Here is a 57671-nt window from a genome sequence, read left to right as displayed (position 1 = left end):
TGGGAGAAGCAGACTATATCCGCGACATCCTGGGTCAGGTGGGCCAGGTGGACTTCTGGAAAGTGGCCATCAAGCCCGGGCGTCCGCTGGCCTTTGGTCGCGTGGGGGAGGCCGTTTTCGTGGGCCTGCCGGGCAATCCGGTCTCGGCGGTGGTCACCTTTTATCAACTGGTTCAGCCCATGCTGCAACGGATGATGGGGATTGCCGAACCCGGGCTGCCCCCGCTGTTCCCGGCGATCTGCCAGAGCACGCTGAAAAAGCGTCCGGGGCGGACCGAGTTTCAGCGCGGGGTACTGGAGCGGGATGAGGCGGGGCAGATGCAGGTCCGGGCCACCCCGTCCCAGAGCTCCGGCGTGCTCAGTTCCATGAGCGAGGCCAATTGTTTCATTGTGCTGGAGATGGAGCAGAACCAGGTGGCGCCGGGCGAAACGGTGCAGGTGCAACCGTTCTGGGGCGTGCTGCCCTGAGGGACACCCACCGGACCTACATGGTCGGAATCACCGCCTCCAGGAGACGACGCACGTTCACCATGGCCTCGCTGACATTCTTCTCCACATCCTCCATGGAAATCTCCCCGGCGCCTTCGCCACGACCAGCGGCCCAGTTGGCCACCACGGCGCAGGTGGCATAACCCAGCCCCAGTTCCCGGGCCAGGCCCGCCTCGGGCATGCCAGTCATGCCCACCACGTCGCAGCCATCCCGCTCCAGTCGGTCCACTTCGGCGCGGGTCTCCAGGCGTGGGCCCTGAGTGGCGGCGTAAGTCCCGCCATCATGGGCATCGAGCCCGATGGACCGGGCGCTGGCCAGCAGGCACTGACGCAATTCAGAACAATAGGGCTCGGTGAAGTCCACATGGGTCACATGACTCAGGTCTTCCTCGAACAGGGTGTGCCCCCGGGACCAGGTGTAGTCGATGATCTGATCGGGAAAGACGATCCGGGGCGGATACATCTCGGCGGTGATCCCCCCCACGGCAGCCACCGCCACCACACGACTGATGCCGGCATTCTTCAATGCCCAGAGGTTGGCCCGGTAGTTGATGCGGTGCGGGGGGATGGTATGCCCATAGCCGTGGCGTGCCAGGAACATCACTTCCCGCCCGGCCAGCACCCCATGGGTGATGGGCCCGGAGGGCTCGCCATAGGGGGTGTGCATCACCTCGCGCCGGGTGATTTCCAGGCCATTGAGGGAGGTCAGGCCGGTGCCACCGATGATGGCAATGGTGCTGTCAGTCATGGATCTCTCGTACTTTGGGAAAATTCGGGCCGCCCGCTGGCGGCGAGGATACAGTCAGGACACCCCGCTCAACATCCTTTCACGGCGTAGATGCCGTTGGCGTTGCGCAGGTATTCCTTGTAGTCCATGCCATAACCGAAGACATAGCGGTCTTCCACTTCCACACCCACGTAGTCGGCCTCCAGACCGGGCACGCGGCGATCATGATGCTTGAGGACCAGGGCCGCGCTGTGAACCGCGCGGGCCCCCTGCCGACGGCAATACTCCAGGAGGCCGGCCAGGGTATGGCCCTCATCCAGGATGTCGTCCAGGACCAGGACGGTGCGATCCTTGAGTTCTATCTGGGGTTCCATGATCCAGTGCAGGGTGTCGCCCCCCTTGAGTTCGCCTCGATAACGGGTGGCATGCACATAATCCACCTGCAGCGGAAAATGCAGGCGGGTCAGCAAGTGACCGGTGAAGACCACCCCACCAGTCATCACGCAGAGCAGCAAAGGGTTCTGATCCTTCATGTCCCGGGTGATCGCCTCGGCCATGCGGTCGATCGCCGCCTCCACCTGTTGCTTCGAGACCAGACAATCGGCTTCGGCGTAGACCTGCGCGACGTGCTCCGGGGTAACGGACATGACAACCCTTTGTGTTTGCTGCGTGTTTGCTGCGTGAAGTGATCGATCAAGCCATGATCTCCTCTCCCGGGTGAGAGAGGAGACCCGCAAGACAACTCAGTAGGTGAAAGTCACCGTATCATCATCCATGGCCTCGCCGATGACATAGGCCCCACCCACGGTCTCGTCCACTTCGGGGATCATATCATCACCCCAGAGATCCAGCGTGGGCGTGCACACCTTGAACGTAACGCCCGCCTCGTGGGCATCCTTGATGAAATCGTAAACGGACTTGGGGCTGCCTTCCTGCACGAACAGGTTCTCGGCCACCCCCTTCTTGGCCAGCTCCCCGGCACGGCCGGTCATGACCACTTCCACGTCATATTCCATGGCCGCTGCCACGGTGGCCTGGAAGAAGGGAGCCCCCAGCTCAGAAGGGTTCTTGGGATCGGTGTTGACCATGATAATTAGTAATTTGTCGGCCATTCTCTTAACTCCTTTGGTGGTTCAGGCGGCATTATAGGCAGGCTATTCCACTCCCGCCAATGCATAAGCCCGGCTTATTCACGGATCAGCCAAGCCCTTGTCACACCGGCAATTCCATGTTTGACGAGTCGTCCATGGACCCCGCCAGGGCCACGGCGGCCTCCCAGTCCGGATCCTTGCGAAGCGCTTCCCAGGTCGGCGCCCGCCGACCGTGCATCCTGGCCAGCCTGGCCATGGCCACAGGTGCCTCGTGACCCGCCAGGGCATCCAGCGCCTGGGCCGCACCCTCGGGATGATTGCATACCAGCATCATGTCGCAACCGGCAGCCTGGGCCTTGAGCGCCCGCTCGCCGTAGTCCCCGAAGGTCTCGGTGGCCGCCATGCTCAGATCATCGCTGAAGATCGCTCCCTGGAAACGCAGCTGCCCACGCAATATGTCCCTTAACCAGTAGCGCGAGAACCCCGCCGGCAGCCCATCAGCCCGGTAGTACACCACATGGGCAGGCATGAGCCCGGCGATGCCCTGCTCGATCAGCCGCTCGAAGGGCAGCATGTCATCAGTGAGGATATCCCGCTGCGGTCGCTCGTCCACCGGCAATTCCAGGTGGGAATCGGCGCGTACGCCGCCATGGCCGGGGAAGTGCTTGCCCACTGCCTCCATGCCCGCCGAGCGCATCCCCCGCATCCACTGCACGGCCAGATCGGCCACCACATGGGGCGAGCGATGAAAGGCGCGATCCCCGATCACACCGCTGCAGCCGTGGGCCAGATCCAGCACCGGTGCAAAGCTGAAGTCCACACCCGCGGCGCGCAACTCCGCGGCCATCAGCCAGCCCAGCAGGCGGGATCTGCGCCGTGCCTCAGCGGGGTTCCTGTCGTACACTTCACCCAGGCGGGCCATGGGGGGCAGCTTCGTGAAACCTTCACGGAAACGCTGTACCCTGCCCCCCTCATGATCCACCGCCACCAGCAGATGCGGATCCCGCAGGGCATGGATCCGGGTCACCAGTTCGGTGAGTTGCTCCACCGACTGGAAATTACGGGTGAACAGGATCACCCCACCCGCCATGGGATGGCATAACAGGCGTTGCTCGGCGGCGGTGAGGGTGGTCCCCTCAAGATCCAGCATCACGGGCCCCAGGGGCATGGCAGCTTACTCTTGCACTCGGGATCGAGACCCGCGATTGTAACGGATAGCGCTCCAAGGGCCACACAACCCAGAAGGATCGGATGCCGATGGCAGATCAAAGCACCCCAACCGCCCACCCGGTTCATGACCTGGGACCCGCCGAAAGGCGACCCCGGGTGGCACTGGTCAACCCGGGGGGCGAGGCCAACATCAACGGCCAGTTCGTGCTGGGGCGCCTCAGCGCCTTTCTCAAGAGTCTTGAAACGGGTGAATCCGCACGGGGCCGTCTGCGCAAGCGGATCCTCATCGCCCCCTGCCCGGATGCCGATCAGGCCGAAGCCGTGGCCCAACAGACCCGGCAGGCCTTCTACCGGGTGGAGGTGGGGCACGGGGCGGACGGTATGGATGCCCTGCCCCAGGTGTCGCTCATGAACCCCAGCGACGACGAACGCGCCTCTGCCTGCCTGTTCGGCCTGGCCGCAGTGATTGAGCACTCGGGACACAAGAACGACGACTCTCCCTGGCTGCCCGCCTGGCAGGAGGCCGGCGGTGAAAACCTCTACCTCAAGGCCGGACGCGCAGGTGAATTGCAGCCGGCCCTGTGCGAGCGCCTGTTTCGTGCCCTGGTCAACTTCCTCACCCATGCTGAGGTGATCCAGGAGATCAGCCTCGCAGAGGAAGAAGACGATCTGCACTACTTCGGCCACAACCAGATCTTTGAACTGACCAGCGACGCCCGCGGCCTGTTCGTCTTCCGGCAGGATCCGGGGCACTGGCTGCACGGGGGTGATCTCATCGGCTATCTCTACGACCGCGGCACCGGTGCCCTCATCAAGGAATTCAAAACACCCGTGAGCGGCCTGTTGACCTCGATCCGGCGCAATCCGCTGGTGGAGGCCGGCTCGCCCGTGGCAACGGTCAGCCGCCTGGAACGCGAGGACTGACGCGCCCACAAAAAAACGGGGTATCCGAAGATACCCCGCAAGCAGGAGGAGTGAACGAGATGACCGACAAGGCGGTGATGCATATCTTGCCAGACACTCAAGGATGAGCAACCGGCGTGCCAAATCATAACTCACTGATTCAAAAGGACTCATCGATTCCTTTGGAGCATCAGCTCGCACCAAAAGGGTGCAACCATTCAGGGATTCGCGCAGCAATGATGCACCGCGGAATTTCCGGTTTTGTGAACGACTTACAAGAGTGATGACCCGGCAGTATTGATATTCCACTTGACCTGTTACACTCAAGTGGCGTGAATTTTTTCAGAATTCAGTCCGATGGAGTCATGGCCACCGCGCCTTGGGGCACCCCCGGGCTGGAGCCATACATGCCCCGAAAAACAACGATCCTTTGTAATGGAGGTTACGATGCGTAAAGGTATGATCAGATTTGCCGCAGTTCCTGCAGCCGCTTTCGCTCTGGTGCTGAGCACCGGCTGTGCCACCACCCAGAACATGGAAGAACATCGGCAGTTGATCGACGACACCAGTGTCACGGCCGACCGCGCCCTGCGCACCGCCGAGGGGGCCCAGTCCAGTGCCGACAGTGCCCAGCGCACCGCGAACGAGGCCAACCAGAAGGCCGACCGCGCCCTGGAAGAGAATGCCCGCCTGCGGGAGATGATGCAGCGCATGGAGCGCACCATGGAGCGCAGCAAGTAAGCACGCCCCAGGCGTGTCATGATTGACTGACACGCAAAACAGACCGGGCCCGCCAAGTAAATGGCGGGCCCGGTTTTTTTATGCCTGATCAGTGATCCAGGTTAGGGTACGGAGAGCCTGGCCCCCGCCCCCTGCACTTTGGATTCAATGCTCAGAAGCGGTACTTCGCGCCGAGTTCAAAGCTGCGCTCCGGTCCCACATAGATGCCCTGCCGCAGGCCCGAGATATAACGCTCATCGGTCAGGTTCTTGATGGCACCAAAGACACTGAACTGCTGATTGACCGCATACTGCCCAGTCAGGTCGACCGTGTAGTAACTGGAAAGCAGTCCATCCCGATGATTCTCAGGATCGATCTCCTTACGGTTGCGGGCCTCGCCATAAACTTCCCCTGTGTAGTTCACAAGCAAAGCCGCCTCCAGAGGGCCTGTGTAATAAGCCAGCGTCAGATTACCCATCCACTCCGGGGAATAAGACAGTCGGTTTCCAGCATCTACTCCCTTCTCTGGAATACCGGATCGAAATTCAGCAGTCGGGATCCAGGTGAAATTACCGTCCAGCATGAATCCATTTCCGAAATCATACCCGACAGCACCCTCTACGCCTCTGATCCGAGCATCACCTTCTTTAGGATCGGCGATGGCCGATATGCCGGGTTCAACATAGTTCGAGAAATCCATGTTAAAGGCAGCGACTTCGTAACGCATGGAACCGGTGGCGCCACGAACTCCGATCTCTATATTGGTGGATTTTTCGGGATCCGAAACGAGATCCGGATCCAGGGCATTGGCTACCTGCGGGGGTGCCATCGCCCGGTGAATGCCACCGAACAACTGTGCCGACGGATTCAGCCGATAGGTTGCACCAATACCCGGAAGGAAATGGGAGTCAGAAAAGGAACCGTCATTGTCGGCTCGCTTTCTATCCTCTCGCTCTACCTTATACCGTTCTGTGCGCAATCCTGCGGTGATGGAGAGGTCCGAGGTCACGTCAAAACGGTTTTGTGCAAAAAGCCCAACATTGGAGGCACTGAGGGTGCGATCCTCCCTCAACTCTGATTGATGGGTGGTGTCGTAACGCAATGCAAAAGGAGTCTTTCTTGCGTCGATATCAAGCATCTCCTCTTCCATGTACCGGATACCAAACTCGGCCTCATTATTAATGCCAAACGCTTCGTGATTCAACGTCAAGCGCGAATCGACACCGATACGCTCGAACTCACGGACAGCACCGCGAAACGTGTCTTCAAGATTCCAGACTGTCACTCCATCAACCCGCTTGGTGTCGTTACCCTCTTGCCGCCAATAGCCACGATCCATCTCGCTCCAATAAACCAGCGTTCTCAACTCGGCATCCCGGTTGATCTGCCATTCATGGTTCACATCAAACGATGTTCGACTGGTGAGATAATAGTCATCCGGTGCGGGGTTGAATGTCTTGCCCGCCTTGTAGGCATCCTCAAAGAGTCCACGGTACGAGATATTGGCCTCATTGTCGTAGTAGACAAATTTCGCACTGATGTACTGGTCTTCACCAATGGCCGTGCCTGCCCTGACCATCACATCAGTCATGGTGTAGCCCTTATCCATCCAGCCATCACTTTCGGCGCGGGTGGCGATGATGCCGAAGCGGGAATCGCCACTGGGGGAACTGCCACCGAGCTCCGCGACCACCTCCTGGGTATTCCAGGAGCCCACCTTGCCGCGGACGGACACACCATCCTCAGGCATTCTGGTCTGGAAGTTGATGACACCACCGATATTGTTGGGTCCATAACGCAGGGAGGAGGCGCCCTTCAGGACTTCAACCCCTTCCATGCGCTGCACCCGGGGATTGTAGTACCTGGAGTTACCGATAAATATCCCGGGCTGGACCGGCACACCGTCCTCCAGCACCAGGGTCTTGAAATCGCCGGCGGGGATGCCGCGCACACCAAAATTGGTCACTACCGCAGACTCTTCCTCGCCCTTGATATAGACACCCGGCACCCTGCGCAGCAGATCCTCGGTGGAGCGAGGCTGGATGCGATCCACATCCTCCTGGGTCAACACATTCACCGCGGCTGGAATCCTGGCCCGCTCGGCTTCGGTTTGTCCGACGACATCGATGCGGGGCAGCTGGAATGCCCTTTCCTGAGCCATGGCCGTGCTCACGCTCCCCATCGTGCCGAGTGCCACGGCCACCGCCGTGACCAGTGAGGTATTTTTGAGTTGCACCGTTAAGACTCCAGTCGTTTCTGTTGTTGTCAAATGTTTGGCTGCTTGGTGATCACTGCCCGGGACACGACTTCCACCTCCCCCGGACAGCGGATCATTTCGTCAGAATCAGTTTTCCCTTACTGGTGACACGCAGGGTGTAGATCTCCCCCATGTGCTCGATCTGCAACTGCCGCCTGCCCTGCAACAAGCGCTGGCTGGACAGCAGATCCCTGCCGCCGGAGGACAACCCGGAATGGCCGGCTCCCTCCTGCGTGCGGAGGGCATCGGGCATCGCCGGATGCTTGGCCGGATGCTTGGCCGGACGCTTGGGATTGTGCTGGTTCATCGGATGATCTCGCGGACGTCTTGGCAGCGCCCGGCGCCCGGCGGGCACCCACCGCAGCCAGACACCTCCAGGGCAGTGGCGCTATTGTTGTTGATAATCAATCCTATTGTCAAACCCTATCGGGACGCATTCGGGAACTTTTCACGGAGAGATCAATACAGGACGCCCGCCGAAGGCCAGTCAGCAAGGGGAAATCAGGGAAGGAGCCCCTCTCCCGCTCGCGGGAGAGGGGTTGGGGTGAGGGCCAGGCCGCTCAGTTCCGCCGCCGTGGCACCGCACTGGCAGGGTGCAGATCACACCGCAATTGCCCGCGCAGGAATCGATGCCCCTCGATCCGCTCACTCAGCCCCCGGCGGTAATCACTGGTGGTGCCCACCACCTGGGCACAGGCGGCGGCATGGGTCTGATACTGCCCCGAGCGGGGGCACAGGGTGAGGCGCGTGCCATCGAAATGGGCATACCCCGTGCCGCGACGACGCACCCGTCCGTCTTCCACGGCCTGCATCTCGAACCCCCATTCCATGCCCTGCACCACATCCAGGGCCAGGGGCTGCACGCTGCGCCAACTGCCGCCCAGATAGGCTTCGGCCTCCCTCAGCACACATTGAACCCGTTCACCGAACCCCGCCTCCTGACGCCGCACCTCCAGCTCCGCCCGCTGCCTGGCGGCCTCCTCCTCACGGGCCCGGGCCTCGGCGGCCCGCTGCTCCGCGCGAGCCTGATCCAGAGCCGCCTGCTGCTGACGGGCCTGCAAACGTTGCTCCGCTGTCATGGCCTCCCATTGTTCCTCGGGGATGTCCAGGGGATAGCGGGTGGCGCACCCCAGCAGGAGCACGACGATCGACAGGGTGATCAGCAGAGCGGGTATGGTTTTCATCAGTTGCCTCATTGGTGGGAACGGGTGCGTGGCACGGCTGCGATAACCCCACAGATTAAATCGTGTAATTTCCATGATAAATCCATATTATTCCGCATGATAAGCCCGCCTGGCCGCCCAAGGGCACCGAAGAAGCGGGTGATGACAAACAGCCACCTTGAGGAAGAGAACCCATGCGTCTGCGTGCCCTCACAGCACTGATCACCACCTCTGCCCTCCCCGTCACGCTCCTGGCGGAGACCTCCGTCACCCTCCCGCCCATGACGGTCACGGCCAAGGGCTATGAAGCCGCCATCACGGAGACCGCCGCCGCGGTGAACGTGATCGAAGGGGATGCCGTGCGGTGGCGCCAGGCGCGCACCCTGGGCGATGTGCTCCGGGGAGAGCCGGGGTTGTCGGTGGCAGTGGACGGCTCGGTGGGCGTGGACCCCATCATTCGGGGCCTCAAGCGTGACCAGGTGCTGGTGCTGGTGGACGGCGTTCGCATCAATGCCATGCAGCCCCCGGCCCGGGGATCGCTGGCCTCGTACGTGAACATGGACCTGGTGGAACGCATCGAGGTGATCCGGGGACCCAGCTCGGTGCTGTATGGCGCCGGTGCCATGGGGGGCGTGATCAACATCATCACCCGCGGTGGCGGCATGACTGCGGAGCCCGAGACCCGGGGCTGGACGAGCCTGGGCTACTCCTCGGTGAACACCAGCATTCGCGGCTCCCTTGGGGCCTCGGTCTCGGGACCGCGCAGTGTGCTGGATGTATCCGCCGCCTATCTGGATACGGATGACTATCGCACTGGCGAGGGGGAAAGGCTTCGCGACAGCGGCACTGAACAGCAGGCGATGCATCTGCGTTACCGGGTGCGGGTGACCGACGGCCACGAACTGCAGTTCCGGGCGCAGCGGGATCGGCGGGAGGATGTGTGGTATCTGGCGTCGCGGCGTTTTCTGGAAGAGGCATTCGAGCCGCCGGCAGGACAAGGCTTGCCCCAGCCCCAGGGCTTGAACACTCACTACACGCCCCGACAGACCCGGGATCTGCTGGAACTCAGCTACGACGCAGACCTGGGAGGCGCATGGGGCAACCAGCTATCCGCCTCGGTCTACCGCCAGGAACTCACACGAGGTAATTATGACTGGAACCGGGAACGACGGACCGACTACCGAACCTCCGACACGGATTTCACCACGGATGGCGTCAGGATTCAGTGGGAGTCCTCCCCCCTGCCTCGGCACGTGCTACTGGTCGGCGCGGAAGCCTGGCGGCTGCAGGCCAGCCCGGTCTCCTATATCGGCTTCCCTCCGGATTATGATCCCGTCAATGAATTCCAGCTGATCGACCAGGGCCGTCTGGAATCGCGAGGCCTGTTCATCCAGGACGATATCCACCTGGACAACGTCACCATCTCGCTGGGTGCCCGCTACGATGAGGTGCAGGGTCGTGCCCGGGAGGCCTTCAATGTGGAAGGCCCTCTAGACAGCACCGACTACAACCTGTCCTGGTCCACGGGCATCACCTGGTATGTCGACGACGCCTTCACACCCTATGCCAGTCTCTCGGAAGGCTATCGCTCAGCCGGCCTGCTGGAACGTTACCTCACCTATGCCTACAGTGATGGCTTCACCTGGCTGAGCAATCCCCAACTCGACCCCGAACGCAACCGCACCCTGGAGATCGGCGCCCGCGGCGAGCTGGGCAACACCCGCTACACCGTGGCAGTGTATGAGAGCCGAATCAAGGATCACATTGGTGGCCAGGTGGTCAGCCCCGGCCTGAAACAAACCGTCAACCTGGACGAAGCCCGCATCCGTGGCGCCGAGTTCAGCCTGGAGCACGACCTCACCGACCGGCTCACGGCACTGGCCAGCGGCACCTGGCTGCGCGGGGACAACCGGGATTCCCGGTTTGACGAACCCCTTTACCAGATGCCCCCATCGGAACTCACCCTGGGCCTGCTCAGTGGTGCACCCCGGGGCTGGCAATGGGAGGCGCGACTGCGGGCCGTGGCCTCACAGGATCGGGTGGCGGAACGCTTCAGCAACAGCAGCGAACGCGAGACCGGCGGCTTCACCACCGCCGATGTCCGGGTGGGTTACCGCTTCGGGCCCGGGGGCGGCTTCCGGGAACAGGCACTCACCCTGGCGGTGACCAACCTGGCGGACCGGAATTATCGGGAACACGTCAACGAGATGACGGATGAGCGCCTGGCCAGTGGGCCGGGAGTGCAGGAATTGCGGGCACCGGGCCGCAGCCTGGGCGTGACCTGGGTGGGAGAATTCTGATCAAGCTCAGTTGCGCTCCTGCGCCCCCGAGTTTGACTCCGCGACCGGGGTGGCCACCACCCTGTTGCGGCCCGACTCCTTGGCCTGATACAGGGCATTATCTGCCTCGTGAAGCATCTGTTCCAGGCTGCTTCCCAGGCGGGTGGTCACTCCCACACTCAAGGTCAGCTTGACGCACTCGCTGTCCAGACAGAACTCCATGCTGGCCACCGCCTGACGCAGGGTCTCGGCCAGCGCGATGGCCGCCTTGTGATCAACGTCCTGCGCCACCAGACAGAACTCCTCGCCACCGTAACGCACCAGGATATCCGAGGCACGCGCCCGAGCCTTGAGCGCCTTGGCCACCTGGGTGAGCACCTCGTCTCCCCCGAAGTGACCGAAACGATCATTGATGTGCTTGAAGAAATCCAGATCCATCAGGATCACGCCCAGACCACGCCCACCCCTGCGGGCTGCCTCGTGCAGCATCTGTCCGGCATCGGCCAGATATCGGCGATTGAACAGGCTGGTCAGCGGATCATGGTTGGCGGCGTTTTCCATCTCCTGGATCAGTTCGATCAGGGCCACGTTCTGATTGACCCGCACGAAGAACTCCTCTTCCAGGAAGGGCCGTGTAATGAAGTCGTTGGCCCCGGCCTTGAGCTGACGGGCTGAAAGGATGCCCGAGCCATGATTGGACATGCCGATGATGCACAGCCGGGTGCGGCAATAATGTTGGCGAACCCGGGTGATCAGGGTGATGCCATCCATGCCGGGCATGTGCTGATCGCACAGCATCAGGTGAATCTGATCGCCCCGCTCTTCCAGCAGTTTCAGTGCGCTCTGCCCATCCTTTGCCTCCAGCAGCCGGTAGCCGTAGCGATGCAGCAGAGCCATGAGGTAGGCTCGAGCGGAGGTGGAATCATCCACCACCAGCACGCCAATGTTGCGATTACGATGGATACGCTCCACCGAGCGCACCACATGGTCGATCTCGGAGAGATTGTCCTTATTGATGTAATCGATAATGCCCAGATCAATGAGCCTGTCCCGCTCATCGTCGCTGACACCTGCCGTGAGGACCAGAACCGGAATGCCCTGATCAAGCACCCAGGGAACCACTTCCCCGTCCGGCGCATCCGGCAGATTCAGGTCCAGCACGGCGAGGAAGAACTGCTCGGCACCTTCTTCAAGTGCCGCCTTGGCCTGGGCCAGGGAGCCGGCCACTCTTACCTGAAGATCGGGCAACTCAGCGATCTTGTTGGCCAGCAGACCGGCCACCGAGCGGCTGTCCTCGACTACAAGGACATGATGGCCGGTTTCTCTGTAGATCTGTGGCATGTCGAGGGAGCCCGTGTCGGGGCGATAGACTGGTATCATGGTAAAGAATTGTAGCGAATATAACACCCCGGCCCCATCGGATCACCGGTTCGGGTGGCCAAGATGGCAGCCCTCCGCGTGGGGATACACTGACACTTATCCGTGATTCACAGCGTCAAGCCAAACATACTCATGGTCTACCTGGTGGCGGGCCTCAGTTGCCTGCTGCTCACGACCACCTTCTATCTGGGCGGCTTCAAGCCCCTGGCGGATCGTCTGCGGTCGGGACATGAAGCAGAGATCGAGTTCTCCATGCGTGCTTCCCAATGGCTCGTACAGGGGGTTCTCGACCGTCACTTTGCCCTGGCACGTCAGACCGCCAGCCGGACCGCCATCCGCCAGCGACAGGTGGAGCACCTGCAAGGACGTATCTCCCTGGAAACCCTGCGTGGTTTCAGCAACCCGAAGCTGGCCGACGCCCTCATTGCCAATGACGAGCTGCTGGGCATTGAGCGCCTCGGGCCGTCGGGGGAGCGGTTTCTGCAGGTCGGCCTGTTGCCAAACGAAAGTCCCGCCGAGGCCTGCCTGGCACGAGAGGACTCCGGTATCCATTTGCTTGAACCCATGCCGCTGGGTGAGTACCAGGCACTGGTTTACTGCTCCCCCATCATCGACCCTGCCGCCGGCTGGGTGGGCTCGGATCTACTCTACGTGAACGCCAGCGCCCTGAACGCGGTCATCGAAAGACCCCAGGAACGCGATCTGCGAACCATGACCTTTGGCCTGGCCGGCCCGACCGGGGAGATTCTCTTCTGGCCACGAACCCAGGCACCGATGGACTCATTGGAGGCGTTCGAGCGCTTTCGGCAGGGGCAAGAACAGACATCCGGCCATCTCGTCCGCGTCCTGGAGCTTGAGGGCACGAACTGGCAATTGTTCGCCGTGGTGAACGAGCAGCGTTTCTTCGCGGAGACCAACGAACAGCTGGGTCGCCTCACCCTGATACTCGGGCTTTTGGTCCTGGTGATCTTCGCCCTGACTGTCGCCACTCTGCGGCCCATCATCCGAACACTGGTCGAAGCCCACGACCTGGCGGACCGGGCTCAGCGGGATGGCATGACCGGCCTGTTCAACCATGCCCATATGCAGGAACTGGTGGAACGGGAAATTCAGCGCAGCCGCCGCTATCGCAACGCCTTCTCCCTGCTCATGCTGGACATTGATCATTTCAAACAGGTGAACGACACCCATGGACATCCGGTGGGTGACGAGGTTTTGAGCCATATCGCCCAGATTCTCACCGATCTGGCCCGACAACCGGACCTGGCTGCCCGCTACGGGGGCGAGGAGTTCCTGCTCGTCATGCCGGAAACGGGTCCGGAAGGGGCGCTGATGGTGGCCGAGCGCCTGCGCCAGGAGATCAAGGACAATCCCGTGGAGGTCGGCGGCACGCACATCCCGATCACCGTGAGCATCGGCGTGGCCAGTTGCCCGGCTCACACGCCGCCGCCTTCCCGGCAGTCCATGATCCGCATTGCCGACGAGGCCCTGTATGCCAGCAAGCGCAATGGGCGGGATCGGGTGACCCAGCAGGTAATCGACGGCAAGACATCACGTTCGCTGCGGCGCGTGGAGGGGCCTCATCCGGATGGGCGGAAAAAAGAGGGTTCCTGAATACCCCCTGTCCCCGGCCGGTAGCCACGCATGCAACCTTGTCCGCACAGAAATGAGGGGTATTCTTGAGCCAGCGCTTGGGGCAAAATAATGCCCTTTCGGATCATCCTTCCCTTGACAATCGGCCCATCGCCCTGAGCCGCAAACATCCATTGAGAGACACCATGCCCGCAAGAACACGCATCATCCTCCTGAGCATCGCCGCTTTGATCACCATCGTCTTTCTGCAACCGCTGCTCACCTTGCTTGGCGGCCTGATGGTGCTCGCCCTGGTCGGAACCCTGATCTTCCGCGATCTGCCGCTGGACACCCAGGACGCCATCGAAGAATACGTGAACGCCTGGCTACAACGTGCCCGGGATGGCTTCTGGCCTTCCAGCCAGTCCCGTCACGATGATGATCCGGTCCTGATGGTGGAAGAAGAATACGAGGAGAAGCCCGCACCCAAGCCCCGCGCACGTCGCAGCCGGGCGCGGAGCAAGAGCACCTCCGGGAGCAGCACCACTTCCTGAAACAACGGGGCACCCGCCCCCGCATCCCCGGCCGCGGCGGGCTCTCAGCCTGCCGAGCGCCGGCGGCTCACCGACTGCGGTGGCGGCAGTCGCTTCTGCCCATTGCCACCACCATGGCCATTCGTGCCACCGCCGCCATCCCCTTCGGCCATCGCAAACAGGCTGGCATTGCCGCCCACTGCGGCGGTATTCATCGTCACCACCCGCTCGGTGGCAAACTTCAACAGGTAATGGGGGCCACCGGCCTTGAAGCCGGTCCCTGAAAGCCCTTCGCCACCGAAGGGCTGGGTGCCGACCACCGCCCCCACCATATCCCGGTTCACATAGGCGTTGCCCACCCGTGCCCTTCGCGTCACGGCCTCGGCATGGGCATCGATCCGGCTGTGGATGCCCAGGGTCAGACCAAACCCCAGATCGTTGATCTGATCCACCAGGGAATCCAGTTCCCGGGCACGCCAGGTCACCACGTGCAACATGGGGCCAAACACCTCGGCCATCAACTCATCAATGCTCTCCAGGCGGTACAGAGAGGGCGCCATGAAGAAACCCTGCTCGCAGTCCCCTCCCAGCGGCGCCCGGTGCAGAACACGGCCGTGCTCCTCCATGGTCTGATGATGGGCCTCGAGCCGCTCCAGGGCCTCGGCATCAATCACCGGGCCCACGTCCGTCACCAGCCAGCGGGGATCTCCCACCACCAGGGAGTCCATGGCGCCCTTGAGCATCTTCAAAAGCGGCTTGACGATATCCGCCTGCACGCAAAGCAGCCGCAGGGCCGAGCAACGCTGACCCGCACTGAGGAAGGCCGAACGCACGATGTCCATCACTACCTGCTCATGCAGGGCAGTGGAATCCACGATCATGGCATTGATGCCGCCGGTCTCCGCGATCAAGGGAACAATGGGACCCTCACGCTCGGCCAGACCCTGGTTGATCAGGCGCGCCGTCTCATTCGAGCCGGTGAAGGCCACGCCTTTGATGCGAGGATCGCTCACCAGCAACGGCCCGATCTCACCACCGGGCCCGGGGAGGCAGTGCAGCACGTTGACGGGAATACCGGCCTGATGCATGAGCGTCACGGCCCGGGTGGCCACCAGACTGGTCTGCTCCGCGGGCTTGGCCACCACGGCATTACCGGCTGCCAGCGCAGCGGTGACCTGCCCGGTAAAGATGGCCAGGGGGAAATTCCAGGGGCTGATGCACAGAAAGGTGCCTCGACCACGCAGACTCAACTCGTTTCGCTCTCCGGTGGGCCCCGGCAATACGGCAGACCGTGAGAACAGGCGGCGGGCCTGGGCGGCATAATACCGGCAGAAATCCACCGCCTCGCGCACCTCGGCGTGGGCATCACGCAGGCTCTTGCCCGCCTCCTCCACACACAGACTCATGAGTTCGGCCTGGTGCTTTTCGTAAAGATCAGCGACCTTTTTCAGGATTTGGGCTCGATCCTCGGCGGGTGTGGCCTCCCAATCCGGCCAGGCGGCATCCGCCGCTTCCAGTGCCGCCTTCACATCCCGCTCACCGGCCCAGGTCATCTTGCCCGGCTGGCACTGGGCATCCGCTGGAGATATGACGGCCTGGGCCTGATCCGTACGCATCGTCCCGGCCACCAGCGGCCCGCCACGCCAGCCCTTCCCGGCGAGTTGCGTCATCTGAGCGGACAGCTTCAACAGCAAGGAGCGATCCGAAAAGTCCAGCCCCGCACTGTTACGCCGCGCCTTGCCATAGATGTCCTTGGGGAGGGCGATACGCGGGTTGCGCAACGGCTCGCAGATGCGCAACTGTGCTGCGGGATCGGCAATCAGATGCTCCAGATCATCCTCGTGGATGCGATGCACGAACGAAGAATTGGCACCGTTCTCCAGCAAACGGCGCACCAGATAGGCCAGCAGGTGTTCATGGCTGCCCACCGGCGCATAGATGCGGCAGGGCACCTTGGGGGTATCACGCCCCACCAACTGATCAAAAAGCGCCTCACCCATGCCATGGAGACGCTGCAGCTCGAACTCCTTGCCCTGAGCCATTTCCATGACGGCGGCCACCGTATGGGCATTATGGGTGGCGAACTGCGGATACAGGTGCGGGCAGTCGTGCAGCAGGTGGCGGGCACAGGCCAGGTAGGAAACATCCGTGGCCGCCTTGCGAGTGAACACCGGATAGTCGGACAGGCCCTGAACCTGTGAGTCCTTGATTTCCGTGTCCCAGTAGGCTCCCTTGACCAGGCGCACCATGAGTTGGCGACGCTTCAGGGCGGCCTTGTTCTCCAGCCACCCCAGCACCTCCCAGGCCCTCTTCTGATAGGCCTGCACGGCAACCCCCAGACCTTCCCAGTTCTCCAGGCTGGACTCATCCAGCAGGCGTTCCACCACATCCAGCGACAGGTCCAGGCGCCAGGACTCCTCGGCATCGATGCACAGGGGGATGTAATAGTCCCGGGCCAGTTGGCACAGTTCCAGGATGCGCGGCATCAGCCTGCGGTGCACCCGCTCTTCATGTCCGGGCTCGTAACGGTTATCCAGGGCCGAGAGCTTCACCGAGATGCCCGGGCGCTCCCGCATGGTGATGCGCGGGTCCACCGACTTGCCGATGCGCACGATGGCATCCTTGTAGGCCTGAAAATAGGCCTGGGCGTCCTCCTCGGTGCGGGCCGCCTCGCCCAGCATGTCGTAGGAATACAGATAGCCATGCTTTTCGTTTCGACGCGCCCGCTTCATGGCCTCGTCGATGGTTCGACCCAGGACGAAACCGTCTCCCAGCATGCCCATGGTGCGGCGCACCGCCGTACGGATCACCGGGCTGCCAATACGGGCCAGCATGCGATGCACCACCCTGGACAACCAGCGTCGGCGATCATCCGTATCAATGATGCGCTCACTCAACCACAGGCTCCAGGTGGCGGCATTCACCAGGAATGGCCGATCACGCCCCAGGTGGGCATCCCAATGGGAGGCAGTGAGCTTGTCGTGAATCAGCCGGTCCGCCGTGGCCTTGTCCGGCACCCTGAGCAGGGCCTCTGCCAGGCACATGAGGGCGATGCCCTCATCGCTGGAGAGATCATATTCCTGCATCAGCGCCGCCATGCCGGACTGGCGCTTCTGCGCCTGGATCATCCCCTTGACGAGCCCCCGGGCCAGGTACCGGGTGCGGGTGCCACTCTCCTCGTCCTGGGGCAGGCGTTCGAGCAGCATCCTCGCCGCCACGGCCTCATCGGCCCGATACAGTTTGCTGATGGACTGTCGATCGCGGTGCGGCAGAGAGTCGGGATCGGCGTAGACAAATCGGCTCATGCTGTTGTCCTGTCTTCCTGGCAATCGCATGAGGATAGCCTCAACAGCCTCATGGAATCCATGGATGCGGAGACCAACACCATCCCCTGGGCCTCACGCTCCCTGGGCCTCACGACGGTGAATGGGCCCGGCAGCGGGCCCGCAGGATGGCCGGAATCTCCTCGGCCGGCACCGGCCGGCTGAATAGATAGCCTTGTGCCCGGTGACACCCCATGTCCAGCAGGGCCTCCTGATGCTCGGTGGTTTCCACACCCTCGGCGAGCACCTCCATACCCAGGTGGGCGCCCAGGGTATTCACCGCACGGGCGATGGCCATGTCCCGCTGGTTTTCCGGCAGCCCCCGAATGAAGCTCTGATCGATCTTGAGCACATCAAAAGGCAGATCCTTGAGATACGAGAGAGAGGAGTACCCGGTGCCGAAATCGTCCACCGCCAGTTGCACCCCCATGGCCTTGAGTTCCCCGAGGAAAGCCGAAGGCCCCTGACGACGGTCCATCACGAAGCTCTCGGTCACTTCCAGTTCCAGCAGCGAAGAATCCAGACCGCTTTCCTGCAGCGCATCCGCCACCGTTTGCACCATGTCGCTGCGCTGCACTTGAATGCCCGAGACGTTGACCGCAATGGTGCCGAACTCAAGTCCCTGCGCCGCCCAGTGTCGGGCCTGCAGACAAGCCTGACGTAACACCCAACGACCCAACGGCAGTATCAGACCGGTCTCCTCGGCTATGGGGATGAACCGATTGGGTGGAATCATGCCCTGCTCCGGGTGACGCCAGCGCACGAGCGCCTCCAGCCCCACCACCGAGCCATCGATCAGATCCACCTGAGGCTGGAAATGCAGCAGGAGTTGATTCGAATCCAGGGCATGACGCAGTTCCGAGGACAGCGTCACCCGATCTCGAGCGTGGTCGGTGAGGTCCTCCGTGTAATGAAAATACACGTTGCCACCCTGCTCCTTGGCATGATGCATGGCGGCATCACTGAATTGCATCAACTCCTCGGCGTCATGGGCATCCCTGGGAAAACTGGCGATCCCGATGCTGGTGGTGATGAAGATATCTCGATCCGCAATCCGGACCGGCGCCTCCACCACCTGGCGGATGGCCTCCGCCACCAGGTCAGCGCGACACTGCTGTCCGTTTTCCCCCGGCACCATCACGGCAAATTCGTCACTGCCCAGGCGCGCCAGCACCTCGTCATCCTTGATGACCGAACTGAATCGTTCCGCCACTTCGTAAAGCAACTCATCCCCCACGCGAATGCCCAGGCTGTCGTTGATGTGCTTGAAGCCATCCAGATCCACCAGCAGCACCGACAGCCCTCCGGACTGACCGCGTTTGGCGGATGCCAGGGCCTGCTCCAGGCGGGTACGGAACAGCAGACGATTGGGCAGGTTGGTGAGCGGATCCCGATGTGCCAGGCGTTCGATCTGATCCTGAGAGTCCTTGAGATCCGAGACGTCGGAAAACACCCCGATAAAGTGGCTGAGCACGCCGCTGTCGTCGCGTACCGCATTGATCACCGTCCATTGGGGATAAATCGCGCCGCTCTTGCGTCGATTCCACAGTTCACCGCGCCAAAAACCCGACAGGCTGATGGCATCCCATAGGCGTCGGTAAAACAAGGGTTGATGACGCCCTGACTTCAGCACACGCGGGTTCTTCCCGGTCACCTCGTGCTGCTCATAACCCGTGATGTGGGTGAAGGCTTGATTGACGGCCAGAATCTCCCCTTTCGCATCCGTGATCATCACCCCTTCGCTGGTGGCCCGAAATACCGTGGACCACTGCCGCAGGCTCTCCTCAGCGCGCTTGCGATCCGTGATGTCCTGAAACGCCCCCTGGACATGCGTGATGCGCCCCCCCTCACCCTGCACGGCGACCCCCATGGCCCGCACCCAGATTTCCCTGCCCCCGGCGGTGCGTATCCGCATTTCCTCGTCGAAGGGCTCGCCCATGTTCGCACAGCGACGAAACACCTCCTCCATGCGGCCCCGATCCCCCGGCATGTAAAAGGCCAACGCCTGTTCGATGCTCACCCCGCTGCCCGGCTCCAGGTCATGGATCCGGCAGACCTCGTCGGACCATTCCACTGTTCCGCTGCCCAGATCAGCCATCCAGCCGCCCATGCGCGCCAGGGTGCCAGCCATCTGCATCAGGCGTTCACTGTGGCGCAGTTTGCGCTCGGCCTCGATGCGTTGAGTGACGTCGTGAATGATGGAATACAGCAGGGTCTGCCCCTGGAACTGGATGGGACCGCTGTAGACCTCCACGTGGCGGATGCTGCCGTCGGCCAATCGGTGCGGAAAGAGAAAGAACTTGATTGACCTCTCACGGGCGCTGGCCATTTCGGCCTTGACCTGTTCCGCTTCCAGTTGATTGATGTCCATGATGCGCATGGCGCACAGGGTGTCCCGATCCCAGCCATAAAAATCGCAGGCGGCAGGGTTGGCATCCACGATGTGGCCATCCTCCGGTTTGATGAGCAGCATCACCGAGTGATTGTTCTGGAACAGGGCCCGATACCGCCCTTCGCTTTCCTGCAAGGCGTCGGCGGCCGCCTGCTCGCTGGCCACCCGTTGGGCCCGCAAGGCCAGGCGCTGCAGGCGCCCCTGCTGACGCCACACCCACATCAGGGCGGCCGCGATCACCGCCACGGCGCCCAAGGTGATGGCACTGACCCAAAAGACAAGAACCTGAAGCGATGCAAAGATCTCGTCCCGCGGACTCCGCGCCAACAACAGCCAATCAGTGCCAGGCACCTCCTGGCTCGCCCACAGCCAGGTATCGTTACCTACCAGATCATGGAGCCCCGGGATCGGCTGTGGCGGGGCTTCATGCCGGGGCGGGTAGACGACACGCCAGCCGTCATCGTCATGGGCCTGCAGCAGCAACATGTCTCCGGACTGGCTGGCGGAGGACCACACGCCCAGCAGCGGCGAAAGAAAACGATCCACCTCGGCACGCATCACCAGAAAACCCACATGCTCGACGCCCTCATCATGGGACTTGAGAATGGGCGTGACCAGATCCAGGTACTGCGGCGATGCCATGCCATCGATCCTCGTCAGGCCCTGCACCATCTGGCCTTGCCGAACCGCCTGTTCCAGGAGCTGCGCGTCCACCTGGGGCGGGGTCGCCATGCGGCCCAGTTGCAACACCCCTTCACCCTCTTCACTCAGGATGGCAATGCCCGCGTAGCGATAGTGTTCGCGTACGCCGGCAAGGCGGTTGGTGACATCCTCGAGGCGCGCAGGCTGCTGCACCGCCTGCTCCGGCGACTGCAGTTGCGCCACCTGATCGACAAACGCCTCGTGTGTCGTGAGTGTGAGTGCATCAGCACGCCGCTCATCCAGCCACTGCTGAACCTGTCGCAGCTTGAGCTGGGTAATGGCCTGGAGAGTGTCCCGCGCTTCCCTCTCCAGTTGCGGGCCGTGGATCTTCTTCACCACAATACCCATGAGCGGGGCCAGGAGCACCAGCGTCATGATCACGGCGATCAGACCCGCGGTGGCCGGTCGTCTGACCTCATGCTCCCAGGTCTGACTGTCCGCCCCCTCGGGTTCCAACTGTCGCTCCTGCCATGAGCGCAGGAGCACATAGAGCAGCGTGGAGGTCACGAGAACGAACACCAGCCCCTTGAACAGCTCCATGCGGACGATGACGTCGGGATCGGTCAGAACGAGGTCGAGAAGGAAACCCGAGGCAAAGATCCACACACCGGCAAAGACGGCGTAGAGCAGCGAGGCGCGCAGTGCCAAGGAGACTGATCGATCCATCATCAGAACGGCCTTTGACCAATGGTGGTCAGGATCCCGGGATCCTGGGCTGGGGGCGGGCATGCCCTTCCTTTTTGCATGACCTTATGCTTTTCTGTCAAGCACCTCCACGACCATGGGAATGGATGAATGCGCGGACGGACAGGGCACTACGGGAGTTGATTCATGGGTTGGATGCGGGCCGTTCGGGGGCAAACGGCCGGGCGGGATGATGCAAGGTCATGCACTGGAAATACCCCACCCCTGCCGGGATTTGCAGGGGCGAGGTAACAACTCAGTATTCAGCGAGCGATCTTGTTGGCCACATCCAGATACTTGCGGCCTTCTTCGCGAATTCTCTCCACATCGTTGACTTCAGATGCAAGGTGCACCTCTTCCAGCGTGTCGGCCAGGTCGGCCAGATCCTGGTTCATGCGCTCCAGCGCGTTTTCCAGGGTGTAGGTGAGTTCATGGATGTGAGCCACGGCCTCTGGCGTCAATTCACCCTCGGCCAGCGCCGTTTCCAGTTTGCGGTTGTATTCCACGAAGTTTTCCAGCGCCTGCTCCAGGGTATCAGCAGACTTGCCTTTGAAATGGTCAACCCGATCCGCCCATGCGGCGCCGGAGGACAGGGTCATCCCTGCCGTGAGGGCAGCGATCATCAGGTATTTCTTCACAGGGGACTCCTTTGGGAATGGAGGATGTAAATGGGTCCGGGGCTGAATCCCCGGGGGCCGTGTTCAGGCTCAATTCTAACGCAACCACCCCCTGACGCAATCAATAATAATTCTTATTGACTTGACCTGCCCAGACCATTTCAGGGCCTTGACCCGGGTCAAGTTCAAACCCATCAGCGGTTGGGTAACGTGTCCATGTTCCCGCCATTTTTCCATCCACAGGCTACCACCATGCAAACGATCCAGGACTTCTTCACCCATGACCACCGCGACTGTGACCATCGCCTTGCCGATCTGGAAACCAGTGTCGCCGACAAGGATTGGGCTACCGCCGAAAACGCCTGTGTGCAGTTCCAACACGACCTGGAGCGTCACCTGCAGCGGGAGGAAACCCTGCTCTTTCCCGCCATCGAGACCTTCACCGGCAGCAGCGGCGGCCCCACCGAGGTCATGCGCCGGGAGCACGATCAGATGCGTGCCCTGCTGGCTGATGTACGGGACACCCTGGCACGACAAGAGGTGGATGCCTGCCTGGGCAATATCGAAACGCTCATGACCCTCATCCAGCTGCACAACGTGAAGGAGGAGCAGATCCTCTACCCCATGGCGGACAAGCACCTGAGCGGCCAGCGCGATGGCCTGATGGACCAGGTCCGGACCCTGGAGCCGGCCTGAGCCCATGGGCACCACCCATGTGCTGGATGTGTGCGACCTGCCACCCCCGGAGCCCATGCAGCAGGTACTGGACAGGCTGCCCGACCTGGCCCCGGGGGATGTGGTGCGGATGAGACACCGCCGCGAACCCTTTCCCCTCTACCCGATGCTGGCCGACATGGGTTTTACCTATCGGGTACTCACTCCGCCGGATGTGCCCTTCGAGATCCTCATCTGGCGTGCGGACGGGCCGGAGCCCAGCGCATGATCAACCTTTCCCGTCTGTCCCTGGACCGCACACCCCCTCTGTGGGTACCCCTGCAGTTCATGATCACGGCACCGCTGTTCGCCGTGCTCTTCGCGTTGCTGATGCTCTGGCTGGGCCCGCAGACCCTGCTCTCCCGATGGATGCCGGGCCTGATCGGCGCCACCCACGTACTGGTGCTGGGTTATCTGGCCATGGTCATGTTCGGGGCCATGCAGCAACTGCTGCCGGTGGTGGCTGGCTCGCCCCTGCCCCGGGATCTGCTTACCAGTCGCGTCACCCATGGATTGCTGGCGCTGGGTACGCCTTTTCTGGGGATCGGTCTGGCCACCACGCAGCCCTGGGCGGTGCAGGTGGGTGGTGTGATGGTGCTGGGCGCCATGATGATCTTCATCATCGGTGCCCTGATCAGCCTGGCCCGCAGCCGGGCCCGCGGGCCGACACCCACGGGGCTCTGGCTGGCGGTGATCTCGTTGCTGATGGCCATGGTGCTGGGCGGCTGGCTCGCCAGTGGTCATCTGGGCCAGGGCTGGCCCCTGCCCCGCTACATGACGGATATTCACCTGATCTGGGCCTTTTTCGGATGGATTGCCCTGCTGATTGCCGCCGTGGCCTACCAGGTGGTGCCCATGTTCCAGATGACACCGGAATATCCCCGGCTCTTCGCCCGTGGCTACGCGCCGCTGGTCTTCACCCTGCTGATCCTGCTGACCCTGCCCATCTGGCTGCCCGTGCCGGGCTGGCTTGCACCGCTGGCCGGCGCCACCCTGGCGGCGGCCCTGGCAGCCTTCGCCGCGATCACCCTGTGGTTGCAGTCACGCCGACGCCGGCGCAATGCCGACGTCACCGTCCATTTCTGGCGCACGGGGCTGATCGCCCTGCTGGCCGCCATCGGCCTCTGGGCCCTGGCACACTTGCTGCCGGGCTGGAACCCGCGCGGCCCCCTGTCGCTCCTGCCCGCCTGGCTGTTCCTGGCCGGGTTTGCCATGTCCATCATCAACGGCATGCTCTACAAGATCGTCCCGTTCCTGGTGTGGCTGCACCTGAACAACCAGCGCCTGAGCACCGGTAATCTGCGCGCCCCCATCCCCAACATGCACGAGGTCATCCCGCTCAGGCTCACCCGCTGGCAACTTTACCTGCACTGGCTGGCCCTGGCAGGCACCGTGGGCGCCCTGTTCTGGTCAGTGCTGTTTACCCCGGCCCTGCTCCTGCTGGCCGCCTCCAACGGCCTGCTCACCTGGAACCTTGCCCACGGTGCCCGTCAGTTCCGCCGCTGGCACCGGATACTGACCACCCCGAACCCCGCGCTCAACGCGAACCGAACTTCGTGATGGCCTCCATCAGGGTGGCCACATCAGTAGGGGCCGCGCAGCAGGTCGGCGACCGACCAGATAAAGTTGGCGAGTTGTTGAAAGCCGGCGTTCATGCGTAGGTCCTGGAATTCAAGGGATTCTGTTCTGCCGCTATTGACCATGCCGCACCTGCGATGATCGATATAAGGCTTTGATTTGTTTGATCTGCGCCAGCGTATCGCCCACTTTCTATCGCCCGACTGCTGCCGATAGGGCGGGCTTTGTCCGATAGGCTACTCATGACACTGCCCAGTAGCGCCGCCAGCGCTTGTCACCCGCAAAGCGCACCTCGCCCTTCTCGATCAGACCATCCAGCGCACGCTTGACCTGCTTTGGGTGGATTTCGCTACCGATGCGCTGGCGGATATCGCCGATCGCGGATTCGGGGTAGCGCTTGAGGTCTTCCAGAATCAGGGCCGCTAGGCGGTGCGGTTCGATCCGCTTCAGGGTCGTTTCCCCGGCAAAATCGAGATGGCGTAGCAGTCCCGGATCGACGAAATAGCGCGTGGCTTGGGTGCGCCCAGCGCTCTGGATCAGGTCCCACTCCAGCAGCCGTTTGATCCAGGGTTGCAGCGCTTCGACGGAAGGCAGTTCCAGTACGTTGGCCAGTTCGCGGGCGGTCATGGCGTCGTGCTGCGCCAATAGGCCCAGGGCGATGCGTTCGCGCTGGGTGAGCTGGTAGGTCTGGTCCGCCTTGGCAATGAAGTCGATGACTTCGGGCTTGAGGATGCGGCGGCGTACCGTGACTTGCACGCGGTCGTGCGTTTCGATCAGATCCGGCGCCGGGCGGCCCTGCGACAACAGTACCTCGAAGATCTTATCGAAGCCGCTGCCTTCACGCTCCATCAGTTTCAGGTCATGAAACAGGCGGGCCAGGTGCTCGTTGCGACGCACGGTGGTGTGCAGCACGTTCTGCGGCGTCACGCCCAGCGGTAGCGGACCCGGGTTGACCACTTCCAGCCGGTCCGGGTGCAAGTTCAGGAAGATGTCGCCGCGCTGGGTGTAGGGGCGATGCACCAGGGCGTTGACCAAAAGCTCGCGCACCACCACCTCGTCGAAGGCGGGCACGTTCTGTCGGTACAGGCCATCCGGCAGTTCGTAGTGCTCCCGAAAGTCGGGCACCCCCAACCAGACAGCCTCGATCAGTTCCATCGGACTCAAGGTGTGGTCGTCCCACACCAGCTTGTTGACCTTCTGGCCGCGCTCGTCGTACTTGATGAACTGGATTACCGGTGCTGTGGTCAGCTGCGCACGCTGATGCTGCTGCCCCAGGCACAGGATGCCCAACTGGGCTAGGTAGCCACCTTGTGCGAGCTGGTAATGGTCGAGCAACTCGTCATCGGACTTTTCCTTGACGGATGGCTTGACGCGGTCCGATGCCCTCAGCGCATTCACCAGCTTGCCGAGCTTGTCAGGATCGGTGGCTGATCTGGGCACCTGCAGCGTGGTCTGGGTTTCCCAGGGCAGCGCCGCACGCTCCGCCGCCAACCGGAGTACATCGTCACCGGTGACAGGTTTACTCTGGTCGGCCACGCGCAGGAAGTAGCGGCCATCAGTGGTCGATGCCACCGCGATGGCCCGGGGAACAGCGAGGTTGATGTATTGACCGCCATTGGCTGCGGTGACCACATCCGGAAGCACGGCCACGTTGACGCTGCGCTCGGCAATCTTACGCCGGATGGTGTCCGTAAGATCGGTGGGAATCTGTTGGCCCGCGGGTGGCGCGTCCTGACCGTCCTCGATGCCGAGCAACAGGCGACCGCCCGTCGCGTTGGCGAAAGCGATGCAATCCTTGACCAGCTCGTTCCAGTCGGCGCTCTTGCCGATCACGGACCGCAAGGACTTTTGGTCGAGGAGTTGGCCTTCCTGGCTCAAACGGCGCACTCCTGCAAGCTTGTATTCATTGTGCGCATGCTTCGATGTCCCCGATGTGGCCTCGGGATGCTATCAGACGCGGATACTGTCTGTCGCTGGGAGTGATCTTCTGGGCTCACGGGAAATGGGGTAGCGGCGGCCATGATTCCCCCATTGTTCTCAGGATTACCCCGCAGTCAACGCGGACCGAACTTCGTGATGACCTCCAGCCGTGGGGCCATGTCTTCCACCTCACCGCTCCAACCCCTCATGTACCTGCCAGCGAGACCGCCAACCACAGCACGCGACAAGAAGACGGACCGCCACCCGGTCGAAGAAAACCATCCACTGTGCTCATCTCGGTCCCTGCTTGATCAGGTGTCAGTTGCAACCCCCCTGACGAGGCAAGTTGGTGCGCCAGTTGCCTGGGGAGGGAGACTGGGACTGATTGCAGAAGCGGCTCACGATCTCGTCATAGGAGCGAGGGCCGGTGATTTCGCTGGCATTTCGGTTCTGGAGGATGCCGCGCCCGGTGAGGGCCGCCGTGTTGCAGGCCACGTGGTAATCGCCATTGGGGAGTTTTCCCCAGTAACAATTGCTGGAATCCAGGGCGTGAGCGGGTGAGGCCATCAGAAAGCCGGCGCCGAAAAACATCAGGATCAGAAGATATCGAGACATGGGAATCACCTGTAAGGTCTTGGCATGGAACACGGTCGGGTTCTACCCGAACCACGTGCCCAGCTTTGTGCAGGACCCGGCAGATGACAAGTCGACCAGTTGTCGACCGAGGGACAAACGGCACTCAGGGAGAACGGACGGTCTGACTCCGATACCGACCGACCGCCCGGTTCAGAAGAGTCGCACCGCCAGAAACAGGGCCACCATGGCAAGCCCCAGGGCCACCTTGGCTGCCGTGCCCAGAATGAGGCCCAGGGTGGCCCCCCAACCTGCCCGGCCCGCCGCCAATAGGTCCCGACGGGCAGAAAGCTCCCCCAATACGGCGCCAATGAAAGGCCCCAGCAGAAGGCCGATCAGACCGAAGAACAGGCCCACCACGGCACCGATCGTGGCCCCGGCCACGGAGCGCGCCGAGGCTCCGTAACGATGTGCCCCGAATGCGCCGGCCACGAAATCGGCCAGGGAGGCCAGAGCGGCCATGGCACCCAGCACCAGCAAGGTACCCAGCCCCACGTACGCAAAGCCCTCGGCCCAGGCCGCCGCCCATAGGCCAAGAAACAACAACAATGGCCCCGGGATGGCGGGGAGCACTAACCCCGCGACACCCGCACCAACCAGCAAGACACAGAGAACCCAGGCGAGAATTTCCATGGGGGGAGAGTCTAGCAGTGGAAGACTTCAGCCTTGTAACGGTCGGCGGCCATCACTCCCCCGATTGAACACGCCAGCGCGACCAGACCGGTTGCCCCCTCACCTCCAGGCCCAGATCCCGCAACCACTCGGCCACCATCCCATTGGAATTGGAGCTCAGGCTGTAATCCCGGGGGTGCTCCACGAACTCCAGGTCGAATCGGGCGTTGTAAAGGCGGGTGGACAGTTGCTCTTCGTACACTGCGTCCAGTGCCTGTTGCAGAGAACGCGCCTCGCGGGAAGCCACCTCCAGGGGGATGATCTCGGCGATTCCCACGCGCACGCGGGAGCGCACCGTTGTCTCATCCGGTGGGCCTTCCAGCACACGACGCCCCAAGGTCGCCTGGGTGGGCCACATCAATGCCCTGAACCCACTCTTCCAACCCATGTCGGCCTCGGCATAGTAAGACCAGTCACCGTAGGAATACCGCGTCATGGCGGTGTCATCGGGCCCCGGCAGGACCAGGCTGGAGTGGCGCCCATGGTCCAGGAGCAGCACCGTGACCGGGTCCTCGGGCGGTGAATCCGGCTTGACAATGGTGGCGCCGCAGCCTGTCAGCAGAGCCACCATACCGCACAGGATCATCGCCTTTGCCGCGAACGCCCCCACTGGCCGCCCAGCCTTCCACGGCTCAAGGTTCATGCCTGCCGCCATTGATTCCCTACCTCGTGATGAAACATGGCCACCAGCCTGCACCAGCCCCACACCCCGTGACAACGCAGGGGGTGAACGCCGCAAAAGGCTCAGGTAGTTCGCGATCCACGGAACCCACCCCCCGCACCTCTGTCCATTCATTCAGCTTTGATGATAACATTCTGAATGAATGCGATTTTTAATAACAACAAATACTAAATGGCCAATTTCGCAACGCATGTAAGTGTCGCGGGGATGTTCGCGGCAGGCCTGGCCGGCGCCACTCTGGCCACGGGGAATCTGGATGGCTGGGAATCCCTGGGATTGATGCTCTTCCTGGTGGCCGGCACCCTTCTGCCCGACATTGATGTGGATGGCGGGCGGCCCCAGCGGGCCCTGTTCGGGGCACTCTCGCTGGTGGCTGCCACCGCAGTGGTGGCAATACTGCCCGCTTCCTACAACCATCGGGTGGACTGGCTTCCCCAGATCGAGCCCATTGGATGCGAGATCTTCGCCCTGGCCCTGCTGGCCTGGTTTGTGGTGCGCTACCCCCTGGCGATGCTGTTTCAGCGCCTCAGCCGACACCGCGGGCTGTGCCACAGCCTGGTCGTCGGCCTGTGCTGGAGCCTGGGGTGGGTTTACGTGGGTCTGCAGTGTCTGACGGCGGACGTGCTGGTGATCTGGCTGCAGGGCGTCGCCATCTTCCTGGGGTTCCTGATCCACCTGGTGTTGGACGAGTTGTACAGCGTCGACATCAACAACGCCCGCATCCGACGCTCCTTCGGTTCCGCCCTCAAGATCCTGCAACCGGACTTCCCACTGGGCTCCATTGCCGCTTGCATCCTCCTGGGGGTGCTGATCTGGCTGCTGCCTTACCCCGAGGAACTGCTGCAATGGTTGGTCGCGCTCTGAGGGAACCGTCGAGGCTGTTTCTGATAAACACCGTCATTGCGTTCGCGGTGAACCGCCAGGCCCAAAACGAGCGCGGTCGGGACTGGTGATCGAGTCTGCGCTGAGCGCGTCTAGTGGCATAGGACACTCGTTTCCTCCCACGAGCCAACTGTGGGGCGGTCTGGCGCCGAAATGGGTGTAGGTGCGTGCCTTCTGCCTGCCCGCCCGGAAAGACCATCTTATTTCGGATATTTCGATTATTCGTTTATTTCGCTTACACTCTGCCTCATGACGCTGTCAAAAGCTCCCAGGAGGCTGCCATGACCACACTCTCTCCCACCCATTCGTTGCCGACAGCCGAAGAAGTTGCCATCGCCCGCGAGAGCGGCCGAGCGTTGTCCGCCTTCCTGCAGACACGCGCGGAAACGCAGCAGATCGAGATCCTCGACGACAAAGGCGCGTCGCATCCAGTCCGCGTCCCGGTGTCGGCGCTGCGGCTGCTCGTCGACGTCCTGACCGAAATCGGTGAGGGCAACGCGGTCAGCATCATCCCGATTCACGCCGAACTGACGACCCAGGACGCAGCGGACGTGCTCAACGTCTCGCGGCCCTTCCTCGTGCAGTTACTGGAGCGCGGAGAGATCCCGTTCCACAAGATCGGAACGCACCGGCGCGTCCGCTACCAGGATGTGGTCGCGTACAAGGAGCGGATCGACGCTGAGCGCAGCAAGGCCCTCGATGCACTAGCCGAGCAGGCCCAGGCGCTCAAGATGGGGTACGAATGAATGAGTTCGCACTTCACCGTCATCTACGACGCGTGCGTGCTCTACCCGGCACCGCTGCGCGACCTGCTGATGCGCCTGGCACTGACCGATCTGTACCGGGCGCGCTGGACGGAGAGGATCCACGACGAGTGGACGCGTAACGTTCTGAAGAAACGGCCGGACCTGAAGGCGGAAGACCTGGAGCGGACACGGTCGCTGATGAATGCCCACGTCCGCGACAGCCTGGTCACCAGCTTTGAGCATTTGACTGCATCCGTCGAGTTGCCGGACGCCAATGACCGGCATGTGGTGGCCGCCGCCATTCACAGCGGCGCCAGCCTGATCGTGACCTTCAACCTGAAGGATTTCCCGCCGGATCAGCTCAAGCGTTACAACCTGACCGCCCAACACCCGGACGACTTCATCTTTGATCTACTGGATCTGCACGCCGCCCAAGTGTGTGAGGCGGCTGCCAACCATCGCCGATCGCTGAAGAACCCGCCCAAGACGGTTGACGAGTATCTGGACACGCTGCTCAAGCAGGGGCTGACACAGACCGTCGGCCAGTTACGGGACTGGAAGGTGGCGATCTGACGGATGCGGGGTCGATTCCGGTTTCGGGAATCTGGTCGCATACGTTGAAATCCATCTCAGGATCAAGGTTTCCGTGCGTCGGCAGAATGTCGGTGAAGGGTCGTTCGTGGGCGGCGCCTGAGTGCCCGCTTCGGGTCGCCAAGAGACGACTGATGACCGCTGTTGGCAGTGGTCGGCCCTGAGCTGCCGTGCGGCCACCTCTCGGCCCAGACCAGCCACCCAGTCTTCCGGTAACAATGGCTGCAATGACCCAGGCTGCGGACACGCATCCCCTACTGAGACGGCTGTGGTGGCACGTTGGGCACGGAGAACTCCCCGGCAGTTCCCCCGAAGGCTCCGTGCAAGCTAACTGCCTTCGAGCGCCTGTTCCAGATCGGTGATCAGATCCTCCACATCCTCCAGGCCCACCGACAGTCTCAGCATGGCATCGCTGATGCCTCGGCGGGTGCGTTCCTCGGGTGATAACCCATGATGGGTGGTGGTGCACGGCTGGGTCACCAGACTCTCGGCACCCCCGAGGCTCGGGGCCAGGGCGAAAAGCTGCAGACGATCCGCCACCCGGGTGGCGGCCTCCCCGCCGCCCTTCACCTCAATGGTGAGCATGCCCCCAAAACCCTGCATCTGCCGGGCCGCCAGGTCGTGGCCCGGGAAATCGGGCAGGCCCGGATACAGCACCCGCTCCACACGGGGATGGCGAAGCATGGCTTCGGCAATGGCCTGAGCCGAGGCATTCTGCCGCTGCACGCGCACCGACAGGGTGCGCAGGCTGCGTGCCAGCAATGCGGCTGTTTCCGGGGCGATCATGGATCCCAGGTTCTTGCGCCAGTTCCACACGGGCATGAGCAACTCGCTGGAGCCCATGAGAGCGCCGGCGGTGAGATCGCTGTGGCCACCCAGGTACTTGGTGGCACTGTGCACCACCAGGTCCGCGCCCAGGTCCAGAGGCTGCTGGTTCACCGGGGAGGCAAAGGTGTTGTCGATGGCCACCAGTGCACCCTGGGCATGGGCCCGCTCGGCAATGGCCTGGATGTCGAACAGTTCCAGGGCCGGATTGGTGGGGGTCTCGAAGAAGACCAGTCTGGCCCCATCGGCGAGCAATGCATCCAGGCGGTCCAGTTCGTGCCCGAGGATCAGGTGTGTCTTGATACCCAGCAGGGGCAACTGGCTCTCCAGCAACTCCAGGGTGCCGCCGTAGGCATCCCCCATGCAGATGATGCCTTCGCGACCGTGGGTCAGGAACAAGGCGGTCTCGGCCGCCATCCCCGAGCAAAACGCCCAGGCCATCTCGGCCCCTTCCAGACCGGCCAGGGTTTCCTCCAGGGCGAAGATGGTGGGGTTCATGCCATAGCGGGTGTACAGACTGCCGGGCCTATTGCCGTCCACCACCTCCAGCAGATCGGCGGTGGACTCGAATCCGAACGTGGTCGTGTTGTAGATGGGGGTGTGTGGACTCCCCTGAGGATCCCGGCTGGATACTCCATGAATGGCGCGGGTGGCCATGCCTTGGCGAGATGAGGTGGACATGTGGGCTCCTTAGATTTTCAGAACGGACTAGCGGTCACTCATGTGCGCGTGATCATTGGATGAAACCGCAGCCGGGGATTCCAGCGGCAGTCCGGCTGCCTGCCATTCGCAGACGCCATCGCTGAGCTTTTGGGCCTGATATCCCCGGCGCCGCAGCAAGGCCACGGCCTCGTCGGACAGCACACAGAACGGCCCCCGGCAGTAGGCCACGATCTCCCGATCCGTCGGCAGTTCAGCCAGTCGGGCCTCGATCTCCGCCAGCGGCAGTGAGCGGGCAAAGGGCAGATGAGCCGTCTGATACTCCTCCGGCGGACGCACGTCGATCACCACCACCTCCCCCTGGCGCGCCCGGGCCAGCAGATCAGCCCGGCTCCGGGCATCCAGCGTCTCGATGTCACCCGACATCCGTTCCAGGGTGGCCCGCAGTTCCAGCAGGTGCTCCTCGGCCACGCAGCGCACCATCACGTTCAGGGAGGCCACGTCCTCGCCGGACAGGCGATAAAAGATGAAACGCCCCTGTCGGCGCGTCATGACCAGTCGGCCTTCCTTGAGCACCCGCAGGTGGGCGCTGGCCAGCTTGATATCGATACCCGCCTCTTCCGCCAGGCGATCCACCGACTTCTCCCCCTGAGCCAGGAGATCCAGGATCTCCAGACGCTTGGGGCTGGACAGCGCCTTGCCGATGCGGGCCACCTGCTCATAGAGCAGATCCTGAAGGGTGCGATGGGTCTGGGTCATGGCAAAGGGTTGCGGCACTCAAATTGTCTGTAGCACACTCTAACGACCGTTAGATATTAAACCTTGACATCCATCAATAGAAACACGCAGGAGACGAATATGCCCAAAGACTGGAATCAGACCGCGAAGCAACTGGGTGGGCTCATGCAGGAAATGGGCAGTGGCATCCCGGAGGTCGCCAAGGCCTTTGGTGCGATGGACAAGGCCGCGTGCCACGAGGGAGCGGTGTCCGCCAAGCATAAGGAACTCATGGCCCTGGCCATCGGCATCGCCCTGCGCTGCGAGGGCTGTATTGCCTTCCATACCAAGGCGGCCATCAAGCACGGCGCCACCCGCGAGGAGGTCATGGAAACCATCGGCCTGTCCATCTACATGGGCGGCGGCCCGTCCTATGTCTATGGGGCCCAGGCTCTGGAAGCCTTCGATCAGATGAGTGGGTGAGTGGGCGCACAGGCACTGATGCGCGGTGCCAATGCGGCTGTCGTCGGCATCCTGGGTCCCCAGGAGTTTGCCCTGGCGCTCACAGGCTTTCTCTTGCTCAGCGTCTGGAAATTGCCCGCCTGGGCAGTGGTGATCATCCTGGCCGCTGGCGGCATCGTCATCACCCTGTAGCGGGCATCTCCATGCCCGAAAATCCGGCTCACCGAACGCCCGGTGGGAATGCATGCCATGGCCATGCTTGATTTCCTGCAAAGCCATCGAATAGGGTCAGGGCATCGGTGGATATTGCCTTTGATCAAGGAGATCCCATGAAACACCAGCCGCTTCACCTGCCGGGTACGGTACTCACTGTCCTGGCGATGACCGTGACGGGGTCGGCCCTGGCCGCCGAGCCGGAGTTCGTCGACGAAGCACGCAACGTGTACATCCCCGCCCAGGAGGAACGTCTGCGCACCCTGCGGGTGGGCGCGGTCTACAACGACGAGCACATCCAGATCCGTTACGAGTTCGAGACCGACAATCCCAGTTGGTATCACCAGTACTGGATCTTCGAGGACGGTGAATGGGTCCGTTACGGACGCGGATCTCCAGGGCCGGATCCCCATGGGCTGTACGAGGACCGGATCTCCATGATGCTGGACGACGGATCGGTGCCCCACTTTGGCGAGCATGGCGCCTACATGACCGTCCATGAAGGTATGCGCACCCTCACCGATGCCGCGGATGGCGAGGCAGTGCGCGCGCATCCCGTCCTGGGCGAGGAAATGGGCCGCTCCGACGTGCGCAAGTACCTGCCCGGCAGTCGCGACGCAGCTGATGATGAAGTCTCCTGGGACAAGCTCAAATCCGACGAAGAGATACAGGCCCTGCGAGAACAGGGATACTTCCTGGACCTGTGGCAATGGCGCGCCCATCGCAGCCACCCGGTAGGGCATGCGGACAACAACTACGTGCTGCACTATCGCCTGAACAGCGAGGGCCAGGGGCCCTTCACCGACAACTGGGACGACAAGGCGGAGCGACCCGCCTGGATGTTCAACCCCGGCATCACCGGCTTCAAGGCCATGGATCGGCAACGCCTCATGGACCGTGACTACGGACAGGATGACTGGTACTACCTGTCCGAAGAAATCGCTGTCCCCTTCGACCCGAATCACGACTGGCAGGAGGGCGATGTCCTGCCCCAGCGCTTCCTGAGACAGCCCACCGGGAGCCGAGGCGCCATCGCCGCCTCGGGCGGCTATGAGGAGGGCGCCTGGCGCATTCACCTGACCCGTACTCTGGAAGCCCCCAACCCGCTGGACAGCAAGTCACTGGAGGATGGCGGAAGCTATCAGGTGGCCTTTGCCGTTCATACCGATGCCTCCGGCGCCCGCTGGCACCTGGTCTCGCACCCGCAGACCCTGGGCCTGGGCGTGGACGACGCCGACATCGTGGCCCAGCGTGTGGAGGGCGACCTGGACACCGCCGAGGTGGAATGGACCGAATTGCAGGTGTATTACCCGGGCCAGATCACCTGGCAGTGGCTCAACCGCGACGATCACCCGGGCCGCGAGGCCATCGAGGAAGGGGACATCGGCATACGCGAGATCCACCTCACCCTGGAAGAGATCGCCGCCTTCTCGGTGGCCTTCGAACGCCAGAAGCTGGGGGTCCAACCCGAGGACGATGACCGGGAAGAGCACAGGGACTGAGGGGCACGGCGCCGCATGGGGTGATCCCCCGGGTCAGCCGGTCTGGTCCTGCATCGCCACCAACAATCCGAAACACGCACGGGAGGTACCATGGAAACCACGCCACTGAAAGGCAGCCCTTTCGAGGCCTCGCGCATTGCCCTGGGCACCTGGGCCATCGGTGGCTGGATGTGGGGTGGTACGGATGACGAGACTTCCATCCGCACCATCCATGCCGCCCTGGACCAGGGCATCAACCTCATTGATACCGCGCCCGTTTACGGGTTCGGCAAGTCCGAGGAACTGGTTGGCGAGGCCATCCGCCGCCGTGGCGGCCGTGACCGCGTCCTCATCGCCACCAAGGTGGGCCTGGAATGGACCGCCGAAGAAGCGGTGCTGCGTAACGCCAGCGCCGATCGCATCCGGGCCGAGGTGGAAGATTCCCTGCGCCGTCTGCAGACCGACTACATCGACCTCTACCAGGTCCACTGGCCCGACCCGGTAACGCCCATGGAGGAGACCGCCGAGGCCATGGGCCGATTGCTGCGGGAAGGCAAGATACGCGCCGTCGGTGTCAGCAACTTCAGTCCCGCGCAGATGGACACCTTCCGCAAGATCGGTCCCCTGCACGCCTGCCAGCCCCCCTATAACCTCTTCGAACGGGGCATCGAAGCGGATGTCCTGCCCTACTGCCGGGAAAACGGCATCACGATCCTGGCTTACGGCGCACTCTGCCGGGGCCTGCTCAGCGGTCGCATGGGGCCCGACACACGCTTCGACGGCGATGATCTGCGCCAGTCCGATCCGAAGTTCCAGTCGCCCCGGTTTGACCAGTATCTTGCGGCCGTCCAGGCCCTGGACCACTTCGCCCGGGAGCGTTTCGAAAGCGATGTCCTGCATCTGGCGGTGCGCTGGCTGCTGGACCAAGGCGCCGACATTGCCCTGTGGGGTGCACGCCGCCCCGAGCAGGTCGCCACCGTCCATCGGGTCATGGACATCGGGCTGACCGGGGAAGACCGCGATCAGATCGACCGCATCCTCGACACCCACATCACCGACCCGGTAGGGCCTGAGTTCATGGCACCGCCGGCACGCAACGGGTGATTCTTTACAGTCTCAGGTCGTTACGGATTCATCTATCCCAGCGCAAGGGATACCGAGGGCGGTCAGTGTGCGGGGGACCGGTAAGTACCGCGCCGGAGACGAGGATCGTGTCTCCTGCTCCGGCGCGGGTCTGGCAAAAGACCTCGGAACATTGTCCGAGGCATGCTTCAGGCCGATTGACCTACACGATACTCAGGCGGCTTTTTTCTGCTCGAACCAGTCCTGGGTGCCGCCCTCATAGTCAAGGACATCAGTGAAGCCGGTATTGTCGAGCTTCGCTGCGGCCTTGCGGGAGGCATCGCAGTCAAAGTTGGCGCAATAGACCACGATCTTGCGATCCTTGCCCCCGACGACGCGATCCACCTGCTCGGCAAAGTCATCGGATCCCACGGGGATATTGATGGAAGTCCGGATGTGTCGTTTATTGAAGACCTCCCGGGGAAGCACGTTGATGAGTACGAAATCCTCATGATGCTCTTCATTCATTCGCTTGAGTTGTTCACGATCGATGGTTTTCATGTCTGAACTCCTCATATCGATGCAGGTTCGGTGCATGTCAGTCGAGCGGAATCCATTCCGCAGGCAGCGGTCCTGCAGGCCGTCGGAGGTTCAAGCGGCGTCCGCAATCCTCTCTGCGGCCCGCTCGGCGGCTGCTTCGTCCCCATGGCGGCGAATATCACCCACGGTGATGATGCCGCTCAGGCGCTTGGATTCCGGGCTGTCCAGGACGACCAGCCGATAGACCTGTTGATCGGCCATGCTTTGCGCGGCAGCATCCAGCTCGTCGTTGGCAAAGCAGTACAGCACCTTCTCGCTCATGGCTTCCTGGACCGGGGTATGGGAAGGATCCTTGCCCTCGGCGAGACAACGAATGACCATGTCCCGGTCAGTCGTGACACCGATCAACCGTTCCTGATCAGCATCGGTGACCGGCAGAAAACCAGTCCCCATATCCCGCATTTTCCTGGCTGCGTCCGTGATCGATGATCCACCGGTGATGGTGTCGATACTCTTTGTCATTGCGTCGGCGATCTTCATGACTGCCTCCTTTTTCTGGTGGCTTACATGGATTGGGACAGCAGTGACCACATGAGTTCCTGGAGCAAGGTAGCGGCCCGTGCTGGGCAGCTGCACATATAGCCCCGGGAGAGAATACCCCGGTTGATCTTATGCCAATGAGCACTACACTCAGCTAAAAGCCAACCATGGATCAACCTGGGAGGCCTGGATGCCGGGTCTTATCCAAGGAGACATGACTCATGAGCGAGCACAAAGGGCGTCGACCCAAACCAGAAGAAATAAAAAGGATCGAGCGAATCTACGACACGGACTACGAAGTCGGGCAGGACAACATCAAAGCCATGGGGATGGACATTCACAATCCTGTGTTTGTCATCAGCGCGACATTGATCCTGGTGTTTGTTGTTCTGTCCCTGATCCTCCCCGAAGTGTCGAAAGAGGCCCTGGAGTCGACTCGGGTCTGGATTGGAGAGCAGTTCGACTGGCTGTTTCTGACAGCCGGCAACCTGTTCGTTCTGTTTTGCCTGGCCCTGATCATCTTGCCGGTGGGAAAAGTCCGACTGGGTGGCCAGGATGCCAAACCCGAGTTCGGCTATCTGTCATGGTTCGCGATGTTGTTCGCCGCTGGCATGGGGATCGGCCTGATGTTCTGGGCGGTGGCCGAGCCCGTGGGTTACTTCACGGAATGGTTCGGCACTCCGCTCAATGTGGGCGGCGGTGATGCAACGGCTTCCCTGGGGGCCACCATGTACCACTGGGGCCTGCATCCCTGGGCGATTTACGGCGTCGTGGCCTTGTCGCTGGCCTTTTTCGCCTACAACAAGGGCATGCCACTGACCATTCGCTCGACGTTCTACCCGCTGCTCGGCGACCGGGTCTGGGGCTGGTTCGGCCATGTCATTGATACACTCGCCGTTCTGGCCACACTGTTCGGTCTGGCGACGTCGCTGGGCCTGGGAGCGCAGCAGGCGGCCAGCGGCATGGCGTTTCTATTCGGCGTCGATGGTGGCCTGATGACGCAGATTGCGATCATCATCGGGATCACCGCCATAGCCGTGATCTCGGTGATCCGGGGCATTCACGGCGGTGTTCGCCTGTTGAGTAACATCAATATGCTCGTCGCCCTGGCATTGCTGATTTTCGTCATGATTGCCGGGGGCCTGATTGCCTTCGCCGCCAATGCGGGCACGACTGTCTGGGGTTACGTCCAGTACATACTGCCCTTGGGCAATCCGGTCGGCCGTGAGGACACCACCTTCTATCATTCCTGGACCGTCTTCTTCTGGGCCTGGTGGATTTCCTGGAGCCCGTTCGTCGGCATGTTCATCGCCCGTGTTTCGAAAGGTCGTACCGTACGCGAATTCATGACCGCTGTTCTGATCCTGCCCATGCTCGTGACGGTGGTGTGGATGAGCGCCTTTGGTGGCGGCGGCATTGATCAGGTCAGGGAGGGCGTGGGTGAACTGGCCAGCGGCATCGGCGAGTCGTCGCTGGCCCTGTTCCAGATGCTCAATGAAATGCCGTTCACGAGCATCACCTCCTTCCTGGCCATCGTGCTGGTCCTCGTGTTCTTCATCACATCCTCTGATTCCGGCTCGCTGGTCATCGACAGCATCACCTCGGGTGGCAAGCTGGACGCGCCTACGCCACAGCGTATCTTCTGGGCTGTGCTCGAGGGCACGGTGGCCGGCATGCTGCTCGCCATCGGTGGCGATGCGGCCCTCAATGCGCTTCAGGCCGGCGCGATCAGCACCGGCTTGCCATTCACCATAGTGCTGCTGTTCATGTGTGTGAGCTTGGGCATAGCGCTCTATCAGGAGTTGAAACTGATCAAGCACGGCTATGCCTGACCGGCAATCCACTCGATGCACGGGGAAGCGGCCCCAGTACCGAAAGGTTGCGGGGCCGCTTCCCCCGCCGGAAGGTGCACGCCCCGGCTACCGTCATGGGGCTTGGCGTTCAGTCAAGTGAGGAATGATCTGCAGGAACATTTTGATCCACCTGAGCAGTCAATCAGGCGCTGTGCCGAGCGACCGCTCGGCACAGCGTTCAAACGGTGATCCACCCGGTCAGTATCCCGACGCCCACGACTGCCGCCATCACGGGGCCGACCCGGCCCCCCAGTTTCAGCCCGCCAATGCCCGGCGACAGTCCTGCCTTGACAGCAGTTGTTACGTCCCACCCCATCAGAGGCCTCCCATCACGCCCTCTCTGAGGCGAAATAAAGAGCTCGCCCCGCATGAGCCTCACCAAAACATGGGAATAACCTGTCCGGTCCAGAGCGGCACTGGAGTCACTGGTCAGTGCAGGCCCTATGCCCGCCTTGGGTCTAACCGCCCCCCAAAAGTACCCATCTGTACCGCCCTCAGTTTGATCGGTCGGGGTAGATACACTGCCGTGCAGTGCAGACCCAGTGAGTGCCATGGGGGCTGGAGCAATATTCGGACGAGCATCTCAGGAAATCGACTCCGTCGAGCCCCGCTCCAAAAGAGACTGTCATTCACAACCCCAAATAATATACTAAAATACTAGGCAATAAGACTGGCTTTCATGCTGGTCACCGCGGGGACGTACAAGGGGTGATCCATCATGCAACACGGACGCTCACACATGCTGCAGGCCTGTTCCCGGGAACGGTCGGTGCCGTCCCTGCGGGAGTCTCGTATGGCGCCGGATCGTGGGTTCAGCATGATGGAGGGCGCCCTAGATGCCGGCGAATTCTCCACGCCGGCCGTCAGCGACCTGATGCTGAGCCAGTCGGTTGGTCCTGCTTTCCACTATGTCTGCGACATCGGGGCCGGTCGATTTTCGGGACAGACCCAGCCGATGGACTTTGTTGCGGTTGCTCCCAACGTTGATACCTATTGCAGCGTTGCCGGCCCAGCCCGCCTGCGTTTTTTGGGTATTCCCGGTAAGTTTGCACGCGCCTGCCTGGAGCGTGATGCCAGTGACCCTCTGGATTTCGGCGCCATCCACACACGCCATCACCGCGACCCGTTGATCATCCAGGGCCTGACCCTTCTGTGGCAGGAGATAGAAAGGGAAGACCCGGCCGCGCGGATCTTTGTGGACGGCATAACGGCCGCCCTGGTGGTCCGTCTGAGCCGTCTGTCCCAACAAGTCGCCAAGGCGGAGGACTGTCGAGGGGGCCTGGCTCCACACCACTCGGCACGGGTGATCGAGTACATGCAGGATCATCTGGATCAGCGTGTCACCCTGGCCGAGCTCGCGTCGCTGTGTCACTTGTCGCCATGGCACTTTTCCCGCGCCTTTACACACTCCCATGGGGACCCGCCCCATCGTTATCTGACGCGCTTGCGCCTGCAAAGGGCCCGGGAGCTGCTGGAAACCACCTCCTTACCCATCTGCGCGGTCGCATCGGCCACGGGCTATTCGCATCAGCAATTGGCGCGCCATTTTCGTCTGACCACCGGCATACCTCCCGGCACCTACCGTCAGCAGTTTCGTGACTAGACCCCGGTCCTGGCCCGATCGGATGCCTGAAGGCATATTACTTCCTACCCTATCCACATGTTCCACGCCATTCGGCCACCTGTCCCACGGTGATTCGGCTGAAGTGGCCGGACACTCATTCTGCGCACGTGTCCACAATAAACCCGCAAGATCCGTCGCCCATGCGCAAGATTATGCAAACGCTTGTCCAATCTGACTCCTAGGCTCATCACCAAGGTTGCCAGTCGGGTATCCCATGTCGGGAATCCACTGCGCTGGCCACCCTGGCAAGAGTGAAGGCTCCTCTCGTGCTCACCCACCCCGAGATCGGAGCCGGGAGGTCGATGATGACAAGAGTTTCAGTGATTCTACTCACCGCGATGCTCGCCCCAGCGGTTGCAGCCCAGCATGACCGACAGACCGACACATCGGTCAGTGACGATCAGCAGATCGGCACCGTCGCGTTCGGTGCGGACTGCGTCGATGACGCCCAGCAGGCATTTGATCATGCCCTGGGGCTGATGCACCACATGATGTACGTTCAGGCCCGCGACGAGTTCGACGCCATCGCCCAGGCCCACCCCGATTGCGCCATGGCCCACTGGGGCGTGGCGACCACACTGTTCCAACCGCTGTGGGCCACGACGCCAAGCGATGCCAAGATCGCCCGTGGCCGAGAGGCCATTGAGCAGGCGCGTGCGACGGAGGATTCAGCAGCAGAAAGCATCCGCGAGGCCGCATTCGACCAGCATCCCCACCAGGGGACGTTTCCCGGCGCCTTCCACCTCGCCGCAATTCCGGCACGGCTGGCGGTGGAGCAGCGCGACTGGGCGGACCGGCTGCTCGAGATCGCACCGGACGCTGAGCGCGACAGCATCGACCCAATCAAGACCCTGGCTCAGCGCGATTGAGCCGGCGAAAGGAGCGTACCCATGTCCCAATCAACCGAATCTGCCTATCAACTCGATGGTACCTTGCTGGAAATCTGTTCTTGCGGAGTGCCTTGCCCCTGCTTCATCGGCGAGGATCCTGATGGGGGCGAATGCCTTGGTGTCATCGCCTTTCATCTGCATAAGGGAATGATCGGAGACCAGGATGTCTCCGGACTCACGGTTGTCAATGTGGCGCACATCCCGGGCAATGCCCTGGCCGGCGGTTGGCGCAGCGTACTGATCATCGATGATCAAGCAACCGACCACCAGCACAATGCCCTGGTGTCCGCCTTTTCAGGCCAATTAGGCGGCAGCCTCGCGGATCTGGCGGGACTGGTGGGGGAACTGGTGGCCGTCGAGCGTGCCCCGGTGATCCACGAGGTGAACGAGGCGAACGGTCAGTTCCGGATCCCGGGCATTGTCGAGGCGCAGATTACGCCCATCCAGTCGTCTCCGGATGGCACCACGGCAACGCTGCGTGACAGTGCCTTTTCGACCGTCAAGGATGCACCGGCCTATATCGGCAAGTCGACCAGCTATAGAGTAACCCTGCCGAATCATGACATGACCTGGTCTTTCGAGGGACGTAATTCCATTCAGACCGCCTGGCACATGGAGCATCAGCCGTGAATACGATGGCCGACATCCCCGCGCGACGCGTATGGAGCGCGTCGCCGCTGGTGCTGACAGCCATTCTGTTGGCTTGGGCGTTGGCTTTGGCCTCGGAATTCACCGGCGTCCCGGGTTGGGTCCATCATCATCACCTGCTGAGTCCGGACATGGCGGCCTGGGCGAGCATTGGAGTGTTTCTGGCCGCCTGGCAGATCCACATCGCCGCCATGATGCTGCCGTCCACATTGCCCATGATCGGCCATTTTCGTCATATGGCTGCGGCGCAACCCCGCCCTGTCGCGGCCAGATCTGCGTTCCTGATGGGATATCTGATCGTATGGACCGGCTTTGGCATCGCGGCATCCCTGACGTACCTGGGCGTTCACGCAGTGATCGAACACTGGCACTGGCTGGCATCGCGGCCGCAGGTGGGTGTGGGTGGCGTACTGATACTGGCGGGGGCCTTCCAGTTCTCGGGTCTGAAGGATCGCTGCATGGAAAAGTGCCGCCATCCCGTTGCCTTCCTGATGGCCCATTACCAGCGTGGCGTGCCCGCAGCACTGAAGCTGGGTCTCAGGCACGGCCTATTCTGCCTGGGATGCTGCTGGGCCCTCATGCTGGTGATGTTCGCCGTGGGCATCGCAAACCTTGCCTGGATGGCGCCTCTGGCACTGCTGATGCTTTACGAGAAGACAGGAAGTGCCGGCGATAAGATCGTCCGCCCGGTGGGCGTGGTGCTTATCCTGATCGGATTGGGCATGATGATGTTCGCGGGCCCGATGTCCATCGAACATCATCACGGTTGATCCAGCAGCCCGCCGATGTCAGCTGAGATCCTTGCCGCGCAGACCCCCCTTGTTACGTCCCGCCCTACCCGAGGCCTCCCATCCCGCCCTCTCTGAGGTGTTCTGGTCAAGTCGCAGCGGACACGGATTAAGCAGCAACCGCTAGAAAATGTTGCTGTGGGGTGATGTACCCCAGGGACGAGTGGAGCCGGTCGCTGTTGTACTCCGTCTCGATGTACTGAACGATGTCCTGCCGGGCCTGCTCACGGTTGAGGTAACGCTGGCCGGCCAGCCACTCGCTTTTCAGTGAACCAAAGAAGCGCTCCATGACAGCATTGTCCCAGCAGTCACCTTTCCTGCTCATGGAGGCCACCATCTGGTACTTCTCCAGGCGCTGCCGGTACACACGCGATGCGTACTGGCTACCCCTGTCGGCGGTTACACATCCTGCCCGATGTCGCTTATGTCTGCGACTCACCCGCGCTCGGCCTTATTCGTCCTTTGATAGGCTGCGCTGCAGGGCAAAGAAGCCCAGCGCGATGTCGTCCGGGTCGGCGCCGGGCCGGATCTCCAGCCGGGCCCGGACCGCTTGGGGGTCGACGTGGCTGGCCGCGACGTCCTTGGCTGGCAGGTAGTGCAGCCACCAGGCGAGCGCCGCCTGGGTCGGTACCTCGATCCACTGATCGAGTTCGTCCCCCAGCCGTTAGGCATGGGCGCCCAGATCCTCGTTGAAGAACGCCTTGAGGCGGTCGAGCCGGCCTTGCGGGTCGAGGTCCGCGGCAGCGGTGTCGGCCAGGTCGAGTCATTCCTCGTCGCCGAAGATGCGCGCCCCGGCGGCCAGCGCCGCGATGGCCTGGCCTGAGGTGTGGGCGTAGGTGGTGCGGTCGATCCGCGACATCGCCGGAGCACGGAACTGGATCGGTCAATTCGTGGCGATGGCCTCATCGGCTGGCACCGCTTGATCAGGATCAAGGGGGCAATGGCCACACACTCGCGACAATCCCCCCATGTATCTGACCATCAAACACCTGCACGTCGCGCTGGCGCTGATCTCCATCTCCGGGTTCATCGCTCGTGGCCTGCTGCACCTGCGTCACTCGCCCAGGGTCAGGCACCGGTTCGTGCGCATTGCCCCTCATGTGGTGGACACTTGTCTTCTGCTCACCGGGCTTTGGCTGGCCTGGATGTGGCAGATGCACGTGGTGCTTCAGCCCTGGCTGATGGCCAAGCTCACCGCCCTGCTGGCGTATATCGTGCTGGGAATGGTCGCTTTCCGCTTCGCCCGACATGATGCCAGTCGGGCCACCGCCTGGTTGCTGGCCATCCTCGCGTTCGGCTGCATGCTGCTGGTGGCTCATACCAAACAGGCCTTCCCCTTCTGATTTCCCCGCCCACGGTACCCCTATGCTTAACCTGGCGACAAAGACCTGGAATCAGTACAGCGCCGCACCCCATCGACTCATGTTCCTGCCCGGCATGATCCAGTTGCTGCTGATCATGATCCACTGGGGCATCGAACTGACCGGGCGGTACACCATGTTGTGGTCACCCCTCACGCTGAACGTACCGGGCTTTGCCCTTCATCCATTCCTGATGCTCTATGGGGTCTTTCCGTTCTTCATGTTCGGTTTTCTCATGACCACCTATCCCCGCTGGATGAACACGACCGAGATCCCCCGGTCCCGCTATGTGCCGGCCTGGGCAGGCCTCACCGTCGGCATGGGCCTGTTCTACCTGGGCCTGTTCACTCAGCCCATCTGGGTCACCCTGGGGCTTGTGCTGTTTCTGGCCGGCTGGGCCTGGGCGCTGGCGGCACTGTGGGCCGTGTATCGTGGCGCCCCCGCCGCCGACCGTTACTACGAAACCTGGCTCAACGCAGCCCTGGTAATGGGATGGCTGGGCGCGGCAGCCTGGCTCGGGTGGCGGCTGGGCGCTCCCACCGTCTGGTATGCGTTCTCCCTGAAGGCCGGATTCTGGTTGTTCCTGATCCCGATGCTGGTGATCGTCGCTCACCGGATGATCCCGTTCTTCTCCAGTTGCGTGCTTCGCCCCTACACCCCGGTGCAACCACGCTGGTCGATACCACTGATGGCGGTCGCCGTGACCGGTCATGTGGTGCTGTCCTTGACGGGGCATTGGCAATGGCGATTCATCGCCGACTTTGCCCTCGCCTTTCTGGCGCTGCATCACGCCTGGCACTGGGGCTTTCGCCGCGCCCTCGCCCACCGTCTGCTGGCCGTGTTGCACATCGCCTGGGCCTGGTTTGCCGTGGGCATGCTCCTGCACGGAGTGCAGAGCCTGATCCTGATGACGACCGGACACGGGTGGTTCGCTCACGCACCTCAGCATGTCCTTGCCCTGGGCTTCATCACCACCATGACCCTGGGCATGGCCACCCGGGTCACGCTGGGGCACTCAGGACGTGCCCTTCAGGTCAACGGGTTCACCTGGGCCTGCTTCCTATCACTCTCTGGAGCCACCCTCACTCGCGTGGCGGCCGATGCGCCCTGGCTACCGGGGGGATACACGGGACCATTGAACCTGACCACCGCACTGATCTGGCTGACCTTCATCACCCCCTGGGTGCTCTACTACGGCCCCATGCTATGGCGTCCCCGTGCCGATGGTCGGCCAGGGTAAACAACCTAGGAGGCGACTGACCTCACCAGTCCCAGCTCAGCGGCACAGGTCAGGCCCGATTCTGGTCTACCTGGGCACTGGATTCAGAATCTGCCGTCTGATTCCGTGTCTCACAGTGTCTCCAGTAGGGCTGTCAGATACAGGTCATAGCCGCCGCTACCGCCCGGGCGGTTGGATGATGTTACGTCCCGCTCTATCCGAGGCCTCCCATCCCCCCCTCTCTAAGGCGAGACAAAGATGTTGTCCCGAACTGAGTCCCCCAAAGGTGGGAATAACCTGTCCGGTTCAGAGCGGTTTGGGGTCGCTGGTCAGTGCAGGCCACATGCCCGGTTTGGGTCGCGTCGAGACAACTGATGCCTGCCCCGCTGGCGATCGGGCTGCTCATGTCCGATTCGTGAGAGGCGTCACCCTGCCCGCAAGTATTGTTCAAAAGCGATGGCGGAGACCGAAAGTGACGAAATTCGAACCCGACGCCTTGCTGACAATGTCATAGGCTCCGGAAGGGTGATGGATTCGGATGAAGCCCTCCCACGCGGTGTAAGATGCCTTTGGCGGTGCGAATGCCAACTCCGTCATCATAAACACCAGCACGCGACTCGCGCGTTGGTCCCCGCGTGACTCGACGGGCGGCCGTTCGAATGCATACGATGGACCAAGACCGTGGGCAAAGGACGTATCCAGGTAATGATCCCAGGGGAAGGTGCGCCAGCGCAGGCTGGCGGCCGCATTGATTTCAAGGTGGTGCTGTTTCCCCCAGTGCTGTGCCGCGTTGATCTCGCCTTCCAGGTCCAGGTGCTCGCTGAATCCGTGCAAGACGCCTGATAATCCGGCCGCCACCAGGTAAGAACTGCGGAAGTTGGTGCGTGTGGTCAGGATTTCGCCAAGGCGGTTGTCGCTCCATTGGCCCGCATACACGAACACGCTATGACTGGGCGAATCACCCCCAAGAGGTGCTGACGCAGGTTCCGGCGTGGAGTGCGCCCCGCCCCTGCCGTCCGCGGCCACGGGTGTTGCAAGCACGGCCATCAAGGGCAGCGCGCGGGCCGGGAGGCGAAACCGAGCGAAGCCGTGGTATTTCATTCGAGAACCCATGCATCGGAGTGTGGAACAAGAGTCACGAAGCGTTCTCACGCACCACTCAGGATACGGCTCACGATTCCCTGGCCTGCCTGCTGCTGGCCGATGCCACACGTGCCCTGATGAACGCCGGCCCGGCCCGAGGCTGAATGCACCCAGGGCAGGAGATCTGCCCGAAGGATCATGCGCTGATCATCGGCCCGGGTCTTCACGGTCCTCCTTGACCGTGTCGCCAGGCCCGGTACCTGAATCGGGCGCAATGATGGTTCGTTGACGAAACGGTGCCAGCAGCAATCGCCCGATGGCCCGCCCGGGTGTCAGCCAGCGGATGCGGCTACCATGGCGACGATCGTTCAGCACGCGTTCGGCGAGCCCTGGGGCGACGGTATCAACAGTGTCACCAAAGATGTTGATAAAGCGACGTATTTGCCGGGCCTTGCCGTCGTGGATACTCAATGCGAGCAGATCGGTCGGCACCACCCCGGGGTTGATACTGCCCAGCCGGACGGGCGTGCCTTGCAGCTCATCAGCAAGGGAACGGGTGAAATAACGCAGTGCGGCCTTGCTGGTACCGTATAGCGTACTGCCGCGGCGACGCTCGTTGCTGCTTCCCCAGCCCTCGAGGGTGTAAATCCGGCCATGACCCTGGGCGAGCATGCCGCGTGCCGCAATGTGGCAGCCGTGCAGGGTGCCGAGCAGATTGATGCGTATCAACTGCTCGATTGTGGCTGGGTCATGCTCCCAGAAATCCACTTCATGCGAGTTGACGGCGGCATTATTGATCCAGATATCCACGCCGCCGAAATGCTCGACCGCAGCATCCCAGAGCCTCTGCAAAGCTGAGGGGTCGGCGACATCGCAGGTCTGCCCCTGTAACCGGGCCTCATCGGCAGCGGTTGCGTCTCGCAGTCGCCACAAGCCTTGCGCCAGTTGTTCGGCATCGCGACCGCAGGTCATCACCCTGCATTGGCGTTGCAGAAAGGCACGCACCAGACCATAGCCGATGCCACGGGTGCCACCGGTAATCACGACGACCGGCTGTTTCAAGTCTTTGCTCCTCCCGGGCTGCGGAGTGGCATGACAGCGCTTCAAGAGCCTAGTCGATACCACGGCGCGCCATCAAATCCGCGAGCCCAATGTTTCCAAATCAGGACTCCAGGGCGTTGCCAGCGCCACCGGCCGTCCCCTGGTGATCCGGACTGCCCGAATGCGCGCCGCGATGACCCCATCCATCAAAGCTCGTCACGTTTACACTCGCGACAAGGATTTAACGGTGGCGGCGGGCTGGTACCTCCTGGCGCTGGGAGCCGTCGGTGAGCCTCAATCACCCTGGGGGGGGGCATGCTCAGCATACGCCTCGTCGGCCGGCGAAACGCAAACGCGCTGACCGCATCTGCATTGGTCGCCAGAAGACCACCACCTTCCGCACGTGCCAGTCTCTGACCGTCTGCCCCCTCACATCCAGGACCCACGTCTCGCAGGGAACATCGCCCTGCATGGGGCATGCATTGCGCCCAGACCTACCTTCCTTGATGGGACTACGTCCAGGAGAACAATCGCCACCTTTTAAGCCCGGAATGGCCATCCGCCAGATATTGGCCGGCTCGAAATCATGGTCTTACGGATACGAGCCTACAGCATGTCCGCAGTGTGAGAGGGAACGGACCTCGCCACATCTACCTCTGCCGTCCGCTTCGGGTCGGCTTGCGACAACTGATGAATGCTGTTGGCAGTGGCCGGCCCAGACCGGGCATTTGCCCTGCACTGACCAGCGGCCGCAAACCGCTCCGAACCCGACAGGTTATTCCCACCTTTTGGGGAACTCAGTGTGGGACGACCTCTTTATTTCGCCTCAGCGAGGGCGGGAGGCCAGGATGAGGCAGGGGTAACAATGCTCCGCCCAGTACCCATGGGCGAACAGCGTCACTTTTCCAGGCCACATTGCCACGCCTTGCACAGGCTGTCGCAAGCACCAACTCCTTCTTCGCCAAAGACGCGGGCGTTTGGTCGACAATCAGTCGACTTGCCCAAGTGCCATTGGCACATGACACTGATCGCATGAAATGGAACATTGATCCATCTTCGCGAGAACGGTTTTGTCTTCGGGGCTGCATAAATGAACCAGGGTCCGCTTTCAACTTGGGCCTGGTCAACCGTGCAGGCCCGCCTATGGAAAGTTGCCATGGCACCAAGGCAATAACGGGATGGGCCCGCTTGCTGCCAGTTCTTCTCATTCTTTGCCCGGCTGCCACGGGCTGTGTGCTGGATTACGGCCTGGACAACCGTCTGGAGATGACGCCGGGCATTCACTCGATCGAAGGTCTCAATACCCCCTATGATGATTTCAATGTGGCTGCCCCACCTCCGCCACTACACTATGTGATTCCCCTGGCCTTCGCCAGCAATGCACACCAACACGGTGCGGAATTTGATATTGTCGAAGGCCACCTGGAGATCCTTCAAAGCCCCTATCACCAGCGCCGCGACCAGGGGCCCGGGCCACCGATGATCCAGGCCCGGCGACAGGGCCGCTTCCCCTCGATTCCAGAACTTCCGGGTAACCAGCGGGGGCCGACTGCCTTGCTGACCGAAAGGACAGCGGCAGTCTCCTACGTCCTGCGCATTGGTCTCTTCCATCCAGACCGCAGGGGCCGACCGCTGGGTCAGCGCGATTGCGTGCGGATCAGTATGTTTCCGTGGTGGGACGTAGGGTGGGTATTCGACTCCGATCACGAAGGAAATCGAAACCTTTACTTTGTGGATGAAAAGGGTGAGGCACGACCGTTTTTTGCCAACACAGCGAAGTCTGATGAGGCCTACCTCACCTACGATTATCGTCGCCACCAACTCTACTTCAGTTCCAACCGCTCGGGACGGTATCGCATCTATCGGTTTGACAATCCCGATGGCAACACCGACTTCCGCGCATGGCTGGGCGACAAGACGCTCGCCGGGCTCATCGAGCCCGTCGATGAGTGGGCCGAGCACGGTGACACCCTGGCGCCTCATGTGGCCGGCGATCTGCTGGTCTTTGCTTCCGACCGCCACGGGCAGTTCGATCTGTTCGTGACGCGCTTTCGCGGTGACCGTTGGCAATCACCCCGGAATCTGCAGCAGTTCCTGCCCGAAGGCGTCTCGCTCAACACCAAGGCTGACGAGTTCCGACCGCTCCTTCTGAAACGATGGTTCTTCGACCAGGGAGAACTCTACTATCCCTGGCGACTCCTGCTGTTTTCATCCAATCGCCCGGGTGGCAGCGGAGGCTACGACCTGTACCTGACAGCCCTGCCGGAGACACTGTGAGATCTAATCAGACGGCAAATCCTGAATTCAGTGCCCTGGCAGACATGATCGTACCCTTGTCGGAGAGCTCAAGCATGCCTCAGACGCCCCGCACGATTCATCACTACAGCCGGACTGGTTCAATCCAGCCGGGCACTCAGGCGGATTGGGTCCACGTCACGTGGCCCAATACGGGGACAGCCACCAATCCTGTTCATGAGATCGCTCGATGCCTGGTCATGATGCTGACGGTAATCGTCCTGCTTGGCGGCGGCCTCTTGAAAGATGCTCGGGCCTCGGAGTTCATGTTATTGGCCCAGCAGGATTCGGGACTCGCACCGGATGCCACGTCTGAACTGGAGCAGGCCTATGCCGAGTACCGGCGCGCATACGAGCGCTACACATCGCTTGTCACCGGAGGCGGTGGAGACGAGCCTGATCTGGGACGAGCTCAACAGGAAGCACTCACCGAATACCGGAACGCCTATCAACGTTACCAGCGGCTGAAGGCACAGCAGCCGCAACCCGCTGCCAGGCCCAGCCCGCCTTCATTGACCTCCTTACCCGAGTCCGGCCTCGCTCCCACCGCTGAAGGAGACCGGGTCGAACATGCCTCCGGCACCGTGCTGATCTCCCCGGAGGGAGCCTTGCATCAAGATGTCACGCTGGATCTGCGGGAGATACCCAACCCGCCTTCCACGGCGCCGTTCGAGCAAAAAGGGACCGCCATCGCCGTGGACGGGGTGATGCCGGCCCCCCCCGGCAAGCCCGTTGAGATTCAGTTGCCGGCCTCGGGAGAGAATCCGGCCGTCATGTTCTTTTCCTTGGGTGAGTGGATTCGGTTGCCGGCCAGGAACGTGACCCTGCCCAATGGTGACCCGGGGCTCGCGGTCAACCTCGAACGTGTTCCGATGCCCTGGCTATTGACGGTGGCCGACGCGCCCGAGGCGGGCGAACCGGAACTCGCAGGCGCGGAGCATCCGCTTGCCCGAATGGCACACCTCGAACAACTCCGCCTCACCGACCAGGCCGCCTTCCTGGCGGCGTTTCAACGGGATTCCCAGGCGGGGCTGTACCCTCCACCCACCTCACCGCGCTGGCTGGGTCTGCTTGTCCGTTCGGCCACCGCGAGAAGTAGCCATGGGGGCGGCATTGTCCCGGAACTGCCCTGTTGTATGGAAGACAGCCAAGAAGACAGCCAAAACGCCGACCTTGATGCCGCCCGGGAATTGCTATGTGCCCGCCTCATGTTCCTGCGGGCTGATGCCGCCATGCGCCTCGGACATGAGCAAGGAGCGAGGACGGCCAGCCGACGCTATCTTGACGGCTTGCATCACCTGGATCGTGCTGCCCGGGCGGTCCGTGCACTCGATCAGGATGGCCAGGACCAAGGATTCGCCGACCAGACTGGAACAGATTCACGACTCGCAGGTTTTTCAAGGGATCACGTTTATGGGGGTGAGCTCTCCCTGCGGGACATGACCGAATACTACCTGGGCACCTTCGCACCCTGGGGGTTGCGTCTGACAAAGGCCATACTGGAAGGCGAGGATCAGGTGCTGCTGCCGGGTTTTGATGTACGTGTATTGCCTTTCTTCGGCCACCAGCCCCACCTGGACCTCCAGATTCCGGGCGATTATGTCATCAGCCCCGCTGCGTATCCTCATCAGCCGACCATAGACTATTTCCAGCAGGCGCTGCTGGACTACCTGCAAATCGAACCCGGCCGGCACAAGACCCACGTCACGCTCCGGCTCTATTCCCCCAGGATCTACGAGTACAGCACCCACGAATACTACTCCATGCTGAAAAATGCCGTGGGCGGCGCAAGCTATCTCCTGGGCCTTGGCAAGCTGGCCTTTGGCGCGCCGGTTGCAGGCACGGGTGCCGCCCTGTATTCCGGGTATTCGGTGGTGGCCCCCATCATCGAACGTGCATTCGTCGAGCCACAGGCCCAGCGGCTTTCCGACGCAGGGATCGCCTCCGTATCGAGCACCCTCACGCTTTACAGCGGCAACAAATTGCTGGGCAAGGTGGTTCTGGACGGCGCCCCAGAAGCCTTGCTGTCGTTGGACACCCTGGAATACGCCGGCATGCTCACTGACATGGTCATGAGCTATTACATTGACCACGCCGAATTGCAGAGCATTGAATCACTACGCAGCGAAGGGAGCACCACTGGATACCGGAACGCCAGTGCATGGTTCTGGCAACATGACCGATTCCACCGGCCACCGATGGCCTTCGTTGTCAACATGGATGGGTTCACGAATCACCGCCCGGAACAGGCAAGTGGATCCTATACGGTGAGCGGCCACGGTCGATTCAAGTTGTTCGTGGATTACGACAAACTCGATGTGCTCATACGTGCGGAAGACCTGTCGAGGCAGTTCGTGGTGCGCGAATTCAGTCCGGAGACTGAGCGCCGCATCGGTAATGGCATCGTGTTTGGATCACCCGAGGGTGGAGGTTCCATGCGCCGGGATGACCTGTTGGGTATTCCCGTACGCCGTCCGAACGGATTCATCGGGGCTCAAGATGTCACCGCCTGGGCCGAGGTGAACTTTCATGACAATGCCCCCTCCGGCAAGTTGCTGCAGTTCACGTTGGAAGAGGAACTGCTGGGGCACTGGCGTGATGCAACGGAGCATTCCAGCATCGAAGAATGGATGGAACGTGTCGAGGTGGAACTGGTACCCGAGACTGGCCGACCTGTTTACGTGTACATGGGCGACAACAACCTTCTGGGTCTGCATCAGGCTTTTGACTCCCGCGGGGGAATACATCGCTTCGGGCTGGGAATTACCGAAAGCCCACCCGAGATAGACACCCTCCACAATAGGCTGACTCTTCTCAATGCGACCGATCGAGATTCCACCGGTGACTACTCGACGTGGGTATGGGCCTTTCCCATTGGGAACCCGTCTCAGCTTTCACTGAGATACAAGGTCAACCTCACATACGAAGGCACCACACTGGCCTCATTCGATGTCAATTACGAAGGCCTGGGCCCAGAAGTGGTCAAGAAAACGATTGAGCCAACCGGTCGTCTGAGGAGAGATCTGGTTCGCACATTGCACAGCGTCACCTATGAACTCCCTTGGCAGGACCCCTGTATCAATCGGGTATTCGAGCTTCAGGATGACTATAGGCAGCAGGGCTTCATGCTGGTCAGCCGAGCCTGGATAGATCAACTGCCCGCACCTGAGCGGCAACAGCTTTTCCGAAATCTCTCGGCGTATATGGGCGGGGCCACGGGATATCATGTCGAGAAGATCATACCGGATGAGTGCCGACAAATGCTGATGGGTTCGCCAGAGGAGGCACCGACCCTGCGATTCGTCCCGCATGGCGTATATACCTACTACAGGGATGGCGAAATCCATTACCAATATGAGTTCGAACGCGGACGTAAAACCAATGTTCTGGTAGAAAGACCACCCTCTCAGGGATCGGGAAACCCGTTCGGCGGCTGGGCGCCCAGTGTTGACTGACAGGGGTCACGCCACAAACACAAGGGCTGGATAGAGAATCATGAAAGACAATACCACCAGGGGCGCAGACGTTGCCGATGGGTCACCGGAATCAGTCGGCCACAGCGTCGAGAGAGTTTCGGAAAACATCACCCGGCGTGGCACGGAGTACCGATGGCTCCATGATGTCAGTCTATGGCGGGATACCGTCATCCCCATGATGCTTCTCAAGATCACCCTGCTGGCCGCCCTGATGCCGGCCCTGCTGCTCCTGGTGATCGAGACCCTGGAAGGGTCATTCATGCGGGGTTTGCAGGCCTTTGGCCAGGTCTATGCGATCGTTGCCGGCATCATGCTCTGTCTGATGATCATCGCTTATCCGATCTACGTGCTGATGAGCGGCGGACGCTACTCCATCCTGTTCGAGATGGATGACAAGGGTATCGATCACATCGAGATGCCGTCCAGAGGCGTCAAGCGCACCGATCTGATGGCGCGGGTCGGCTTCCTGGCAGGGCTGGCCTCCGGCAATCCCTCGGCCGCCGGCGCCAGCCTGCTCGCCTTGTCCCGCAAAAGCATGCACACGCCGTTCAAGCGCGTTCGCAAGGTCGTGATCTACGAGCGCAAGTGCGTGATCAAGCTGATTGCCCGCAACATGACACGAAACCTGATCTATACCCAGGCTGCCGATTTCAAACTGATCACGGATCTTTTACTTGAGCGCTGCCCCAAGGGTGCGATTGTCATTCGGCGGTGACATATTGTCGTATGAGGCCCGCTGGAGAACGTTTCTGACCTTCATTCACTCATAGCCATTTAGCCGGGAATGGAAGAAAGGCAGCAACTCTCGGGGGATGCCCCGAGTCCGCTTGTCAATGCTCAGCGAGGGATAGCCTTCAACCTCTCACCGCTGGCGAGTCCCCAGCTCGACGCACTAAAGCAACGCCTTAAGCGGTGGAGCTTTACGAAGACTGGATCGCCTCCTCCTTGCGATTCATCATCCACCCGCTGGAGGGGTTGCCAACGCACGATCCCGAAGTCCTGTTCAAGCTAATGCTCGAAGGCCGGGTGACGGATGTGGCCGCACTGAAACATTTCACACTGACCGACTGAAAGGCCTGTAACCGAAAGGCTTACCAACCGAGATGACGCAGGTGGATGTCTTCCCAGTCGATCGACTCGCCGGGCATCAGCGTGACAGCGTTTGGGACGCCAGAGCGGGGGTCGATCGGCTCGAGGAAAAGACGCAACCCGCCCTCTGGGGAGAGTTCCAGGAGGTAGATTCTGAGTCCAGCCGCCGATAGTTCCCCGACTTGCCAAGGCCACAGTTCGACGTGGTTATGCCCGGGCCCCCAGTGCCCGTCCCGCCAAACAACGTTTACCGGCGCCGCCGTCGACTCCGCTTCCGGCGGTTGCCCATCCGGGTCGTCCGAAACCCATAGGCGCGCCGTCCCATCGGGCACTGGGAGCCATTTTCGTGCGTCAACCCAGTCGGCCGCAGCAGGCGGGGGGACGTCCAGCTCGTAACCCGCGAGCTCCAGCCGAAACCCGCTGATCGCCGGGAAGACCCGGCTGAGCTCCCGGATCAGGATGTTGGCGCCGCTCCAGTCACGTTTCAAGGCACGAAACTCCTGAGCGGTCACCGGGCTCGGAATCTCGTTACAGCGCCCGATCCACACCTGCTCGTCCAGCGCGCGGCTGCACAGCTCCCCGGTTCGGACGTGCGGCGGCAGGCTGCGCAGGAGATCGTCCAGGTCGGCCTGATCCGGAAGCCGGCTCAGCCCGGCGGCGTCGTAGTCGATCTCCAGTGCCTGCGCGCCACGTTGCAGGCCGGCCTGCGGCCAGTCCATGGTTGCCAGAATCTGATCACCCCTGCGGACCTCCAGATTCACTCGGTCAACATTCACGCGCCGGACCAGGCGATCGGCGCCTCCCGGTTGCATACGTCCCGCATCTCCTGCCAAATTGATCAGCATCGCGAGCTGGCGGTAGCTCCCACCCGCGCCCCGTTCGGGCCAGCCAACGTGCAAGGTGAGCACACGACCCTCGAGCTCGAAACGCATCGTCGCGCCATCGGGCAGCGTGCGCGCCGCCAGTTCTTCGACCGCTTGGGGAAGCCCGGCGTGCTCAACGTGCAACGCGTGCTGTTCCTTCAATACACTCTGGGTGGGCAGACCGGCTAGACTGGCGACCACCGCTACCGAAACCCGCGCAAGGAAGCGCCCCCGCCCCTGCTCCAGCCAGCGTTCTCCCGGGTGCCGATAGAGCACAGCAAAGGCCACGGCGGGCAACCACCACGCGAGGCCCATGACGATCTTGAGGCCGATCACATCCCAGCCCGAAACGCCCAGCGCAACGCGGAACCAGTAAAAACTGGTCAGCAAGACCGCAACCAGCGCAATCACCACGAAATCCCAGAGGGTTCGTTCCGGGGTGACTTGCGGGACTCGGGCAAAAATGAGGTTGGTGGCCAGGGCAAGAACGACCACAGCGATAAGCGCCCACTCCAGCAAGCCCTCACCCAGGATGGCGGAGGGCAACAGGCCTACAAGACCCGAGAATATGAGGATCAGGGCGACGGGATAGAGCCAGGCCGAGGCTGGGCCACCCCGGCGCCGGGCAGAACTCGCAATCGTCGTCTTTCCGGTGCTCATCGCGCGTCAATGATGGGCTGTTTCGAAGCGCCAGAGTTTCAGGCTCGTGCCCCTGCCGTCGCTTCCGTCAGAAGAACGCCCGGCGCACGCGATCAGTTCGTCATCTCCACGCCACACGAAGGCGAAGACCTGACCGCGCAACGGCGTAGGTTGACCGCGCCGTTCAACCACGAAGCTCCGCGTGGGTCGGCCGAACCACCAACTGATTTCCTCGCTCACCCTGTAAGCCAGTCGAGTCATGGACTCGGACCAAGCATAGCGGCTGACCATGACCAAGTCCGACAGCGCGCTTCGGGCCTCGTGGCGAGCGAGCAGAAGGCCATCACTACGTCGGCGCAGTTCGACCGCGCAGCAGCCGTCACGAATAATCTCCAGATCGCCGCGGGCTTGGTTTGGAATAACCGGATCCCGGTGCGACTGCCACTCGACTTCGAGCGGCTGACGACAGGATTCGGGTGGTGAGGCAACTGGTACCAGTTCGGAGTCCAGTTTGAGTTCGGCGCGATACCAAGGGCGCTCGGTAGCCGCTCGCCGCCCGCTGCCACGCACGTACACCCCCTTTTCGGCGTCATCCCAACACAGGCTGGATGGAGAAAACGAGAGACCTTCGGATCGATCGGCCGGTCCGGCGGGCAGCACAAGCCGTCGGCTTTCGAACTGCAGCAGGGCTGGCGACATCACCGATGTGCGACTGCCCGTGCTCGGGTCACCACGGAAATGCCGAATCCAGAACAACATCCAGTCCTTGTCGGCTGAGAAGCTGGCCACGGGCAGGGCGCTGCAATAGACCGAATTGAGATCAACAAGCCACTCGCCCGCGCTGCCCTGCTTGTCCACTGATGGCGAGCAGGCCACTGCCAGCAGGACCACTAAGCCATACAGGAGAGCGCGATAGACCCCGATGGCGGGAGCGGTAGATGGCTCTTGGGACGAATTCCGGATCGTCATGGTCTTTTGTGGCGCGATTCCGCTGTCCTACCTCAGTGACCGATTGCAATTTCTGCGCTCTCAACCCCGCATGGCGTTACCGGAAATTCCCCGGCCAGCATTCGCTGCCATACCAGGGCTGCCGTCTGCGAACTGAATGTGCCCTGCAACTTTCCACTGTCTATCGGCGCCGCGATTCCGGCTCTTGAGAATTCGCGATCACCGATGACAATGCGAATTACGCTGCCGACGTTCGCCTGCGTGAAGTTCTCAAGCCTGATGGCACCTGATTCGGTCAATTGGATGCAAACTCGCCAGCCACGATCCTGTCGGTTCCCCGACGGGTGATTTCTCCACATAAGGCAAACACAGGTGCAACGCCGGCGCAGATTCCGCCGCTGCGTTGGCGGCAGCAACCAGGAGCAGTAAAGCCATCAACTTCATGGTGACGTCTTCCATACGCCGGACCTCACCCGTGCACAGCCCTAGGGTCGGCTGCATGCCTGGGCTCTCCATCTTCATCTTTCGGGCCGACCCAGGAGAGCGGGTTGTGCGCGACCTCCCATGGATAGCCGTCTGAGTCCACAAGGTAACAGGAGTACCCACCCCGGAACACCTCTTGGGCAGGTTTCACCCTGAACCATCCCGCATTTTCCGGAGGCGGCCTGCGTTGGGTCAGGCAGCGCTGCCAGGACCCTTCAGATGCGGATACCGCCTTTGAAGCGGGTCGACCCGTTTGAACGGCGCGCGCATGGGTGGGTTTCGGACGTCCGCAGCAAATCGGTAAAGAGTCGTTCGTGAGCGGGGGGACGGTGGCCGTTCAGGGTCGGCTAGAGACATCAGCAAGGAGCTACGTTCCGGGAGGTCGAGTATTCCCGGCTGACGGAGTCCGACTTCCCGATCGAACGTGTATAGTCCCCGCATGCCCGAAAGAT

The 57671-nt window shown here is 61.9% G+C and carries 53 protein-coding genes and 2 pseudogenes (1 of these 55 running past the window's edge); 28 read left to right on the top strand and 27 right to left on the bottom strand.

The window, feature by feature from the left end:
• A protein-coding gene (moeA, locus tag LPW30_RS08225) for a molybdopterin molybdotransferase MoeA (RefSeq protein WP_239680592.1) crosses the window boundary here: on the top strand, nt 1-467 show its 3' portion. 808 nt of this gene lie to the left of the window's left edge; the window shows 467 of its 1275 coding nt (coding positions 809-1275); the start codon falls outside the window, past its left edge; it ends in the stop codon at nt 465-467.
• Nucleotides 468-483: 16 nt separating this feature from the next.
• Here the strand turns inward: moeA and LPW30_RS08220 are convergent, their stop codons facing one another.
• The 4 genes from LPW30_RS08220 to nagZ all read right to left on the bottom strand — a co-directional run bounded on the left by LPW30_RS08220 (nt 484) and on the right by nagZ (nt 3474).
• Nucleotides 484-1236, bottom strand: a complete 753-nt coding sequence (locus LPW30_RS08220) for an S-methyl-5'-thioinosine phosphorylase (RefSeq protein ID WP_025281844.1) — start codon at nt 1234-1236, stop codon at nt 484-486.
• A gap of 68 nt (nt 1237-1304) precedes the next feature.
• A complete protein-coding gene (locus tag LPW30_RS08215) occupies nt 1305-1862 on the bottom strand; it encodes a hypoxanthine-guanine phosphoribosyltransferase (RefSeq protein WP_238624863.1) in 558 nt (185 codons plus the stop codon).
• 96 nt (nt 1863-1958) lie between these two features.
• A complete protein-coding gene (locus tag LPW30_RS08210) occupies nt 1959-2327 on the bottom strand; it encodes a DsrE family protein (protein WP_025281846.1) in 369 nt (122 codons plus the stop codon).
• A gap of 100 nt (nt 2328-2427) precedes the next feature.
• Entirely contained in the window at nt 2428-3474 is a 1047-nt protein-coding gene (gene nagZ / locus LPW30_RS08205) for a beta-N-acetylhexosaminidase (RefSeq protein WP_239680591.1), read from the bottom strand.
• An 89-nt stretch (nt 3475-3563) separates the two neighbouring features.
• On the opposite strand from nagZ, the gene LPW30_RS08200 reads away from it, so the two are divergent.
• Entirely contained in the window at nt 3564-4400 is an 837-nt protein-coding gene (locus LPW30_RS08200; protein WP_238624861.1) for a succinylglutamate desuccinylase/aspartoacylase family protein, read from the top strand.
• Between the two features lie 426 nt (nt 4401-4826).
• Entirely contained in the window at nt 4827-5120 is a 294-nt protein-coding gene (locus tag LPW30_RS08195) for an Lpp/OprI family alanine-zipper lipoprotein (protein WP_239680590.1), read from the top strand.
• A 151-nt stretch (nt 5121-5271) separates the two neighbouring features.
• Here LPW30_RS08195 and LPW30_RS08190 read toward each other — a convergent pair whose 3' ends face one another.
• From LPW30_RS08190 to LPW30_RS08180, 3 genes are all read right to left on the bottom strand, one after another.
• Entirely contained in the window at nt 5272-7335 is a 2064-nt protein-coding gene (locus tag LPW30_RS08190; protein ID WP_239680589.1) for a TonB-dependent receptor family protein, read from the bottom strand.
• A 94-nt stretch (nt 7336-7429) separates the two neighbouring features.
• Nucleotides 7430-7663 carry a hemin uptake protein HemP gene (locus LPW30_RS08185; protein WP_239680588.1) on the bottom strand — a complete coding sequence of 78 codons (234 nt, stop codon included), beginning with the start codon at nt 7661-7663 and terminating at the stop codon, nt 7430-7432.
• 253 nt (nt 7664-7916) lie between these two features.
• Nucleotides 7917-8540, bottom strand: a complete 624-nt coding sequence (locus tag LPW30_RS08180) for a hypothetical protein (protein ID WP_239680587.1) — start codon at nt 8538-8540, stop codon at nt 7917-7919.
• A gap of 173 nt (nt 8541-8713) precedes the next feature.
• Between LPW30_RS08180 and LPW30_RS08175 the strand changes: the two genes are divergently transcribed.
• The gene (locus LPW30_RS08175; protein ID WP_239680586.1) at nt 8714-10819 is read left to right on the top strand and encodes a TonB-dependent receptor plug domain-containing protein; all 2106 of its coding nucleotides are present in this window, start codon (nt 8714-8716) and stop codon (nt 10817-10819) included.
• A gap of 6 nt (nt 10820-10825) precedes the next feature.
• Here LPW30_RS08175 and LPW30_RS08170 read toward each other — a convergent pair whose 3' ends face one another.
• Nucleotides 10826-12139, bottom strand: a complete 1314-nt coding sequence (locus LPW30_RS08170; protein WP_239680585.1) for a diguanylate cyclase — start codon at nt 12137-12139, stop codon at nt 10826-10828.
• 141 nt (nt 12140-12280) lie between these two features.
• Here LPW30_RS08170 and LPW30_RS16130 point away from each other — a divergent pair, with 141 nt between their 5' ends.
• Both LPW30_RS16130 and LPW30_RS08160 read left to right on the top strand, forming a co-directional pair.
• The gene (locus LPW30_RS16130) at nt 12281-13792 is read left to right on the top strand and encodes a GGDEF domain-containing protein (RefSeq protein WP_239680584.1); all 1512 of its coding nucleotides are present in this window, start codon (nt 12281-12283) and stop codon (nt 13790-13792) included.
• Between the two features lie 164 nt (nt 13793-13956).
• Nucleotides 13957-14304 (top strand): hypothetical protein, encoded by a 348-nt coding sequence (locus LPW30_RS08160; RefSeq protein ID WP_128571907.1) that lies wholly within the window; start codon nt 13957-13959, stop codon nt 14302-14304.
• Nucleotides 14305-14348: 44 nt separating this feature from the next.
• Here LPW30_RS08160 and putA read toward each other — a convergent pair whose 3' ends face one another.
• The 3 genes from putA to LPW30_RS08145 all read right to left on the bottom strand — a co-directional run bounded on the left by putA (nt 14349) and on the right by LPW30_RS08145 (nt 22022).
• Nucleotides 14349-17588: a bifunctional proline dehydrogenase/L-glutamate gamma-semialdehyde dehydrogenase PutA gene (gene putA / locus LPW30_RS08155; RefSeq protein WP_239680583.1), complete on the bottom strand. Its 3240-nt coding sequence runs from the start codon at nt 17586-17588 to the stop codon at nt 14349-14351.
• Between the two features lie 109 nt (nt 17589-17697).
• Nucleotides 17698-21369 (bottom strand): sensor domain-containing protein, encoded by a 3672-nt coding sequence (locus LPW30_RS08150; RefSeq protein WP_239680582.1) that lies wholly within the window; start codon nt 21367-21369, stop codon nt 17698-17700.
• A 278-nt stretch (nt 21370-21647) separates the two neighbouring features.
• On the bottom strand, nt 21648-22022 hold the full coding sequence (locus LPW30_RS08145; RefSeq protein ID WP_238625836.1) for a DUF6746 family protein: 375 nt from the start codon (nt 22020-22022) through the stop codon (nt 21648-21650).
• Nucleotides 22023-22253: 231 nt separating this feature from the next.
• Here LPW30_RS08145 and LPW30_RS08140 point away from each other — a divergent pair, with 231 nt between their 5' ends.
• From LPW30_RS08140 to LPW30_RS08130, 3 genes are read left to right on the top strand one after another with little or no spacing between them, the layout of a single operon-like run.
• The gene (locus tag LPW30_RS08140) at nt 22254-22697 is read left to right on the top strand and encodes a hemerythrin domain-containing protein (protein WP_239680581.1); all 444 of its coding nucleotides are present in this window, start codon (nt 22254-22256) and stop codon (nt 22695-22697) included.
• Nucleotides 22698-22701: 4 nt separating this feature from the next.
• Nucleotides 22702-22944 carry a DUF2249 domain-containing protein gene (locus tag LPW30_RS08135; RefSeq protein WP_239680580.1) on the top strand — a complete coding sequence of 81 codons (243 nt, stop codon included), beginning with the start codon at nt 22702-22704 and terminating at the stop codon, nt 22942-22944.
• The gene (locus tag LPW30_RS08130; protein WP_238625841.1) at nt 22941-24275 is read left to right on the top strand and encodes a hypothetical protein; all 1335 of its coding nucleotides are present in this window, start codon (nt 22941-22943) and stop codon (nt 24273-24275) included. Before LPW30_RS08135 ends, LPW30_RS08130 begins: the two co-directional genes overlap by 4 nt.
• A 23-nt stretch (nt 24276-24298) precedes the next feature.
• Here LPW30_RS08130 and LPW30_RS08125 read toward each other — a convergent pair whose 3' ends face one another.
• From LPW30_RS08125 to LPW30_RS08105, 5 genes are all read right to left on the bottom strand, one after another.
• Nucleotides 24299-24418, bottom strand: a complete 120-nt coding sequence (locus LPW30_RS08125; RefSeq protein WP_218915906.1) for a type I restriction-modification system subunit M N-terminal domain-containing protein — start codon at nt 24416-24418, stop codon at nt 24299-24301.
• 115 nt (nt 24419-24533) lie between these two features.
• Nucleotides 24534-26171: an ATP-binding protein gene (locus LPW30_RS08120; protein ID WP_239680579.1), complete on the bottom strand. Its 1638-nt coding sequence runs from the start codon at nt 26169-26171 to the stop codon at nt 24534-24536.
• A 360-nt stretch (nt 26172-26531) separates the two neighbouring features.
• Entirely contained in the window at nt 26532-26828 is a 297-nt protein-coding gene (locus LPW30_RS08115) for a hypothetical protein (protein ID WP_238625845.1), read from the bottom strand.
• Between the two features lie 171 nt (nt 26829-26999).
• On the bottom strand, nt 27000-27479 hold the full coding sequence (locus tag LPW30_RS08110) for a DUF456 domain-containing protein (protein WP_274520733.1): 480 nt from the start codon (nt 27477-27479) through the stop codon (nt 27000-27002).
• Between the two features lie 52 nt (nt 27480-27531).
• A complete protein-coding gene (locus tag LPW30_RS08105; RefSeq protein WP_035369445.1) occupies nt 27532-28161 on the bottom strand; it encodes a DUF2459 domain-containing protein in 630 nt (209 codons plus the stop codon).
• Nucleotides 28162-28371: 210 nt separating this feature from the next.
• On the opposite strand from LPW30_RS08105, the gene LPW30_RS08100 reads away from it, so the two are divergent.
• The 3 genes from LPW30_RS08100 to LPW30_RS08090 all read left to right on the top strand — a co-directional run bounded on the left by LPW30_RS08100 (nt 28372) and on the right by LPW30_RS08090 (nt 30401).
• Nucleotides 28372-29064 carry a metal-dependent hydrolase gene (locus LPW30_RS08100; RefSeq protein ID WP_084306790.1) on the top strand — a complete coding sequence of 231 codons (693 nt, stop codon included), beginning with the start codon at nt 28372-28374 and terminating at the stop codon, nt 29062-29064.
• Between the two features lie 299 nt (nt 29065-29363).
• The gene (locus tag LPW30_RS08095; protein ID WP_025282959.1) at nt 29364-29828 is read left to right on the top strand and encodes a helix-turn-helix domain-containing protein; all 465 of its coding nucleotides are present in this window, start codon (nt 29364-29366) and stop codon (nt 29826-29828) included.
• Nucleotides 29829-30401 carry a PIN domain-containing protein gene (locus tag LPW30_RS08090; RefSeq protein WP_239680578.1) on the top strand — a complete coding sequence of 191 codons (573 nt, stop codon included), beginning with the start codon at nt 29829-29831 and terminating at the stop codon, nt 30399-30401.
• Nucleotides 30402-30746: 345 nt separating this feature from the next.
• On the opposite strand, the gene LPW30_RS08085 is transcribed toward LPW30_RS08090, so the two are convergent.
• Nucleotides 30747-31925 carry a trans-sulfuration enzyme family protein gene (locus LPW30_RS08085; RefSeq protein WP_239680577.1) on the bottom strand — a complete coding sequence of 393 codons (1179 nt, stop codon included), beginning with the start codon at nt 31923-31925 and terminating at the stop codon, nt 30747-30749.
• 27 nt (nt 31926-31952) lie between these two features.
• Nucleotides 31953-32663 carry an ArsR/SmtB family transcription factor gene (locus LPW30_RS08080; protein ID WP_239680576.1) on the bottom strand — a complete coding sequence of 237 codons (711 nt, stop codon included), beginning with the start codon at nt 32661-32663 and terminating at the stop codon, nt 31953-31955.
• 99 nt (nt 32664-32762) lie between these two features.
• Between LPW30_RS08080 and LPW30_RS08075 the strand changes: the two genes are divergently transcribed.
• From LPW30_RS08075 to LPW30_RS08060, 4 genes are all read left to right on the top strand, one after another.
• A complete protein-coding gene (locus LPW30_RS08075; protein ID WP_239680575.1) occupies nt 32763-33104 on the top strand; it encodes a carboxymuconolactone decarboxylase family protein in 342 nt (113 codons plus the stop codon).
• On the top strand, nt 33105-33275 hold the full coding sequence (locus LPW30_RS08070) for a hypothetical protein (RefSeq protein ID WP_239680574.1): 171 nt from the start codon (nt 33105-33107) through the stop codon (nt 33273-33275). It abuts the gene before it with no gap.
• 137 nt (nt 33276-33412) lie between these two features.
• Nucleotides 33413-34798 (top strand): ethylbenzene dehydrogenase-related protein, encoded by a 1386-nt coding sequence (locus LPW30_RS08065; RefSeq protein WP_420796965.1) that lies wholly within the window; start codon nt 33413-33415, stop codon nt 34796-34798.
• 90 nt (nt 34799-34888) lie between these two features.
• On the top strand, nt 34889-35881 hold the full coding sequence (locus LPW30_RS08060) for an aldo/keto reductase (RefSeq protein WP_239680573.1): 993 nt from the start codon (nt 34889-34891) through the stop codon (nt 35879-35881).
• Between the two features lie 192 nt (nt 35882-36073).
• Here LPW30_RS08060 and LPW30_RS08055 read toward each other — a convergent pair whose 3' ends face one another.
• Both LPW30_RS08055 and LPW30_RS08050 read right to left on the bottom strand, forming a co-directional pair.
• Nucleotides 36074-36400: a rhodanese-like domain-containing protein gene (locus LPW30_RS08055; RefSeq protein ID WP_238625628.1), complete on the bottom strand. Its 327-nt coding sequence runs from the start codon at nt 36398-36400 to the stop codon at nt 36074-36076.
• A gap of 90 nt (nt 36401-36490) precedes the next feature.
• Nucleotides 36491-36919: a CBS domain-containing protein gene (locus LPW30_RS08050; protein WP_090250319.1), complete on the bottom strand. Its 429-nt coding sequence runs from the start codon at nt 36917-36919 to the stop codon at nt 36491-36493.
• 221 nt (nt 36920-37140) lie between these two features.
• On the opposite strand from LPW30_RS08050, the gene LPW30_RS08045 reads away from it, so the two are divergent.
• The 5 genes from LPW30_RS08045 (at nt 37141) to LPW30_RS08025 (ending at nt 42704) form a co-directional block, all read left to right on the top strand.
• Nucleotides 37141-38751 carry a BCCT family transporter gene (locus LPW30_RS08045; protein ID WP_238625631.1) on the top strand — a complete coding sequence of 537 codons (1611 nt, stop codon included), beginning with the start codon at nt 37141-37143 and terminating at the stop codon, nt 38749-38751.
• Between the two features lie 760 nt (nt 38752-39511).
• Nucleotides 39512-40375, top strand: coding sequence for a helix-turn-helix domain-containing protein (locus LPW30_RS08040; RefSeq protein ID WP_239680646.1), 864 nt, complete (start codon nt 39512-39514; stop codon nt 40373-40375).
• Nucleotides 40376-40716: 341 nt separating this feature from the next.
• Nucleotides 40717-41265 carry a hypothetical protein gene (locus LPW30_RS08035; protein ID WP_238625633.1) on the top strand — a complete coding sequence of 183 codons (549 nt, stop codon included), beginning with the start codon at nt 40717-40719 and terminating at the stop codon, nt 41263-41265.
• A gap of 21 nt (nt 41266-41286) precedes the next feature.
• On the top strand, nt 41287-41916 hold the full coding sequence (locus LPW30_RS08030) for a DUF1326 domain-containing protein (RefSeq protein ID WP_025282971.1): 630 nt from the start codon (nt 41287-41289) through the stop codon (nt 41914-41916).
• A 5-nt stretch (nt 41917-41921) separates the two neighbouring features.
• Nucleotides 41922-42704, top strand: coding sequence for a DUF2182 domain-containing protein (locus LPW30_RS08025; protein WP_239680572.1), 783 nt, complete (start codon nt 41922-41924; stop codon nt 42702-42704).
• A gap of 127 nt (nt 42705-42831) precedes the next feature.
• On the opposite strand, the pseudogene LPW30_RS08020 reads toward LPW30_RS08025, so the two are convergent.
• A pseudogene (locus tag LPW30_RS08020) lies at nt 42832-43173 on the bottom strand (integrase core domain-containing protein); the annotation flags it as partial.
• A pseudogene (locus tag LPW30_RS08015) lies at nt 43174-43575 on the bottom strand (hypothetical protein); the annotation flags it as partial.
• Between the two features lie 115 nt (nt 43576-43690).
• On the opposite strand from LPW30_RS08015, the gene LPW30_RS08010 reads away from it, so the two are divergent.
• A complete protein-coding gene (locus tag LPW30_RS08010) occupies nt 43691-44065 on the top strand; it encodes a SirB2 family protein (protein ID WP_239680571.1) in 375 nt (124 codons plus the stop codon).
• A 22-nt stretch (nt 44066-44087) separates the two neighbouring features.
• On the top strand, nt 44088-45323 hold the full coding sequence (locus tag LPW30_RS08005) for an NnrS family protein (protein WP_239680570.1): 1236 nt from the start codon (nt 44088-44090) through the stop codon (nt 45321-45323).
• A 426-nt stretch (nt 45324-45749) separates the two neighbouring features.
• Here LPW30_RS08005 and LPW30_RS08000 read toward each other — a convergent pair whose 3' ends face one another.
• On the bottom strand, nt 45750-46403 hold the full coding sequence (locus LPW30_RS08000) for a hypothetical protein (protein ID WP_239680569.1): 654 nt from the start codon (nt 46401-46403) through the stop codon (nt 45750-45752).
• A 20-nt stretch (nt 46404-46423) separates the two neighbouring features.
• Between LPW30_RS08000 and LPW30_RS16025 the strand changes: the two genes are divergently transcribed.
• Nucleotides 46424-46549 carry a hypothetical protein gene (locus tag LPW30_RS16025; RefSeq protein WP_274520734.1) on the top strand — a complete coding sequence of 42 codons (126 nt, stop codon included), beginning with the start codon at nt 46424-46426 and terminating at the stop codon, nt 46547-46549.
• Between the two features lie 43 nt (nt 46550-46592).
• Here LPW30_RS16025 and LPW30_RS07995 read toward each other — a convergent pair whose 3' ends face one another.
• Entirely contained in the window at nt 46593-47447 is an 855-nt protein-coding gene (locus tag LPW30_RS07995; RefSeq protein WP_025282978.1) for an SDR family NAD(P)-dependent oxidoreductase, read from the bottom strand.
• Between the two features lie 1167 nt (nt 47448-48614).
• Between LPW30_RS07995 and LPW30_RS07990 the strand changes: the two genes are divergently transcribed.
• From LPW30_RS07990 to LPW30_RS16020, 4 genes are all read left to right on the top strand, one after another.
• Nucleotides 48615-49703: a TolB family protein gene (locus LPW30_RS07990; protein ID WP_239680568.1), complete on the top strand. Its 1089-nt coding sequence runs from the start codon at nt 48615-48617 to the stop codon at nt 49701-49703.
• A gap of 74 nt (nt 49704-49777) precedes the next feature.
• Nucleotides 49778-53176 (top strand): hypothetical protein, encoded by a 3399-nt coding sequence (locus tag LPW30_RS07985; protein ID WP_239680567.1) that lies wholly within the window; start codon nt 49778-49780, stop codon nt 53174-53176.
• A gap of 40 nt (nt 53177-53216) precedes the next feature.
• Nucleotides 53217-53912: a hypothetical protein gene (locus tag LPW30_RS07980; protein WP_239680566.1), complete on the top strand. Its 696-nt coding sequence runs from the start codon at nt 53217-53219 to the stop codon at nt 53910-53912.
• Between the two features lie 230 nt (nt 53913-54142).
• Nucleotides 54143-54268 carry a hypothetical protein gene (locus LPW30_RS16020; RefSeq protein ID WP_274521658.1) on the top strand — a complete coding sequence of 42 codons (126 nt, stop codon included), beginning with the start codon at nt 54143-54145 and terminating at the stop codon, nt 54266-54268.
• A 20-nt stretch (nt 54269-54288) separates the two neighbouring features.
• Here the strand turns inward: LPW30_RS16020 and LPW30_RS07975 are convergent, their stop codons facing one another.
• The 3 genes from LPW30_RS07975 to LPW30_RS16210 are packed head-to-tail and all read right to left on the bottom strand — an operon-like array spanning nt 54289 to nt 57095.
• Complete coding sequence (locus LPW30_RS07975) at nt 54289-55809, bottom strand: hypothetical protein (protein WP_238625980.1); 1521 nt, start codon at nt 55807-55809, stop codon at nt 54289-54291.
• Between the two features lie 6 nt (nt 55810-55815).
• A complete protein-coding gene (locus LPW30_RS07970) occupies nt 55816-56757 on the bottom strand; it encodes a hypothetical protein (protein WP_238625979.1) in 942 nt (313 codons plus the stop codon).
• A 32-nt stretch (nt 56758-56789) separates the two neighbouring features.
• Nucleotides 56790-57095, bottom strand: coding sequence for a SecDF P1 head subdomain-containing protein (locus LPW30_RS16210; protein WP_419398060.1), 306 nt, complete (start codon nt 57093-57095; stop codon nt 56790-56792).
• Nucleotides 57096-57671 lie beyond the last annotated feature (576 nt).

The sequence above is a fragment of the Ectothiorhodospira variabilis genome, assembly GCF_022227625.1.
Classification (GTDB): domain Bacteria; phylum Pseudomonadota; class Gammaproteobacteria; order Ectothiorhodospirales; family Ectothiorhodospiraceae; genus Ectothiorhodospira; species Ectothiorhodospira haloalkaliphila.
This window is presented reverse-complemented; position numbering and strand designations above follow the sequence as displayed.

Coding starts and splice junctions, on each gene's coding strand:
- LPW30_RS08220 (WP_025281844.1), bottom strand. CDS start 1,236: ATGACTGACAGCACCATTGCCATCATCGGTGGCACCGGCCTGACCTCC.
- LPW30_RS08215 (WP_238624863.1), bottom strand. CDS start 1,862: ATGTCCGTTACCCCGGAGCACGTCGCGCAGGTCTACGCCGAAGCCGAT.
- LPW30_RS08210 (WP_025281846.1), bottom strand. CDS start 2,327: ATGGCCGACAAATTACTAATTATCATGGTCAACACCGATCCCAAGAAC.
- nagZ (WP_239680591.1), bottom strand. CDS start 3,474: ATGCCCCTGGGGCCCGTGATGCTGGATCTTGAGGGGACCACCCTCACC.
- LPW30_RS08200 (WP_238624861.1), top strand. CDS start 3,564: ATGGCAGATCAAAGCACCCCAACCGCCCACCCGGTTCATGACCTGGGA.
- LPW30_RS08195 (WP_239680590.1), top strand. CDS start 4,827: ATGCGTAAAGGTATGATCAGATTTGCCGCAGTTCCTGCAGCCGCTTTC.
- LPW30_RS08185 (WP_239680588.1), bottom strand. CDS start 7,663: ATGAACCAGCACAATCCCAAGCGTCCGGCCAAGCATCCGGCCAAGCAT.
- LPW30_RS08180 (WP_239680587.1), bottom strand. CDS start 8,540: ATGAAAACCATACCCGCTCTGCTGATCACCCTGTCGATCGTCGTGCTC.
- LPW30_RS08175 (WP_239680586.1), top strand. CDS start 8,714: ATGCGTCTGCGTGCCCTCACAGCACTGATCACCACCTCTGCCCTCCCC.
- LPW30_RS08170 (WP_239680585.1), bottom strand. CDS start 12,139: ATGCCACAGATCTACAGAGAAACCGGCCATCATGTCCTTGTAGTCGAG.
- LPW30_RS08160 (WP_128571907.1), top strand. CDS start 13,957: ATGCCCGCAAGAACACGCATCATCCTCCTGAGCATCGCCGCTTTGATC.
- putA (WP_239680583.1), bottom strand. CDS start 17,588: ATGAGCCGATTTGTCTACGCCGATCCCGACTCTCTGCCGCACCGCGAT.
- LPW30_RS08150 (WP_239680582.1), bottom strand. CDS start 21,369: ATGATGGATCGATCAGTCTCCTTGGCACTGCGCGCCTCGCTGCTCTAC.
- LPW30_RS08140 (WP_239680581.1), top strand. CDS start 22,254: ATGCAAACGATCCAGGACTTCTTCACCCATGACCACCGCGACTGTGAC.
- LPW30_RS08135 (WP_239680580.1), top strand. CDS start 22,702: ATGGGCACCACCCATGTGCTGGATGTGTGCGACCTGCCACCCCCGGAG.
- LPW30_RS08130 (WP_238625841.1), top strand. CDS start 22,941: ATGATCAACCTTTCCCGTCTGTCCCTGGACCGCACACCCCCTCTGTGG.
- LPW30_RS08125 (WP_218915906.1), bottom strand. CDS start 24,418: ATGGTCAATAGCGGCAGAACAGAATCCCTTGAATTCCAGGACCTACGC.
- LPW30_RS08115 (WP_238625845.1), bottom strand. CDS start 26,828: ATGTCTCGATATCTTCTGATCCTGATGTTTTTCGGCGCCGGCTTTCTG.
- LPW30_RS08110 (WP_274520733.1), bottom strand. CDS start 27,479: ATGGAAATTCTCGCCTGGGTTCTCTGTGTCTTGCTGGTTGGTGCGGGT.
- LPW30_RS08105 (WP_035369445.1), bottom strand. CDS start 28,161: ATGAACCTTGAGCCGTGGAAGGCTGGGCGGCCAGTGGGGGCGTTCGCG.
- LPW30_RS08100 (WP_084306790.1), top strand. CDS start 28,372: ATGGCCAATTTCGCAACGCATGTAAGTGTCGCGGGGATGTTCGCGGCA.
- LPW30_RS08095 (WP_025282959.1), top strand. CDS start 29,364: ATGACCACACTCTCTCCCACCCATTCGTTGCCGACAGCCGAAGAAGTT.
- LPW30_RS08090 (WP_239680578.1), top strand. CDS start 29,829: ATGAGTTCGCACTTCACCGTCATCTACGACGCGTGCGTGCTCTACCCG.
- LPW30_RS08085 (WP_239680577.1), bottom strand. CDS start 31,925: ATGTCCACCTCATCTCGCCAAGGCATGGCCACCCGCGCCATTCATGGA.
- LPW30_RS08080 (WP_239680576.1), bottom strand. CDS start 32,663: ATGACCCAGACCCATCGCACCCTTCAGGATCTGCTCTATGAGCAGGTG.
- LPW30_RS08075 (WP_239680575.1), top strand. CDS start 32,763: ATGCCCAAAGACTGGAATCAGACCGCGAAGCAACTGGGTGGGCTCATG.
- LPW30_RS08065 (WP_420796965.1), top strand. CDS start 33,413: ATGAAACACCAGCCGCTTCACCTGCCGGGTACGGTACTCACTGTCCTG.
- LPW30_RS08060 (WP_239680573.1), top strand. CDS start 34,889: ATGGAAACCACGCCACTGAAAGGCAGCCCTTTCGAGGCCTCGCGCATT.
- LPW30_RS08055 (WP_238625628.1), bottom strand. CDS start 36,400: ATGAAAACCATCGATCGTGAACAACTCAAGCGAATGAATGAAGAGCAT.
- LPW30_RS08050 (WP_090250319.1), bottom strand. CDS start 36,919: ATGAAGATCGCCGACGCAATGACAAAGAGTATCGACACCATCACCGGT.
- LPW30_RS08045 (WP_238625631.1), top strand. CDS start 37,141: ATGAGCGAGCACAAAGGGCGTCGACCCAAACCAGAAGAAATAAAAAGG.
- LPW30_RS08040 (WP_239680646.1), top strand. CDS start 39,512: ATGCTGCAGGCCTGTTCCCGGGAACGGTCGGTGCCGTCCCTGCGGGAG.
- LPW30_RS08030 (WP_025282971.1), top strand. CDS start 41,287: ATGTCCCAATCAACCGAATCTGCCTATCAACTCGATGGTACCTTGCTG.
- LPW30_RS08025 (WP_239680572.1), top strand. CDS start 41,922: ATGGCCGACATCCCCGCGCGACGCGTATGGAGCGCGTCGCCGCTGGTG.
- LPW30_RS08010 (WP_239680571.1), top strand. CDS start 43,691: ATGTATCTGACCATCAAACACCTGCACGTCGCGCTGGCGCTGATCTCC.
- LPW30_RS08005 (WP_239680570.1), top strand. CDS start 44,088: ATGCTTAACCTGGCGACAAAGACCTGGAATCAGTACAGCGCCGCACCC.
- LPW30_RS08000 (WP_239680569.1), bottom strand. CDS start 46,403: ATGAAATACCACGGCTTCGCTCGGTTTCGCCTCCCGGCCCGCGCGCTG.
- LPW30_RS07985 (WP_239680567.1), top strand. CDS start 49,778: ATGCCTCAGACGCCCCGCACGATTCATCACTACAGCCGGACTGGTTCA.
- LPW30_RS07980 (WP_239680566.1), top strand. CDS start 53,217: ATGAAAGACAATACCACCAGGGGCGCAGACGTTGCCGATGGGTCACCG.
- LPW30_RS07975 (WP_238625980.1), bottom strand. CDS start 55,809: ATGAGCACCGGAAAGACGACGATTGCGAGTTCTGCCCGGCGCCGGGGT.
- LPW30_RS07970 (WP_238625979.1), bottom strand. CDS start 56,757: ATGACGATCCGGAATTCGTCCCAAGAGCCATCTACCGCTCCCGCCATC.
- LPW30_RS16210 (WP_419398060.1), bottom strand. CDS start 57,095: ATGTGGAGAAATCACCCGTCGGGGAACCGACAGGATCGTGGCTGGCGA.